Annotated in this window: 46 protein-coding genes and 2 pseudogenes (2 of these 48 only partly in view); 21 read left to right on the top strand and 27 right to left on the bottom strand. The window is 38.2% G+C overall.

Annotated elements, in window-relative coordinates; all coding sequences use genetic code 11:
• The 3 genes from CLV95_RS10125 to CLV95_RS10115 all read left to right on the top strand — a co-directional run.
• Positions 1-371: the 3' end of an enoyl-CoA hydratase-related protein gene (locus tag CLV95_RS10125; RefSeq protein ID WP_002732512.1), read on the top strand. It extends 412 nt beyond the left edge of the window; the window shows 371 of its 783 coding nt (coding positions 413-783); the start codon falls outside the window, past its left edge; its stop codon occupies positions 369-371.
• Positions 372-893 (top strand): dCTP deaminase, encoded by a 522-nt coding sequence (gene dcd / locus CLV95_RS10120; protein ID WP_002727850.1) that lies wholly within the window; start codon positions 372-374, stop codon positions 891-893.
• Between the two features lie 73 nt (positions 894-966).
• The gene (locus CLV95_RS10115) at positions 967-1,437 is read left to right on the top strand and encodes a DUF2147 domain-containing protein (RefSeq protein WP_026053958.1); all 471 of its coding nucleotides are present in this window, start codon (positions 967-969) and stop codon (positions 1,435-1,437) included.
• Between the two features lie 92 nt (positions 1,438-1,529).
• Here CLV95_RS10115 and CLV95_RS10110 read toward each other — a convergent pair whose 3' ends face one another.
• Entirely contained in the window at positions 1,530-4,700 is a 3,171-nt protein-coding gene (locus CLV95_RS10110) for a SpoIIE family protein phosphatase (protein ID WP_107694936.1), read from the bottom strand.
• Positions 4,701-4,840: 140 nt separating this feature from the next.
• On the opposite strand from CLV95_RS10110, the gene CLV95_RS10105 reads away from it, so the two are divergent.
• A complete protein-coding gene (locus CLV95_RS10105; RefSeq protein WP_002727869.1) occupies positions 4,841-6,127 on the top strand; it encodes a dicarboxylate/amino acid:cation symporter in 1,287 nt (428 codons plus the stop codon).
• Positions 6,128-7,453, top strand: a complete 1,326-nt coding sequence (locus CLV95_RS10100) for an MATE family efflux transporter (RefSeq protein WP_002732708.1) — start codon at positions 6,128-6,130, stop codon at positions 7,451-7,453.
• Positions 7,454-7,527: 74 nt separating this feature from the next.
• Here the strand turns inward: CLV95_RS10100 and CLV95_RS10095 are convergent, their stop codons facing one another.
• The gene (locus CLV95_RS10095) at positions 7,528-8,943 is read right to left on the bottom strand and encodes a Vgb family protein (RefSeq protein ID WP_002727895.1); all 1,416 of its coding nucleotides are present in this window, start codon (positions 8,941-8,943) and stop codon (positions 7,528-7,530) included.
• Complete coding sequence (locus CLV95_RS10090; RefSeq protein WP_016749344.1) at positions 8,907-9,839, bottom strand: site-2 protease family protein; 933 nt, start codon at positions 9,837-9,839, stop codon at positions 8,907-8,909. The genes CLV95_RS10095 and CLV95_RS10090 overlap by 37 nt, the downstream gene beginning before the upstream one ends.
• A 278-nt stretch (positions 9,840-10,117) precedes the next feature.
• Between CLV95_RS10090 and cysE the strand changes: the two genes are divergently transcribed.
• Complete coding sequence (cysE, locus tag CLV95_RS10085; RefSeq protein ID WP_002727844.1) at positions 10,118-10,834, top strand: serine O-acetyltransferase; 717 nt, start codon at positions 10,118-10,120, stop codon at positions 10,832-10,834.
• A gap of 712 nt (positions 10,835-11,546) precedes the next feature.
• Here the strand turns inward: cysE and mpl36 are convergent.
• Positions 11,547-12,458 carry an RlpA family plasminogen-binding lipoprotein MPL36 gene (gene mpl36, locus CLV95_RS10075; protein ID WP_080595510.1) on the bottom strand — a complete coding sequence of 304 codons (912 nt, stop codon included), beginning with the start codon at positions 12,456-12,458 and terminating at the stop codon, positions 11,547-11,549.
• 105 nt (positions 12,459-12,563) lie between these two features.
• On the opposite strand from mpl36, the gene CLV95_RS10070 reads away from it, so the two are divergent.
• The 3 genes and pseudogenes from CLV95_RS10070 to CLV95_RS10060 form a co-directional block, all read left to right on the top strand.
• Positions 12,564-13,472, top strand: coding sequence for a tetratricopeptide repeat protein (locus tag CLV95_RS10070; protein WP_002727881.1), 909 nt, complete (start codon positions 12,564-12,566; stop codon positions 13,470-13,472).
• Positions 13,447-14,637 (top strand): tetratricopeptide repeat protein, encoded by a 1,191-nt coding sequence (locus CLV95_RS10065; RefSeq protein WP_016749342.1) that lies wholly within the window; start codon positions 13,447-13,449, stop codon positions 14,635-14,637. Before CLV95_RS10070 ends, CLV95_RS10065 begins: the two co-directional genes overlap by 26 nt.
• A 403-nt stretch (positions 14,638-15,040) precedes the next feature.
• A pseudogene (locus CLV95_RS10060) lies at positions 15,041-15,457 on the top strand (IS110 family transposase); the annotation flags it as partial.
• Positions 15,458-15,551: 94 nt separating this feature from the next.
• Here CLV95_RS10060 and CLV95_RS10055 read toward each other — a convergent pair.
• Positions 15,552-15,858, bottom strand: a pseudogene (locus CLV95_RS10055) (sigma factor-like helix-turn-helix DNA-binding protein); the annotation flags it as partial.
• A gap of 255 nt (positions 15,859-16,113) precedes the next feature.
• Positions 16,114-16,956, bottom strand: a complete 843-nt coding sequence (folP, locus tag CLV95_RS10050; RefSeq protein ID WP_002722618.1) for a dihydropteroate synthase — start codon at positions 16,954-16,956, stop codon at positions 16,114-16,116.
• A gap of 94 nt (positions 16,957-17,050) precedes the next feature.
• Between folP and CLV95_RS10045 the strand changes: the two genes are divergently transcribed.
• The 4 genes from CLV95_RS10045 to CLV95_RS10030 are packed head-to-tail and all read left to right on the top strand — an operon-like array spanning position 17,051 to position 22,122.
• A complete protein-coding gene (locus CLV95_RS10045) occupies positions 17,051-19,105 on the top strand; it encodes an OmpA family protein (RefSeq protein WP_002737901.1) in 2,055 nt (684 codons plus the stop codon).
• A gap of 9 nt (positions 19,106-19,114) precedes the next feature.
• Complete coding sequence (locus tag CLV95_RS10040) at positions 19,115-20,263, top strand: DUF1577 domain-containing protein (protein ID WP_002732663.1); 1,149 nt, start codon at positions 19,115-19,117, stop codon at positions 20,261-20,263.
• 6 nt (positions 20,264-20,269) lie between these two features.
• Complete coding sequence (gene hisS / locus CLV95_RS10035; RefSeq protein WP_002722622.1) at positions 20,270-21,589, top strand: histidine--tRNA ligase; 1,320 nt, start codon at positions 20,270-20,272, stop codon at positions 21,587-21,589.
• Positions 21,586-22,122: a phosphatase PAP2 family protein gene (locus tag CLV95_RS10030; RefSeq protein ID WP_002722616.1), complete on the top strand. Its 537-nt coding sequence runs from the start codon at positions 21,586-21,588 to the stop codon at positions 22,120-22,122. Before hisS ends, CLV95_RS10030 begins: the two co-directional genes overlap by 4 nt.
• On the opposite strand, the gene CLV95_RS10025 is transcribed toward CLV95_RS10030, so the two are convergent.
• The 4 genes from CLV95_RS10025 to CLV95_RS10010 form a co-directional block, all read right to left on the bottom strand.
• Positions 22,081-23,250, bottom strand: a complete 1,170-nt coding sequence (locus tag CLV95_RS10025) for a Re/Si-specific NAD(P)(+) transhydrogenase subunit alpha (RefSeq protein WP_002732305.1) — start codon at positions 23,248-23,250, stop codon at positions 22,081-22,083. The two genes, CLV95_RS10030 and CLV95_RS10025, sit on opposite strands and share 42 nt — an antisense overlap.
• Before the next feature lie 77 nt (positions 23,251-23,327).
• Positions 23,328-24,266, bottom strand: coding sequence for a UDP-glucuronic acid decarboxylase family protein (locus CLV95_RS10020; RefSeq protein WP_002722638.1), 939 nt, complete (start codon positions 24,264-24,266; stop codon positions 23,328-23,330).
• The gene (locus CLV95_RS10015; protein WP_002722644.1) at positions 24,263-25,135 is read right to left on the bottom strand and encodes a M50 family metallopeptidase; all 873 of its coding nucleotides are present in this window, start codon (positions 25,133-25,135) and stop codon (positions 24,263-24,265) included. Before CLV95_RS10015 ends, CLV95_RS10020 begins: the two co-directional genes overlap by 4 nt.
• 130 nt (positions 25,136-25,265) lie before the next feature.
• Positions 25,266-26,963: a methyl-accepting chemotaxis protein gene (locus tag CLV95_RS10010; RefSeq protein ID WP_002722630.1), complete on the bottom strand. Its 1,698-nt coding sequence runs from the start codon at positions 26,961-26,963 to the stop codon at positions 25,266-25,268.
• Between the two features lie 1,074 nt (positions 26,964-28,037).
• Between CLV95_RS10010 and CLV95_RS10005 the strand changes: the two genes are divergently transcribed.
• Genes CLV95_RS10005 through CLV95_RS09990 form a run of 4 tightly spaced genes read left to right on the top strand, consistent with a single transcriptional unit; the run spans position 28,038 to position 30,703 of the window.
• Entirely contained in the window at positions 28,038-28,517 is a 480-nt protein-coding gene (locus tag CLV95_RS10005) for an LIC_10042 family TonB-like protein (protein ID WP_002732705.1), read from the top strand.
• The gene (locus CLV95_RS10000) at positions 28,501-29,040 is read left to right on the top strand and encodes a UpxY family transcription antiterminator (protein ID WP_002722652.1); all 540 of its coding nucleotides are present in this window, start codon (positions 28,501-28,503) and stop codon (positions 29,038-29,040) included. Before CLV95_RS10005 ends, CLV95_RS10000 begins: the two co-directional genes overlap by 17 nt.
• On the top strand, positions 29,024-29,992 hold the full coding sequence (locus CLV95_RS09995; RefSeq protein WP_002732576.1) for a KpsF/GutQ family sugar-phosphate isomerase: 969 nt from the start codon (positions 29,024-29,026) through the stop codon (positions 29,990-29,992). Before CLV95_RS10000 ends, CLV95_RS09995 begins: the two co-directional genes overlap by 17 nt.
• Positions 29,993-29,995: 3 nt before the next feature.
• Positions 29,996-30,703: a type I 3-dehydroquinate dehydratase gene (locus CLV95_RS09990; RefSeq protein ID WP_002722628.1), complete on the top strand. Its 708-nt coding sequence runs from the start codon at positions 29,996-29,998 to the stop codon at positions 30,701-30,703.
• Positions 30,704-31,098: 395 nt separating this feature from the next.
• Here CLV95_RS09990 and CLV95_RS09985 read toward each other — a convergent pair whose 3' ends face one another.
• The 6 genes from CLV95_RS09985 to CLV95_RS09960 form a co-directional block, all read right to left on the bottom strand.
• Positions 31,099-32,601 carry a tetratricopeptide repeat protein gene (locus CLV95_RS09985; RefSeq protein ID WP_026053960.1) on the bottom strand — a complete coding sequence of 501 codons (1,503 nt, stop codon included), beginning with the start codon at positions 32,599-32,601 and terminating at the stop codon, positions 31,099-31,101.
• 547 nt (positions 32,602-33,148) lie between these two features.
• On the bottom strand, positions 33,149-33,346 hold the full coding sequence (locus tag CLV95_RS09980; protein WP_002732377.1) for a hypothetical protein: 198 nt from the start codon (positions 33,344-33,346) through the stop codon (positions 33,149-33,151).
• Between the two features lie 32 nt (positions 33,347-33,378).
• Positions 33,379-35,646, bottom strand: a complete 2,268-nt coding sequence (locus CLV95_RS09975) for a ribonuclease R family protein (protein WP_016561370.1) — start codon at positions 35,644-35,646, stop codon at positions 33,379-33,381.
• 5 nt (positions 35,647-35,651) lie between these two features.
• Positions 35,652-36,332: a tRNA (adenosine(37)-N6)-threonylcarbamoyltransferase complex dimerization subunit type 1 TsaB gene (tsaB, locus tag CLV95_RS09970; protein ID WP_026053961.1), complete on the bottom strand. Its 681-nt coding sequence runs from the start codon at positions 36,330-36,332 to the stop codon at positions 35,652-35,654.
• A complete protein-coding gene (tsaE, locus tag CLV95_RS09965) occupies positions 36,329-36,898 on the bottom strand; it encodes a tRNA (adenosine(37)-N6)-threonylcarbamoyltransferase complex ATPase subunit type 1 TsaE (protein WP_002728091.1) in 570 nt (189 codons plus the stop codon). The genes tsaB and tsaE overlap by 4 nt, the downstream gene beginning before the upstream one ends.
• 7 nt (positions 36,899-36,905) lie before the next feature.
• Complete coding sequence (locus tag CLV95_RS09960; protein WP_002732445.1) at positions 36,906-37,763, bottom strand: Hsp33 family molecular chaperone HslO; 858 nt, start codon at positions 37,761-37,763, stop codon at positions 36,906-36,908.
• Positions 37,764-37,953: 190 nt separating this feature from the next.
• Between CLV95_RS09960 and CLV95_RS09955 the strand changes: the two genes are divergently transcribed.
• From CLV95_RS09955 to CLV95_RS09940, 3 genes are all read left to right on the top strand, one after another.
• Positions 37,954-39,930, top strand: a complete 1,977-nt coding sequence (locus CLV95_RS09955) for a beta-galactosidase (RefSeq protein WP_002732721.1) — start codon at positions 37,954-37,956, stop codon at positions 39,928-39,930.
• 549 nt (positions 39,931-40,479) lie between these two features.
• Positions 40,480-41,391: an LIC_10030 family protein gene (locus CLV95_RS09945; protein ID WP_002732666.1), complete on the top strand. Its 912-nt coding sequence runs from the start codon at positions 40,480-40,482 to the stop codon at positions 41,389-41,391.
• A 19-nt stretch (positions 41,392-41,410) separates the two neighbouring features.
• Positions 41,411-42,259: an inositol monophosphatase family protein gene (locus CLV95_RS09940; RefSeq protein WP_002732288.1), complete on the top strand. Its 849-nt coding sequence runs from the start codon at positions 41,411-41,413 to the stop codon at positions 42,257-42,259.
• Between the two features lie 665 nt (positions 42,260-42,924).
• On the opposite strand, the gene CLV95_RS09935 is transcribed toward CLV95_RS09940, so the two are convergent.
• From CLV95_RS09935 to fliG, 6 genes are all read right to left on the bottom strand, one after another.
• Positions 42,925-43,287 carry a c-type cytochrome gene (locus tag CLV95_RS09935; protein WP_002730529.1) on the bottom strand — a complete coding sequence of 121 codons (363 nt, stop codon included), beginning with the start codon at positions 43,285-43,287 and terminating at the stop codon, positions 42,925-42,927.
• A gap of 3 nt (positions 43,288-43,290) precedes the next feature.
• Positions 43,291-43,995, bottom strand: coding sequence for a urate hydroxylase PuuD (locus CLV95_RS09930; protein ID WP_002732529.1), 705 nt, complete (start codon positions 43,993-43,995; stop codon positions 43,291-43,293).
• Between the two features lie 171 nt (positions 43,996-44,166).
• Positions 44,167-45,381 (bottom strand): LIC10025 family lipoprotein, encoded by a 1,215-nt coding sequence (locus CLV95_RS09925; protein WP_002732579.1) that lies wholly within the window; start codon positions 45,379-45,381, stop codon positions 44,167-44,169.
• Positions 45,353-45,916: a hypothetical protein gene (locus CLV95_RS09920; RefSeq protein WP_002732588.1), complete on the bottom strand. Its 564-nt coding sequence runs from the start codon at positions 45,914-45,916 to the stop codon at positions 45,353-45,355. Before CLV95_RS09920 ends, CLV95_RS09925 begins: the two co-directional genes overlap by 29 nt.
• 310 nt (positions 45,917-46,226) lie before the next feature.
• On the bottom strand, positions 46,227-48,368 hold the full coding sequence (locus CLV95_RS09915) for an adenylate/guanylate cyclase domain-containing protein (RefSeq protein ID WP_002732412.1): 2,142 nt from the start codon (positions 48,366-48,368) through the stop codon (positions 46,227-46,229).
• Between the two features lie 149 nt (positions 48,369-48,517).
• A complete protein-coding gene (gene fliG, locus CLV95_RS09910; RefSeq protein WP_107694934.1) occupies positions 48,518-49,531 on the bottom strand; it encodes a flagellar motor switch protein FliG in 1,014 nt (337 codons plus the stop codon).
• A 363-nt stretch (positions 49,532-49,894) separates the two neighbouring features.
• Between fliG and CLV95_RS09905 the strand changes: the two genes are divergently transcribed.
• Entirely contained in the window at positions 49,895-50,251 is a 357-nt protein-coding gene (locus tag CLV95_RS09905) for an arsenate reductase family protein (RefSeq protein WP_002727987.1), read from the top strand.
• A gap of 1 nt (position 50,252) precedes the next feature.
• On the opposite strand, the gene CLV95_RS09900 is transcribed toward CLV95_RS09905, so the two are convergent.
• The 5 genes from CLV95_RS09900 to CLV95_RS09880 form a co-directional block, all read right to left on the bottom strand.
• Positions 50,253-51,935, bottom strand: coding sequence for an FG-GAP-like repeat-containing protein (locus CLV95_RS09900; protein ID WP_002732301.1), 1,683 nt, complete (start codon positions 51,933-51,935; stop codon positions 50,253-50,255).
• A 134-nt stretch (positions 51,936-52,069) separates the two neighbouring features.
• Positions 52,070-52,678 carry an L-threonylcarbamoyladenylate synthase gene (locus tag CLV95_RS09895; protein ID WP_002727978.1) on the bottom strand — a complete coding sequence of 203 codons (609 nt, stop codon included), beginning with the start codon at positions 52,676-52,678 and terminating at the stop codon, positions 52,070-52,072.
• A gap of 18 nt (positions 52,679-52,696) precedes the next feature.
• The gene (locus CLV95_RS09890) at positions 52,697-53,440 is read right to left on the bottom strand and encodes an SDR family NAD(P)-dependent oxidoreductase (protein WP_002728062.1); all 744 of its coding nucleotides are present in this window, start codon (positions 53,438-53,440) and stop codon (positions 52,697-52,699) included.
• Positions 53,441-53,444: 4 nt separating this feature from the next.
• Positions 53,445-53,948, bottom strand: coding sequence for a hypothetical protein (locus tag CLV95_RS09885; RefSeq protein ID WP_026054813.1), 504 nt, complete (start codon positions 53,946-53,948; stop codon positions 53,445-53,447).
• A 222-nt stretch (positions 53,949-54,170) separates the two neighbouring features.
• Positions 54,171-55,000: the 3' portion of a hypothetical protein gene (locus tag CLV95_RS09880; protein WP_002727969.1), read on the bottom strand. It continues 19 nt past the right edge of the window; the window shows 830 of its 849 coding nt (coding positions 20-849); its start codon lies beyond the right edge, outside the window; it ends in the stop codon at positions 54,171-54,173.

Below are 55,000 nucleotides of genomic sequence, written 5' to 3'. Positions count from 1 at the left end.
GAATTATACCCGGAGGTGGAGGAACTCAAAGACTTCCGCGCAGAATCGGAATCGCGAAAGCGAAAGAAATGATTTTTATAGGTAATACAATCGATGCAAAAACCGCTTTCAGTTATGGTCTAGCAAATTCAATCTGGCACGATTCTTCGCTACCTGCTGCAAAAATGTTAGCGGAGGAAATGACGTCTCACTGTGCACCTCTCGCACTTCAGCTTGCAAAGAAAGCGATTTCGGAAGGTTATGGTCAGGATATTCAAAAGGCTCTCGAAACGGAGAACACGTATTACAACGAAACCTTAAAAACGGAAGATCGGTTGGAGGCACTGAAAGCATTTCAAGAAAAACGAAAACCGATTTTTAAAGGAAAATAAATGATTCTTACAGGAAAAGAAATTCAAAAACGAATCGGTAAAGACATTATAATTACTCCCTACTCAGAAAAACAGCTTAACCCAAACTCTTATAATCTAAGGCTTCATGAGGAACTTCTAATTTATACGGAACTTCCTCTGGATATGAAAAAGCCAAATCTCACCAAAAAACAAATTATTCCCGAATCGGGCCTTTTGTTAAAACCTGGCATACTGTATTTGGGAAGAACCTTAGAGTTCACCGAAACTCATAATTTAGTACCGATGCTCGAAGGTAGGTCATCCATCGGAAGATTGGGAATGCTTGTTCACGTAACTGCCGGATTCGGAGACGTAGGTTTTAAAGGATTTTGGACCTTGGAAATTTCTGTCATCCAGCCTCTCATCGTATATCCCGGAGTGGAAGTCTGTCAGATTTTTTATCATACTCTTGAGGGACAGATAACGGAATATACATCCGGAAAATACCAAGCTAATCAGGGAATTCAGCCTTCTATGTTATACCAAGACTTCGAGAAGTAGAAATTTTCTTTTTTGTTGACTTTACTTGCATCCTTCCGAGAATTTTGACCTCAAACACTTTTTGGAGTATGGAATGATAAAGTTTAGAATAATCGCAATGTTTCTAGTGCTTATATGTCTTTCGGTGCCTGTATTTGCAGGTGAAGAAGATGCAATTCTCGGAAAATGGTGGAATAAAGAAAAAGACGCTCAAGTTGACGTACACAAATGTGGAGCGAAAATTTGCGGAAAGATTGTCTGGTTAAAGGAACCAGTTTATCCTGCGGGAAGTACCGAAGGAACTCCCGGTAGCCCAAAAGTAGACGTGCATAATAAAGACGAAAGCCTTCGCACTCGCCCCATTATGGGATTGCTTTTCCTCACTGGCTTTTCCTATGAAGGCGAACAAGTTTGGGCCGGAGGAAGAGTTTACGATCCGAAAGGAGGTAAAACTTACGACGGTAGACTTACTTTAAGAACCGCAGATACTCTTGATTTGAAAGGCGGTTATAAAGTAGGTTTTATGATGATCGGAAAAGAATCCACCTGGACCAGAGTAAAATAAAGCCTCTAAACTTTTCCATCAAAGGAATTAATAAAAGATCTTCTTTTGCAAAATTAAAAACTCTCCGAATAAATTCAACGGAGAGTTTTTACTCAAATTTTATTTTCTATTTCCTTAAGAATTTTTTTTGCGTTTTCGTTTTGGGGATCCAAATCTAGAATCTTAATCGCAATCTCTTTAGCCCGCACATACTCACGTTGAAGTCGGTACAAATCAGAAAGATTGACAAGATTGTTTATATTATTCGGTTGTTTTATAGCGACCTTTTCCGAGGCAGAAATCGCTTCAGAAAACCTTCCTAACTTTTTGTTAGCGATGGAAAAATAATACCAATACTCACTTAATTCGGAATTCAGTTCAAGATACTTTCCTAAAGTCTCCACAGCTGTGACGTAGTCTTTATCCTTAAAACTCAAAAGCCCGAGTAACTTAATTACCTTTGAGTCCTCCGGCGTTTTAGAATAAAGATCCATAAGTTTATCGATTGCTTCTTTTACATTTCCATTTCTATATAATTGACGCGCATGAGAATAAGATATATTCCAATCGGAAATTCCCTCACTCTCGGTTCCTAAACAATTTTTCTCTGGATTTAACTGAGGAACTCCGTACTCGATTCTTAAAAGAGAAAGATCGTCGATAATTTCCCCTTTCTTACAAATCAGTTGTTCGATTTGTTCGATATCTCCTTTTCCAGCCTCCACAATTTTTAAAAAGAGAGTCTCATCTTCGTTGATTGATCTTACATCTTTATTGGGAGTAAGATTCAGATCATCCTTACCGTCTGAACCAACGATAAGAACATCCCCTTCTCTTAAAGTCGTCGTAAAAACTTGAAAGGCATATTCCGATTCTAAACCGATCTTACGAAGTGTTAAAGAAGACTCCAAAAAGATAGCTCTTTCTCCTCTATATAAAACTGTAAAAGGATGTTCCGCATTAAAATAATACGTTTTACCGGAATTTTCTTCGATTAGGAAAAAAGAAGCTGAAACTACCATACTTCCATCAAAAGATTTGAATACAGAGTTTAATTCCTCATACATTTCCGTAAGCCATTGTTCCGGAGAAATATCCAGAATCCGATCATCTGCGGCGGAACGGGTCAGAATCGAATTGACTATAACCCCTATAACTAGAGCACCCCCTGCACCCTGCATAGATTTACCCATCGCATCACCGTTCATTGCAAAGACATATCGTTTATAATCAGAAGAAGTTCCTAAACACAGATTTCCGGTAATACAAATGTCTCCTCCCAAATCAGCTTGTTTCCCCTTAAATTCGAACTGCTTTTTTTGTCTGAGTAAAAATTGAGTGGAAATCCGAGTAGATTTGTTCGCGTTGTAATTCAAAGGTTTTGCAAGAAGAGAAGTTAAAAAATAGTCCCCGTCCTGCTGAATTTTCAGTCTTTGGACTTCTTCCATTTTTTCCTGAACTTCCTGAGTCCTTTCTTTTACCTTTTCTTCCAAGTTCTCCGCATAATCCTGAAGTTCCCTTCTTGCTTGTTTGATGGAAGAAACCATTGAGTTAAACGAATCAGCTAAAAATCCAATCTCATCTCTTACCTTTACGGGAACGCGGACGTCAAGATCGCCTTTGTTTACCTTTTCCACTCCGGATAATAAATTGTTCAACGGATTGACAAGACTGCTCTTAAAAAACAAGGGGAATAATACAAGAACCACGAAAATCACTACAAAAAGAATGATCGTTTGTTTTACAGAAGTAGGATGTACAAATTCCCTATATTTTTTATAAGAGAATCCAAGTTCCACCACCTGCTTTTTAGAAGGAACGTATTTCATAAACGCAACGTGATGTCCAAAGCCGTCTACACTTCTTCTATAGTGTCTTGTTTCCGCAGGTTTAAAATAACTGAAGTATTTCAAAAACTCCGCTTTTAATTCCTTACCTGAAATTTTTTTTCCCTTCCGGATACATTCTTCCAAATTTTTCAAAATCCCATTTTTATACGATTCCAAGTCCTTATTTTTTTCCAAATAAGACTTTCCTTGTTCGCAAAAAGAATCCGAATTGATTCCCTGTAGTTTGTTGGTATTTACGAAAGCATCTCTATTCAAGTCTTCTGCATATTTTAAAAGAGCTTTTTTAAGATCTCCGGAACTTAGTGAAGAATTCTCTTTTACGAACTTGTAAATCGTGTCCCTATGACCCGCAAAGTATTCCGGAGAGCCATCCAAAATGACTTTAAGATTTTCACGGAAATTATTTTCTTTCAGAGCGGCAATCTCTTCATAAATCAAAGTGTTTTGTAAATCCACTTTTACAAGAGAAAGATCTAATCCATACTTGGAGTCATAATTATCGGTGATTAGTTCGCCGGTTTTTCCGTCATACCGAAGCGCATACTGCACATCACCATTACTTCGACCACTTTCCAAAACTCTTTCACTATTTACGATATGCAAACTATCGTATTCCGACTCCTTGTCCTGATTAGAAATAAAAACGAGAGCCTGCATGATCAAACAGATCGTAAATAAGGTGACCCCTACAATTTTAACCATGAAGGTGGTTTTTTCGGTGCTGCTATTGATAAAAACGATCACCACAACCGAGAACGCCGCAATAAAAAAAATGACGTTCGAAGTCATATATGTGGATCTCTCCATATAACCATCTCGGCTCAAAACGTTGGCGATATTCGGATAGAAAGCCGCTATCATAAATCCGAGAGAAAATAAAAAGATTGCGAACCTTTTCCTTTCTTTATCGGTAATGATTCTCCAAGATGGAACAATGATAAAAGCGATAACGGAATAAAGAGCGATAAGTAATGCAAGGTATTTACTTGCGATCAGAGCGTTGAAATCCCAATGATGCGCAGTAAAGTGATAGATCTTTTCCGAAATAAAAGTAAGATAAATAAAAAAGCAAGCAACGACGAATCCGAGAAGGTGTTGAAAGGCCATCATCCAAAACCCAAATTTCTTATTGTAGTTATTTGGATAACGAATAAAAAACTGAGTAAAGTGAGTGATCGTAGGTAAAATCAAACAACCGGTCAACCACCTGTGATAAGCGGCAATTGGATGATAGTAAAACGCCGCCATAAAATATCCGATCTCAAAAAGACCAAACACGAGAAAAGCAATTCCGAGATGATATGTAGCAACAGTCTTCCTTTTTAAACTGAGAAAAAAAACGGCGAGAAAAAAGGTCGTAATCGTTACTAGAAGACTTCCAAAAGAATAATAATTGAATAAAACTAAATCCGATCTCAGAAAATCTAATCCCATAATCCCCAATTCCGTTTTTTTAATTCTTTATTTGTTCGCAAAAGTAAGACTTCATTAAAAAATCTCGAAAACGGCTTCAATAATTCACACTAAAACTAAAAATCAATAGAAAAAATAAGGACTCAAAGGAGTTTTCCAATATGCTAGTTTTCAAGAAACTAAATTCTCTCAACGTTAAGATTATAACACATTTAAAAGAAAAACTTTGGTTAAAAATTTTCGTTGGAATGTTAACCGGAATTCTTACTGGGATCCTACTCGGTTCCGATTTATCTTTGGTCAATAGAAATGTCGCGCAACTTACCACTTCTTGGCTTGTTATGCCGGGACTTATATTCATCAACCTTTTACAGATGATTATGATACCTTTGATCTGCTCTTCTATTATTCTCGGAATTTGTTCCGCTGAAAATATAGAGAATGTTAAAAAACTGGGAATCGGAACCTTAATTTATTTTGTTTTTACAACTTTCATCGCCGTTACAATCGGAATTGCGCTATCACTCTGGCTGGAGCCCGGAAAATCAACGATTCAAATTAAGAATACTACTGTGAATTCGAACATTCCATCTCCAACTGAGATTCCGACTCTAGACAGATATCCCGAGTTGTTTATGTCTTTCTTTCCCAAGAACCCGTTCCTTTCGATCACCCAGGGAGAAATGCTAAACGTAATCGTGTTTTCTATTTTGCTCGGAATTGCGATTCTTTCAATTTCAAAAGATCTATCAAAACCGATTCTTGAAATTTTGAATTCGGTTTTTCAAATCAGCATGAAAATCGTAAATTGGGCGATGGCTTTAACTCCGTTTGCCGTTTTCGGTCTAATGTCAAAGGCAATCTCTTCTATCGGCGTGGAACTGCTCATCACTCTCGGCGTTTATATGAGCGTCGTCCTACTCGGACTCGTTTCAATACTCGGAGTATATTCGATCATTCTTATATTTTTAGCGAAAAGAAATCCGATCGGCTTCTTCTCAAAGATCGCAGGTTTACAACTCCTAGCATTTTCAACTTCGAGTTCCGCTGCGGTAATGCCGGTTTCAATTCAGACAGCGACTGAAAACCTAGGAGTGAAAAAAAATATCGCGGAGTTTATCATTCCTGTCGGAGCTACGATCAATATGGACGGAACCGCTCTTTACCAAGCAGTCGCAACAGTCTTCTTAGCACAATATTTCGGAATCGAATTAAGTCCAACTCAGCTGGTCTTTGTTCTTTTTGCAACTGTCGGAGCTTCGATCGGAACTCCGAGTACACCCGGAATCGGAATTGTGATTTTAGCTACGATTCTTTCCGGGTTAGGAATTCCCACGGAGGGAATCGGAATTATTTTAGGAGTGGATCGTTTTTTGGACATGTGTAGAACAACTGTCAACGTTACCGGAGACATTACCGCTTCCTGCGTAATGGATAGGATAACTTGATTGAGATATAAATTTTACCGACTTACGTTTTATAACATTCTCGCCAATATTACAGTACCCTTAACTAGCTTAATCGATATAAGTATATTAGGAAATATTGATACTTATATTTTTATGGCGGGAACCGCATTATCCGGAATTCTTTTCGATTTCATTTTCTGGATGTTTGGTTTTCTAAGAATGGGAACCACGGGATTGACCGCCCAAGCTACCGGAGAAAAAAACGAAAAGGAATCTCTTTTTATTCTGACTCGATCCATTGCTCTATCCTGTTTTTTCGGAATGATGATCGTTCTTTTTTCTCCTTGGATTTGTGAAATCGGATTTCAAATTCTACACGGAAACGCTGACGTCAAAGCAGCAGGTATTACTTATTTTAAAGCGAGAATTCCCGGTTCTACTGCGGTTCTTTGTAATTACGTGTTTACAGGCTGGTTTTTAGGAAGAGAAAAAAGTTCGACCGTCTTGATCGCAACCGTTATCGGAAACGGAATCAACGTGATTCTCGACGTTTGGTTTATCCTTAATTTAGGTTGGGAAACATACGGAGCCGGCTTAGCGACCAGTATCAGTCAGTTTGGAATGTTGATCGTTTTTATTTTTGCGTTTCTCAGAGAATTGAAAATTCAGCCTAGCTTAAAATTATCTTTTCTGAAAGACAAAAACCTATTTTCCATTCAAGGCTTCTCCTTTCTTTTTCATCTGAACAAAAATATCTTTTTGAGGACTTTGTTTTTAATTCTTACATTTAGCTTATTTCGAAATTTCAGTTCGGAGGTGAGTACGGAAATTTTAGCGGCGAACTCGATTCTACTTCAACTGATCCTTGTAAGTGCCTATTTAGTCGACGGGGCCGCGTTTGCTACGGAAAGTCTAACCGGAAATATCCGCGGTGAAAAGAATTGGAAACTTCTGAAAGAACTTCTTTACCTGGCTCTTTACAATAGTGTTTTTTTTACTTCGATCTTTCTGGGATTCGTTTTTCTATTTCCGAATTTCACATTCGGAATGATCACAAACAGCGGCGTAGTTTTATCTTTGTTGAAAGAATATCGATTTTGGTTGTTTCCTGTTTTAGAAATCGGAGCCGTCGCATTTATCTTGGATGGTTTTTTTATAGGGCTCACACAAGGAAAAATTCTCCGTAATTCGATGTTGGTCAGTACCGTTTTTTTCTTTTTACCCACTGCATATCTCGGAAAAATCAAACAAGACAATCATCTCCTTTGGCTTTCTCTTGTTTTACTCATGGTTGGTAGGACTTTAACTTTATCTTTTCAAGCAAAAAAGTTTTTTGGAAATTCTAAACTACAAAATGTAAACTAACGTGAATTCGTGGAGAAATCCATAATTCATTTTTCTTTTGTATTCTTTACGACTTTTTCTAAAGGATTACGGAATCACTCTAAAATTACCTGAATCTCAGCCGGAATATTTTTCCATTCCTCCGAATCTCTGCTTTTGTAAAAAATTGGAGATTGAATGTCGTTCCGGTTTTCGGCTCGAAAGAGATCGATACTTTCTTCTCCTTTTTTAAATACTCGGGAAGATTCATCCGAAGAAGGTTTTACATTTTGGATAGGAGCCCACCCGAAACCGGGAATGTAAACGTCTATCGTATCCTTAAAGGAAACAGAATCGGACCCAGAAATGGAAACCGTATATTGAGAGCGCACTGGAACACCCGAATCTAAAAGGTTTTTTTTCAAAGCGGATATTGTACTCCGAAACAATCTCGCATCAAAAATCTTATCCACATAGTAAGAATTCCTTTGGGTTTCCAGAGGTTCTCCTTTTAGAAAGGGTTTTAGATCATCTCCAATACTTTCCTTCTTTTCCAAAAACTCGTCGGTCACATAATAACGAATATTCTGAGTCCTCACTTCAAAAGAATATTCTAAAATTTGTTTTCCTTTGGAATCGTCCACTCCGAGGATTTTTACGAAGGCCTTTTCATTTCCGATAAAATCCTGTTTAAATCCGGGTTGGTTTATTTTTAAATTTCGAATTCTTTGATGCTCAGTCGTTGGAGGTTGAAAGATTCCAAGCGACCCTCCTGCAATCGAGAGCTGGTTTAACGAAAAAGTAACCCGGATCTTTATAAGATGAATTTTCTCTCCGGAAGCAATAAAACGATCCGTTTCGACAAAAGAAATCTTTCGAACTTCTTTTCCGGCTCGATCGACTATAAAAATTTTACTTCCTAAAAAAACCATTCCTCTGATTTCTTTAGAAGGTGTTTTGATAGAGCCGGTAATCGCTCCGTTATCCGGATCGTATCGATAGATATTCCCGTCGGAAGAATCGGAAACCCAGATCGAATCTCTTGCAAAAACCAAATCTCTCGGTTGAGCCCGGTCCGTTAAAAAACCCCCAATCAGTTTTCCGGTCGCTTTATCTAAGATAGAAATTTTTCCGTTTTCTTGATCGAGAATGTAAAGTAAGGAATTTTGACTAGCAATTCCTCCTATTTTTTCGATCGGAACCGGAATTCTTTCCGTAACGCCGCCTGTATTGGGTTCCACTTTTAAAACGAGCTTTCTTGCACCGACAAAAATTCTTCCTTCCCGCGGATCAAAACTGATTCCGGTGAGAAAAGGAATGTTCAATGAAAACGATTCTTGCCGTCCATTCGGATCGACTCGATACAAAGATCTATGTGTGGAATCGAGATACCAAAAATTTGTACCGTCGTATGTAAGACCATATGCGTTTTCCGTAAGTTTGATTTCCTGATCTTGGTCGAAAACAGGAGTCGAAACTACAAAAAGAAGGATGATCAGAGACTTGAATAAACCGACTTGAGCGAAATCCATACTTCCTCGGCAAGGCCCGGTCGATTCATATTCGTTCCAAGTTGGATCGGAGAAGGTACAAAAATAAAAATCAGCGTAAATAAAACCAACAAACCGCCAATTTTTCGAATTCGATCCAAAGGAGCCGCCGGGTCAGGGACAAAAGGGTGTTCTACTTTTATGATGAAATAAATGAGAAAACCCCACAATAACCAGGAAAAATTCCATAGGCATAAGAGCAAAAAAGCTGTAAAAAGATAATAAATCCAGTTTCTATATCTTTCACCAAAAACGGAATAAATTACATGCCCTCCATCGAGTTGACCAAACGGAAGTAAATTGATGGCGGTTACGAGAAGTCCAACCCAACCGGCCTGCGCCAAAGGATGAATCCAAACGTCTTGAGCAGCCGGATCGAAAGGCCCTAAAATCCACTGATTCATAGCAATCGTAAAAATGGATTCTCCAAAAGAAATGATTCCCGGATTTTCTCTCACAGAATCAATCGGAACCAAAGAAGACAAATAGATTCCTACAATGTAACAAGGCACGGAAAGAATCAAACTCATCAGAGGACCCCAAATTCCTATATCGAAAAGTTGCTTTTTATTCCGAATTGGTTCCAAGATTCGAATGACCGCCCCCATAGTTCCGATCGGAGCTAAAGGAATCGGTATAAAATAGGGCCAAGTCGCTTTAATGCCGTAATAACGAGCCGCTAAAAAATGGCCCATCTCATGAGCCGAAAGAATTATAATCAAAGAAAGAGAATAAGGTAGTCTAAGAAAAAACAGCTCTTTTAGGGATTGAATAGATAGGAAAGGTAATTCAAAAAATTCACTTTGAAACGTGAGTGTTAGGAAGGTCAGGATAAACAAAATTATGTGTGTTGAAAATCTAGATTGTTTCAATTGCATATTCTATTTTTGAAAAGAATCCTCTTTACATCTTACCATGAATTTTAAATGTTTTCCTTAAAGCATTCTACTGAAAACAAAACTTTCTTTCACCGAAAGGCCAAAGCTGTGGAACTCAAGTGTAATATGGATTACAGTAGACATATACATCTGCCGGTTTTTGTCGCATCGAATCCATTACGACAGAATCCATTGAGAGCAAACATTGAGTTCGAAAACGCATGTGAACCACTTTAAGAAAGACTTTTACAGTTACTGCAAAGACCGGAGATTGACACTTGTTTGAAAACGTTAAATTTATAAGGAAGTATGATCCAGCCGCTAAATCTTATTTGGAAATCGTACTTTGTTATCCGGGCCTACATGCGCTCTGGTTCCATAAACTGGCTCACTTTCTTTATCGGATAAAGCTCCCTTTAATTCCAAGGATGATCAATACTTTCTCCAGATTTATCACCGGAATAGATATCCATCCGGGAGCTCAAATTGCAAACGGAATTATGATCGATCATGGACACGGGGTCGTAATCGGCGAAACAGCGACGATCGCTAAAGGATGTTTGATTTATCAAGGTGTGACTCTTGGCGGAACCGGAAAAGAATCCGGGAAACGTCATCCGTCTTTGCTTGAGAACGTGGTAGTCGGTGCAGGTGCCAAAATCCTTGGAAATATCACGATTGGAAAAAACGTACGAGTAGGAGCAGGATCCGTCGTTATGCGAGACATTCCACATGATACAACCGTGGTCGGAATTCCTGCAAAGATAGTTCGTTCCCAAATGCCGATTGGAGAAAAAGGTGAGCACATGCTGGATCATAATGAAATTCCTGATCCGGTTGCGAAGGTATTCTCAATCTTAATCGAAAAAATCGAAACTCTTCAAAAAGAAATACATTCTATGGACAAGAGTAGAATTGATCACAATCAGTTAAAAAAGGAAAGGGATAATTTGGAAGAAATTTTGGACGAGTTCATCCACGGTAGCGGAATCTAAATTTTAGGGTTTGTACCAAAACTTCCGTAGAAATATCATTCCAAATTTTTCACAAAACGAATGGAAAAATCCCCACATTCAGAGGACTAATAGAGTTGTTGAAAAATTCCATGATTCGGATTAACAAAACCGCTTCAAACATCCATTTCAACGTAGCAGAAACGGACAGAGAATTAATTTTTCAACAACTCTAATGACGATACCGCGGCTCCATAGAAGACAGTTTTAAGATAAACTTTAAATTTAGGATTCATTAGGTCCTAACGAAATTTTAAAAAGTCAAGGTTCGAATTTTTTTAAAAATATTTTTTATTGATTCGAATCCGAAAAACTCGAGCTTCGGTTGAAACCTTTTTTAAGAGAAGGGACCTCAATAAAATAAATTTTAGAATTCTTGAATGTCGTAAAACCGTGATTTCTTATAAGGTTCCGTCCAGCTTGATCTTTCTGACAAATCAGAAACTAAAGCCGCATTCCTCCCTAAGGGTTGCTCCGCGGGTTTTTGGACGCGCTGTAAGAATTTTTTATGACGTTTTATTGTTTTTTGATTTTATAGAGGTTTTCCAGAAATAATTTTTCACGATCAATTATGTTCAATCTCACAAAATTTATGGAATACAAATCAATACTTTAATAAAATGTATCTTTAAAAATAAAACCCCCGTAATTCTACGAGGGTCCTTTAATGAAGAAAAATTTTTTAACGAATTGATTACTTTTTTGGAATAAAACAATCGATTCCGTCAGTTTTTAATTTCGACTTCAGCGATTCGGCATCAGCTCTACTTGCGAAATCGCCCAATTGAATCACGAATAAACCATCTCTAGTAAATAGAAAGGTCTTTTCACCGTATTCTTGTCCAAGGTTGGACTTATAAGCTTCCGCTTTGGTTTGGTCGCGGAATACTCCTACTTGAACCGTATAACCCTTTGGAGAACCTTTCGCATATTTTCCATCGGAGAGAGATTTGTTTGAATAATCCGATTTTTGAGGATTTAACTTTTCAGGTTTTTCGTCTTCCAAAAGAGCATTTTCCTCATCATCGGCGTTTTCGAGATCTTCCGATTCTTCACCGGCAGTTCCGCCGAGTTTTACCACTTTGATACCCACTTTCGCAATGCCGATATCCTTAAAATCCAAAGTATCCGCTGCTTTTTCAGAAAGGTCGATGATCCTATCTTTTACGAAAGGCCCTCTATCGTTAACGCGGACTAAAACCTCTTTTTGATTTTCAAGATTTTGAACTCGGATGATGGAACCTAAAGGAAGAGTAGGATGGGCTGCGGTTAATTTTGTTTTATCGAACTTCTCTCCACTTGCAGTCGGTTTTCCGTGAAATTTAGCTCCGTACCAAGAAGACATTCCGATTTCGTCAAAATCTCCGGAATTCGTTTTTTCGGGAGGTTGTGCTTTTGCGTATTTTTCAACCCTCAATTCCTCTTCAAAAGATCTACGTCCGGGTTTTTGAGAAACGGAATTCGAACCAGCTTTATCCATCGGTGCAATTTCTTTTTCAAAAAATATCTCTGACGGATCTCCGGAAGCACTGATATTTCGTTTAGATTCAACCGAAGCGCAAGACGTAAAAATGATCAAGGTGGTTAAAATTGCTACTTGTTTCATGATTTCCTCGGTTTTAACAATTCCTTTTTTAAATCGGTGGAATCGGAAAAAACCATTACAACTTTTTAAGTCGTCCAAGTTCAAAATAATTCCGATAGTTGTTCCATGACCGGGATAGACATCAGCAAAACATTCAATCGAGCTTTAGCTTTGGAAAAAGAAGGCAAATACCCGGAAGCTGCTCAACTCTATGAAAGTCTGATCCAATCCGAGCCGAAACACCAGAAATCCTACTTAAATTTGGGAGCGCTTTATTCCAAACAAGGCAATTCTAGAAAAGCGATCGAAATTTACCAGAAAGCCCTCGAAATCGGTAAAACTCCCGAACTTTACTACAATATCGGAGTAGAACTCTACAGAATCGGAGAGATTGAAACGGCGATTCGATCCTTGAAAAAATCCCTCGAAATTGAAAAGAAATTTCTAAAATCGCACATTCTACTCGCGTATTGCTATCGACAACTCGAGAAAGACGATAAAACGGAACTTTACTTCACGAATGCAATTCGACTTGATCCTAAAAACCAAATGGCCCTTACCGCTCTTGCGACTTTATATTTTGAGAAAGAGCGTTGGAAAGAATGTCTTGAAACGGCAGACAACGTAAATAAGTTGTATCCCGGCGATTCCAGGATGCAGGTACTTCTTTCCGAAGTGCATACACGTCTTGGAAATTTTAAACAGTCTTTTGAAATTCTTAAGCAAGCGACAGCTCAATCAAAAGGGTTTACGAGGCTTTCGGATGCGGTTGAAGAATCCAAGAAAAACCCGGAAGAAGCCGCATTCTTTGATTCATTGGAAAAACTTACGAAGAATAAATTGGATGAATTCCGATCTAAATTTGAAATGAACAAAGAAAATCCGGAAGACTTTGCTCCTCCAAATCCTCAGGATGCACTTGATCTTTCACTCATGTATTTGTTCCATGGAGATAGAGAGCAAGCTTTAAAGTACATGCTCTACGCCCAAAAACAATTGGAAGAATCAAATGCACAGGAATCAAACGATCTGTGACTTTCTCCATAGGAAACGTTACGCGGAATTCAGAAAGCGAGATTACCGAACAATAACAGAACCATTGCGTCGGTTATTTACAAAGCAAAAAAGAACGGTTCGTAATACGATCTATAAAAAACATCGCTCAAAATCTAAAATTCATCAGAATGATTCCAAAAGAAAAAATTTCGAATTGAACTGGAAAACATTTTTACTTATTTTAGGGTTTATTTCTCTTTTAAATTTTTGTATTTATCCGATCCGGGAAGCCGAAATATTAGAAAACGATACTTCATTCTTATATTTAAATTCCACAGAATATCCCCAAGCAGAATTGGAAAAAATTACATCGATTTGGAAAGTAAGGCAGTTTAAAGGGAAAGGTATAAGTGCAGAGGATAAAAACAATTTAGGGATAATATTTGCAAAAAACTCTTTTCTGGACGACGCGGAACTCGCGTGGAAAGAATGTTTGAAAATTTCAGAGTATCATCCGGTTTGTTTTTCAAATCTGATTCGAATGCACTATCTAATTGATGAGTATGAAATTGCCAAAAAAGAAATCACCACTTATCTAAAGAACGCAAAAAAGGATCAAATACAGCAGGTTCGAAAAATTTTTACGACTCAAAATCGAAGAGAAGAAACGGTTCTGCTATTGGATGTCCAATCTAAAATTCCAGGCATGGAAGTCGTTTCTTGGGATGAATTAAGCGCATATTTTCTCGAAAGGCAAGATTACGAAAAAGCGTATTTTTATTTGGAAAAAATCCTACAGATCGACCCGTATCATAAAAACGCGCGCGCTTCCATGGTATTGTTAGCTCATGATTTGGAAAAATGGGACGACCTTTTGATGTTCGCAATGAATCTTCACTCTACGGATGATAAGATTCCCGATTTAAACTATTATATTGCAAAAGCATATTATGAAAAACGAAATTACTCTGAAGCCTTGGAATGGATCCGAAAATCACCGGAATCGGAAAGAGAAACTTTTCCATTCGTAGAACTTTGGAAAAGAATTTTACTTTCCCTAAACCCAACCTCGGACCTACATCCGATCCTCCCTTATATCAAAAAAATGCAATCCAAAGGTTTGCAAATTCGGGAAGAAGATATTTTACCGACTCTTAACTCTTCTGGAAAAAAAACGATGGAAGACATTAAGGTCGGTCGTTGATTTATATTTTATTTTTCAAATTAGACTAAGAGTCGGACCAAAAACTACCTTCCGTGAGAGCGGCATTGCCACGACACTGTCATCAGTTTTCTGAATGTAAAAACTACTGCGTTTTATTACAGACTTACTGAATGTTTGTAACTAATTTCTTTTAAGGTTTTGGGATAAGTTTTTAGCGCAAATTCTTAGACAAAATGACGTCCCTTCTGGGCTTGAAAAGCGTGGGTTAGATGCAAGTAACCACAAAACAAGAAAACCAACAGAAGGAACTCAGAGCTTGCCGTTCAGAGGACTGAGGACAGACGAACTTCACTTTGCTCGTTCTAGACGGAGGACAGAAAGAAACGAGGGAGATAATACATCAAGAATTTAGAATGCAGCTTGCAGAGACAAAAAAGAAAAGATCAGAATCGCGTATTTAACGAGCAATTCAAAGGAAATAGTAAAGGAACAACAGATAAAACATAATGAGATTCAAATCAAGAAATTCATCAAAAAACTAAAAACAGAATGGAACGAGATATATTGTTGTTACGAGGCAGGAGTAACCGGTTATCCACTTTACAGATATCTAAAGTCTTTGGGAGTGAGCTGTATTCTGGTCGTCCCTGGAAAGATCCCAAGGCAAAGTTCAGATAAGATCAAAACGGACAAGAGAGACTCGATCAAGTTAGCTAGATTAATGCGAAGCGTGGATTTAGAATCGATTCATGTACCGAGTGAAGAGGACGAAACAGTAAGAGACTATCTAAGATCCCGTGATAGCCTTCGTTTGGATTTAGGAAGGAATCGTCAAAGGTTAATGAAATTCTTATTAAGAACTTGTCCCAAAACCTGAGAAAAGAAATCGGCTCCAAAAGTTCGTAAAAATCCAAATCGCACATCGCATCTGCATGTTCTTCGGAAAAGATTCACGCATTTTTATAGTGATGCGCCGCGAAGCGGATATTCTACGGATCGACGTAACCCGCCTTGAAAATCCTCGTGTTTTGCGGTGGCAGCGACAGGATTCGCTTTATTGACGAGAGCACATTTATTATGCATGAAAGAATATAGATCCTTCCTTGCTCGGGAAAGCTGCTCCCGATAATTCTCAGCGCTGACGCCGCAAATTTCACCAGCGACATCAGATTTAAGAGAAAAAAATTCTCCGAGAATGAAAACCATCCGTTGTTCGCGTGTGAGACACAACAACATCCCGAGCATGCAGCCAACATTTGCTCATCGACTTCACCTTTTGCTCTTCCTGCGGCCAATTGAATATACATAGTTTATTTTTCTCCTTAAATGACAGGAAGCCCGGAGACTCCTGCCGTTATAAAGTGATATCGATTGAAATGAGATCTGTGACAGTTGGAGTCAAAAAAATCCTGGAAATCAGCGAGTACGACTCAATGATGCTTTGGATGTCGGAACAAAATCCGTGGCTTGGTGGTTCCAGTGTGTACTGTAGCGTCCTTGACTCCGTAAACGATATCATGAACGAAGTAAATTCCAAATTTCTAAAGCCTGTTTCAAATTTTTCGGCTCGTGAGTTCGTATATATTCCACATTTTGAATGGAAAGATAAAGTTCCGCAACCACAGTGGCAATCTCCCGTTCATTTACTTTCAAACCCCCGAGCGCATTCCCCAAAAAGGATTTTTTCGTAACCGAAACCATCATTGGAGAAAATTCTTCCTTGAGAGTCTGAATCCTTCTCAAAACTTCAAAGCTCACTTGAAAATCGGGGCTTAAGAAAAAACCCATACCAGGATCGAAAATCAACTGTTCCTGAGTAATCCCTTCGTTTAATAAAACCTTTTTTCTTTCTCGAAAGAATTTTACGATCTCGAAAATCACATTTTGTGAAGTCAGATAAGATTGCGTGTCGGGACGATTCGCATGATTATGAGAATACATCACGATAAACTTTCGATTTGTTCCTGCGTATTTTGAAACTTCTCGAACGGATTCTTTATCCACAAATCCACGAATATGGTTGATAAATTCCACACCGGCATCCAAAGAATTTGCGATTACTTTAGGCTGAAATGAATCCACAGAAATGCGGACTCCCTTTGCGAGTAAGTCTGGTATAAGATCTTTCATTCTCATCCATTCGATTTCGGAGCCGACTAGATTTGCCTGAATGTTGGAAGACTGAGCGCCAATATCGACTACACTTGCACCTTGAATCAGAAGGGAGTCTGCTTTTTCGGAAGAAGCTTTCAGAGTGAGATATTTTCCTCCGTCTGAAAACGAATCCTCGGTAATGTTTAACACTCCGAAGATCGTAGGGAAATAAATCCCAGAATTCAAATCATACTTACTTTCCATCTTTAAAAACTCGGATACAAAACCGATACTCTAAAAGAGATTCTGGAATTAAACTAAAAACGGCAACTCTTCTACTTTCTTTTCGGAGCGATTCATGCGTCCTTTTTCTAAATCGATTTTTCTTTTTATTTTTTGCATTTTTACACCCGTTTTTTCTCAACCTTTGCCGGATCTTCCGGAAAAACAATTCGGGCAACCTCTTAATACACAAAACGACGAATACAATCCGATCATTAGCCCCGACGGAAGATTTATAGTATTCCAATCCAATCGCCCGGGCGGAGAAGGCGGAATGGATCTTTGGATTTCTGAGAATGTTCGCTTTTTAGATAAGGAGGTACCTGCGGAATGGACTAAACCCGTAAACATGAATCAAAATATTCGGGAAGAATTAAGACGTCCTCCCGTTCCGGGAGTTCGCAAACCGAATCTTTTCAATTCAAACGCATTCGAAGGAGGTGTTTCCATATTATTCGATTCAAACAATGCTCCTTCAGAAATTTATTTCACTTCGACGTTGAATCCCGCAATCGGACGTTCCGGTTTCGAGGGCCTGAATATTTATAGAACGATTAAGGATAAAAAAACCGGAAGATGGACCGACCCAGAACATCTCAGCGAAATTAATTCTAATTTCAACGAGAAGATGCCCGCTATTTCTCCCGATGGAAATTTTTTGATCTTTTCCTCGGATCGCCCGGGAGGTTATGGTGATTTCGACCTTTGGATTTCGGTTCGAAATCCGAAAAACGGAAGTTGGTCTCAGCCGAAAAATTTAGGTTCTCCCCTCAACTCTTCGGAAAGTGAAATTCTTCCTTTTATCCATCAAGATGGAGAACAACTTTATTTCAGCTCTAATCGAGAAGACGAAGGAAAAAAATTCAAGATTTTTAGAATATTCTTAAAATATAAATCCGCGTTAGACGACATGTTGGAAGATGAAGAGGAAACGGAAGAAATCCTTAAATCCAAACAAATCGAAACTCCGATTCCAAAAGTGGATCAATCCTCTTTGCTGCTGCTTCCCAAACCGTTTAACACGGATAAATGGGAAGTTTACGATAATGAGGGAATCAGTTTTGACAAGGACGGAATTTGGGCTTATATTTCCTCCAACCGAGCAGGCGGGGAAGGCCAATTCGATATCTACCGTTTTCAAGTTCCGGAATCTCTTCGCAACTCTTACATTTTGAACTTCAAAGGATTAGTTTTAGACGGTTCTGAAAAAACCATGATCGGCTTGGATTCTACTTTAAAAATTTATGATGGAACCAAACCGGCCAACGTAATTACTTCGAAAAGAATCGGAGGCGATCTGACCAAAGGAAAACTCTCAAATTTTGCTACAACTCTTCAAACCGGAAGAGTTTATAAAGTGGAAATCAGTTCTCCCGGCTTTCATCCACAGGAAGATATTCTAGACCTTCGAGGAAACATAGGCAAAAATCGACAGATCTACAGGACATACGTCCTTCTACCGATTCAAATCGGAGAAGGTAAAGCGGAAGAAACGAAAATTGAACCCGCAGACAATCAAAAACCTAGTTCGGCCGCCATGAAAGTAATCGTAGCAGACGCATCCACAAAACAAGTCATTCCGGATGCGAAGGTTACTCTCTTTACACCGACAAACCGAAAGGGAGAATCCCTCGTTACAGACAAAAAATCCTTTTTGATAAACCGATTACCCGAAAGTGATTTTGAATTATTTGCTACAGCTCCGAAATATATTTCCGAAAGTATCAACATTATTCAAAAAAATATTCCTAAAAACGGAATTGTGACTATTTATCTCAGAGCGGAAAACGACGTAAACCCAATCTATAACCTACGAGTTTACTTCGAATTTAATAAAACAAAAATCACGAACGAGAATAAAAAGTTATTAGATCCACTTGTAGACTATCTTTTGAAAAATGCGTCCGATAAAATTGAAATCGGGGGACATACCGATAACGTAGCCTCCAAAGAATACAATACTAGACTGAGTGCCAAAAGAGCCCGTAACGTTTACGAATATTTTCTTTCAAAAGGAATCTCGGAAAAACGGATGAAAATAAGGGCTTACTGGTATTCACAACCGGACGCAGACAATGAAACAGAAATCGGAAGAGCAAAAAATAGAAGAGTTAGTTTTCGAAAACTCTAAGGAGTTTTCATGAGCACACAATTCCAAACGCATCTACAAGCTCAAAGGTCTTGGGAAACGATCCAAGACCTGAGCAAGATCAAATACATTCTCAAGGAATATATTCACTTTCAAGGATTACTGGTCAAGGAGTCCCCTTTTCACCAAGAATTAAACCCGATAGAAATTCGAGAAGATGGCACCTTTGTTTTCCCCATCGATTCGACTTTAACCGACGTAAATGACGAACTCGTACTGTATAGAACCCTTTCCAAACATATTGAGATCAGTTTTGATGTGATCGAAAAAACCGATACTCAAATCATATGCAAACCGATCTTCGCAAAAATCGCAAAAATAAAAAGGGTGTCTCCTCGCATCGAAGGACTGATGGGAAAAGTCATAGCTCATAAATTTTTAATCCCCAGAAAAGAATTAGATATCACTAAAGTACTGGGGACCTCGGGACAGATCATACTCAACGATTTAAATCGTAAGATAAAACAGATTTATCCATCCTCCAGACTAGTTTTTAATTCCTCCAAAGAACTTACACCCGAAGAAGAGTTGGTAAAGAAATATAAAAGACCGATCTACATTCGAGATACATCTACTTTCGACTCAATGTCGGAAGGAGGATTTGCAAATTTAAATTTACTCCCGATCAAAGAAACCCTTCAAGAAGAATTGATTCTGGAAGATAGACTTCGTTTTTTCAAAAGCAGCAAAACTCGTTCCCTTCTTATATACCCGATCCTATTCAGGAGCGAGGGAGAAACTCAAATATTCGCGATGGGAGTGATCGAATCGAGCGAAGGTCCGATTTCGGATAAAGTCATTCCACTCTACGAGGAAATGGAGGAAATCTTCAATTCCAGAATGGGAGATTCCAATACTAAATCCTTGGACAAAAGGCAAAACATCCTGAACATATCAGAAGGAGGAATTCTTCTTGAAGTAACAGATCCGGAATTGATCGAATCTTTTTTACACAAACCTGTTTTTACGGCGGATATTACGTTTAAGATGCAAGCCCCTCTGCGATTCGCATTTCATATCCGACATATTTCCCAAGCCGGAGAAATCTATCACGTAGGAGCAGAAATAGTTGGCTCCAACGATGCTAAAGCAAATATGACTCTATTGAAGAAAAATATGAACTTCATTAAGACTCAGTAATTTGCTTTGGAAAATCAAAAAAACTTTTTAACCACAGCCCCTTACAAGGGCACTAGAGATTTTTATCCGGAGGAAATGCGTCTCCGAAACTGGATGTTTTCCATTATGCGGGAGACTGTACTTTCCTTCGGTTATCAGGAATATGACGGACCCATCCTAGAATCTTTTGATCTTTATAAGGCCAAAAGCGGAGAAGAAATCGTGGAACGGCAATTATACGACTTTATCGACAAAGGAGAACGAAGAGTCGCAATCCGTCCGGAAATGACTCCCACTCTTGCGAGAATGGTAGCCGGAAATCTTCGTAATCTTCCAAGACCTGTACGTTGGTTTTCTATTCCGAACTTATGGAGATACGAACAACCGGGTAAAGGAAGACTAAGAGAACATTGGCAATTGAATGTAGATCTTTTCGGAGTGGATACACACCGTGCTGAACTTGAAATTCTTTTGATCGCGGATTCGATCCTAAAAAAATTCGGAGCACCTACGGGAAGTTATCAGATTAAGGTTTCTCATAGAAAACTTTTAGACAGTTTTTTAAGGAATTCCCTTAAACTCAGCGACCACCAGGTCCACGGAGTTTCCAAACTTTTAGATAAAAAATCCAAAATTTCTCCGGAAACTTTCGAAGCCGAAATAAAACCGTTGTTGAACAATTTTAACGAACAATTTTCTCTTATCGAAACCTATCTTGCCTCCAATTTAGAAACCGTCTCTACAATCCCTGGAATCGACCCGGATTCCATTCATTTTATTCGAAATTTATTTCAAGAGTTAGGCGAGCTTGGAATCGATAAACAACTTGTATTTGACCCATCCATCATTCGGGGATTCGACTACTACACCGGATGTATTTTCGAAGTATTCGATACCAATCCGGAAAATAGAAGATCATTGTACGGAGGAGGAAGGTACGACAACCTTATCGGATTGTTTTCCAAGGAACAATTATCCGGAATCGGTTTCGGACTAGGCGACGTAACTTTAAAAAGTTTCTTAGAAAATCATAATCTCATTCCGGATCTAAGCAGAGAAAAAACCCTCTTCCTTCCGATCATGGACGAATCTATTTTCGTGGATACTTTCAAACTTTCGAAAGAACTTCGTGAAAATGGGATTCTCACCGAAACGATGTTAGACTCTGCAAAAATCGGAAAACAAATTCAGGTCGCGGAAAAAAAAGGTTATCGTTACGTGTTGTTTCTTGGAGAATCGGAAATTCGCACGGAAACGGTTCAAATCAAAGACTTAGTTTCCGGAGAACAAAAAAGTCTTCCAAGAAAAGGACTTTCGGACATTCTCAAAAAAGACTTTCGACTTTGATAGATATTGTAGACCAAATCGATTTTTCACTCTCTACTTGGATTCGGACAAAACTCCATAATCCTAAAATGAGTCATGTTCTTTCCAAAATCAATCGGGGAGAAATATTTCTATTTATCCTTCTTCCCTTTCTTTTTTTAAAAAACGATCTCCCGATCATTTGGTATTGGGTTTTGATTTATACGGGTTTGGTGACTTATGCAAATGATCGTTTTGTTCTTTTTTTGAAAAAACTCATCGCAAGAAAAAGACCATTGATCACCGTCGCCGGAAAGGTGGACTCAAACCCGGACATGAAACATTCGTTTCCTTCCGCTCACGCGGCGAATTCCATGACTGCGGTTTTAATTCTTGTACTTTTGTTTAAATTTCCTCCGGCTTTGATTTTGATCAGTTTTTTAGCCGGAGTCGGAAGGCTGCTTTCTCTCCATCATTTCGTAAGCGATATAATCGGCGGCTGGATGATTGGAACAGCTTTCGGTTTTTTCGGTTTATTTCTTGGTAACGTTCTTCTTAGATTTTGTTGCTCTTGACTTCGAACCTAAAGCATCTAACGTAAGTTTATGACGAATTTCTCCCTTATGAACGATCGTTGTGGAAGAAAGTATTTCGTCACTTAAATCGTGATTAATCTTTCTATCTTTAATCAATAGTTTAAGAAAATTTAAAACGTTTTTACTGAACATTTTGGAAGCATCTGCAGGAATTGAGCCCGCAAGATTTTTATGACCGATTACCGTTACCCCTTTCGAAGTGATTACATTTTGTCCATGTTTTGTATATTCGCAATTTCCTCCCATGGAAGACGCAAGATCCACAATTACGGAACCGGATTTCATATTATCCACAATCTTCTTCGTAATTAGTAAAGGGGCTTTTTTTCCCGGAATCAATGCAGTCGTTATGATTACGTCCGCCTTCTGAGCGTATCTATCGATGGCTTCTTGCTGACGCTTTTTGTATTCTTCAGTCTGTTCTACTGCGTAACCACCGGCCGCAGCGGAATGCGAGGCGCCTTCCACTTCCACGAACTTTGCACCAAGAGAATGAACTTGCTCTTTTACTTCCGGTCTTGTATCAAATACATCCACTACCGCACCCAGCCTTCTACTAGAAGCGATCGCCTGTAAACCTGCGACTCCGGCTCCAATAATCAACACAGAAGCAGGTGTGATCGTTCCAGCTGCAGTCGTAAGCATTGGGAAAAATCTAGCCAAATGAGAAGCCGCAAGTAACACTGCTTTGTAGCCAGCAACGGTCGCTTGGGAAGAAAGAACATCCATCGACTGAGCTCTTGTAATTCTTGCGATCGCATCCAAACTTAAAACTTCCACTTTTTTAGCCGCGAGTTTTTGGATGGTTGATGCATTTATGGCGGGCTGGAACATCCCGAGATAAATCGTTCCCGGTTTAATCTTTGCTAATGTTGCAGGATCCGCAAGATGAATACTCACTATAATATTGGATTTGCCAATAATATCTTGGCGAGATACAAGATTTGCTCCGGCTTTTTTATAATCTTCATCATGATAATAAGATTGTTCCCCAGCACCTTTTTCAACGAGGACAACCGCCCCAATTTTCTTCAATGTATCTACGATGTCGGGAGTTAAGGATACTCTCGTTTCTTCTTTAGCTTCTTTTAGAATTCCAATATTCATAATTCATTCCCGGTGATCAATAGCTCGTTGTTCCGGACTCGCTTAATAAAGTACGTCCAGAATTTCTCTGTATAAATTTAATCCAAGTTATTTTTGAAGTATTCGACGGTTTTCCGAATCCCTTCCACAAGAGGAACCTTCGGCTCGAACCCTAGCTTTTGTTTTGCAAGAGTTAGATCGGGTTTTCTACGCGCCGGATCGTCCTGAGGCAATGGCTTGTGAACAATTTTGGATGCAGAGCCCGTTTCCTTCAAAACCAACTCGGCTAATTCACGAACGGTAAACTCTCCATCGTTTCCAAGATTCACCGGACCATTAAAACCTTCGGTGTTCATCATACGAATGATCCCATCAACCAAATCATCCACATAACAGAAAGAACGGGTTTGCTCGCCTTCTCCATACAATGTTATGTCTTCTTTTCTGAGTGCTTGTACGATAAAATTGCTAACCACCCTTCCATCGTTCGGAAGCATTTTAGGTCCGTATGTATTGAAAATTCGAATCACACGAACATCCACTTTATGATTTCTCTGATAATCAAAACAAAGAGTTTCCGCAACTCGTTTCCCTTCGTCATAGCAGCTTCTAATTCCGATCGGATTTACGTTTCCCCAATATGTTTCTTTTTGCGGATGTTCCAATGGATTCCCATATACTTCGCTAGTAGACGCTTGAAGAATTCTGGCCTTCACTCTTTTTGCAAGACCGAGGGTATTCATCATCCCTAAGACGTTCGTTTTGATCGTCTTAATCGCATTGGATTGATAGTGAATCGGGCTTGCAGGACAAGCCATATTGTAAATCTGATCAACTTCAAGTTTGATCGGATCCGTTATATCGTGTCTGATAAATTCGAACTTGGGATCGCTGAAAAGCTTTTGAATGTTCTTCTTTCTTCCGGTATGCAAATTATCCAAACAGATGACTTCGTTACCCTCTTTCAAAAGTCTTTCGCATAGATGAGATCCGATAAATCCAGCACCGCCGGTGATTAATATTCTTCGTTGATTCATAATTCTTCTTTTTCTAAAAACTCCGTCGGTAAGGGTTTTCCGTTTAAATCAAGTCCCTTACTGAAAAACCATTCCATAACTTCGGGAGTTACTTCTCCTGGAAACGGTACTTCCGCATCTCCGTTCTCTTGGAAAGAATTTTCTGTTTGTGGAACTTCTTGTTCTTGAGTACTCGATTGGAAAACTTTTTTAATAGATACAAATATGATGGATAAGCTAAAAAAAGACCAAAGGAGAGCAATCAAATATCCCAAGACAATCACGGATTTCGGAACCTCTTGTGTAGGATTTGCCCCTGTAATCCACGCCGCCATAATCCCCGCATCCGTGTACGCGATGTTTCCGGTAAAATCCAAAAGATCGTACAAACTATAAAGAGAAATGCTCGTTCCTATAAAAACAAGAACGAATTGATTGATTTTAAGATTGAAAAATCCGAGTATTACAAATCCTAAACCCCAAAGAATTCCGGTATATTGAGCGAGATTTCCGGGTTTGGAATAAGAAATCGTCATGAGCAAAAGAATCGTTCCGAAGGAAATCAAGGTCGGACGTATCATCTTTCCGGAAAAACCCCGATTTAATAAAAAACCTCCCATCAAACAAGATCCCAAATATCCGGCAGATACTACGAAAATAAAAGAACCGGTTCCGGAACTTGGTATTGCTATGGTTTCTCCTGATTCATTGCCGTGAAGTTCGATCGTATGAACTGAACCTCCGGTCAACAAAGCGGCAACCGCGTGACCGATTTCGTGGATAAAAACGATAAAGTCTTTTAAATAACCGACAAGACGATGATCCCAAAAAGAAAAAAGTGTGAGCACTATGGAAATAAAAATCGTCAGCTTGAGAAACCGATTCCCCATCGGTCTATTTATCGGTAGATTTTTTTATTTCCGAGAAAATTAAAACCCATCTCAAAGTGTAGGAACTACTACATTTTTCCAGAAACTTGCTGAAAGTTTAGAGATATTATTTGAGGTTTTGAGATAAACTCTAAGACGTTTTAAAATGTTTTAGAATTTCATACAATTTCGTGGCTTTGAGAATCGATTCGTCCACAAGTTGTTTTATCTCTTCTGAAGTTCTAGCAATGGATTCGGAATTTTCCGCAATATTCTGCATCGATAAAGAAATTTCCTCGGAAGCGGTTTTTTGAAACCCGGAAGTTTCACTCACAGTTTCACCGAGTCGATTGACTTGATCCGTACTTTTTCTGATTTCAGCTAATTTCTCCACTTGAGCAAACAGAGACGCTGTTACGATCGTTGCAGAAGAATTCACTTCGCCAATATAATCCGTAAGTTGCCTGATGATAGTTAGAGATTTTTGAAACTTTTCCGCCCCAAGGTCGACTGCTTTCGTAGTATTGTCGATTAGATTGATAATATCCTTAATCGATTTTCGAGTCTGATCCGCTAATTTTGATATCTCTTCCGCCACCACGCTAAAACCTTTTCCCGCTTCACCCGCTCTTGCAGATTCTATGGATGCGTTCAATGACAACAAATTCGTTTTTTCTGAAATCGAAGTGATAATTTCGACGATCTTTGAAATTCCATTAGAATATTCTTTAATTTCATTCATTGCGAGAATCGCCCCTTCGAATGTTTCCTCGCTTTGAAAAGCCTTTTGTTTTACGGAAGTGGTCTGAGAAGCAAGGCTATCCATCGACTTAGACACGTTTTGAATTGATTCGTTTACTTTTCCAATCCCATCGTTGATTGCCGTCAAACTAGACAATTGTAAATGAATCGATTTTACAATCCCATCCAAAGTTGAGGACAATTCCTGCGACGCAGATGCAGTCTCTTCCACGGAAGCCGCCTGGTTATGGGTTTTTAATTGAAATTGTTCGGTCGATTGGGAAAGATATCGATAAAGTTCTTGGTTCTTTTCGAAATTCTCTTTAATCTGAACCAACAATCCCCAAATGCTGATTATAAGTATATGAAGGCCGGAATAAATTTCAAATATTTCGGAACTTCCTTTTTTTTCGGGAACTTCTATGAGAAAGTTTCCGGATACGATCTCTTTTTGAATTGAAATGACTTCTCGGATTTCTTTTCGATAATTCAAAATCGTTTTTACCAAAAGAAATACTCCGATCGTCCCACAAACAATACCAAAGACGGGTAAAAAAAACAAACCGTTTCGGATCCACTCGAAATTTGCTGACAACAAAGGGACAAAAACGAATGAAACATATAAAAAAATCCTTCCGGAAATTCCTAATTTTTTGAGTAACGTTCGAATGCCTGCTTTTAGTTTCCAGAAAAACGACTTCGTATTCCGCAAATCGTTGAAAAGAATTTCCGCCCTTTTGATTTGTTTCTGAGTCGCTTTTTTCCGGACAGACATATAACCGGATACGACACCTTCACTCATCACCGGAGTAATGGTAGCATCCACCCAATAATAATCTCCCGACTTCGCTCGGTTTTTTATAACTCCACTCCAAGGATTTCCTCCTTTGATTGTTTCCCACATTTTTCGAAAGACCTCAGGAGGAACGGCCGGATGGCGGATAAGATTGTGAGATTCACCCACCATTTCTCTCTCGGAAAAACCGCTAATATGCGCAAAGTCCTGACTTACATACGAAATTCTTCCTTTAGTATCAGTACGTGAAATTAGAACCGCATTGGCAGATATTTCTATCTCTTGATTTGTAATCGGAAGATTTTTTCTCATTCAAAATCCTTATTCGTTACATAAAAAATAAATACCAAGTAGTTAAAAGGAAAATTTCAAATAACTACGGAAAAGAAATGAACATAGAAAGTTAACCGGAACAAATAAAAGTCATATGAGATAATTAATAAAATTGAATATACTAAAAATTCGTTTTCATTTCTTATATTTAAGTAGTTAAAATATGTAATCTGTCAAAATCATATACACATCCCTGGCCCTCAAGGAGTGTGTTTTTACGACATGCGCTGTTCTCTTGATTTGAATCATCATTGTTTTAATTTTAACGTAATGTGTTCTTAAAGTTCTTTTCACAGATTTGATACGTTAAATATAAAAACCTGAAGGACTTTTTTACTTTGATTAGTTTCTACGAAGTTTTTAATGTTGATTCATAAAAAGTTGACGCTTTGAAATGATTCCACCGATTTTTGCAAGTTACTTACCGCCCATATTTACAAAGATAAGTATCAAAATTTTGATCCTGTCTCAAAGCCTCAGAATGTGGGAATACATAGGTTTTATTACGAGTTTATCGAATGATTATAACTGATTTATTTTAAGGTTTTGGGACAGACTTTACAGTAAAAATAGAGTCATAACAAAAGCGGTTATTTCAATAAAAGTACGATCCTATGTTATAGAAAAACGATTACGCAAGAGAAATAATTGACTGATTTTCCTTAAAAAGAGTTCAATCTACGTTAAAAATATAATTATAATAAACAATTCAGCATTCAATATTGTTGCAAACAAACCGAGCTCTGGTAACTCGTTTTTAGTGGTGAATAAAATGTTTTGAGTTCTTCAAAGATATGATCAACCAAGCAATTATTTATTTCACTTACTAAGACAAAACGACACATTCTTCCGATCGGATAAGTTCTAAAACAAATTCATAACCCGCCTGTGATGTTCGATAAAATATCTAAGAGTCTGTCCCAAAACGTAGGAACAATTGCAGTGATCCACGAGGATTCCGATAAGATCGAATGGTTTTGGGACAGACTCTAAATTCAAATAAAACTTTTCATAGATATTTGCAATATTGATCTATATCAAAAGGATAGGTTTATGAGCGCTAAGCTTTCTTTTTTTATTTCCGGTTCATTTCATATTTTATTATTTCTTTTTTTTTCTACGACTTTCTTTAAATTTCCACAAATTGAGGATTTAAAAATCCATCTCAAAAAAGGAGTAAGTCAAAACGTAACTCTGAGCTTTTTAGAGGAAGGTGTGGGGAAAAATTCGAAATCTTTTATGCCTAAAAATTCGAACAACGCGGGGACCTTACAAAACGAAATTGAAAAATTTAAGAATGAAATTCACTTTCCGCAAGGAGCTCTCGACCAAAGACTGGAATCAGATTGTTCTTGGGAAGTAAGAATAAAATCTGACGGAAAGGGCAAAATTTTTAAAACTCTTCACCCTTGTAAATATTCGATCTTCGAAGTCGAATTCAACAGGGCCCTGAGAACTTGGAAATTCGATCTTAAAGAGGGAACAAGCCTGATCATTCCAGTTTCCTTTAAAGTATATGATAGAGAATTCTAAAGTCAACGAATGGTATGCTCTTTATACCAATCCTAGAGCCGAAAAAAAATTAAAACGATTACTCCAAGAAAGAAAAATCGAATGTTTTCTTCCTTTAATTTCCAAAAAGAAAAAATGGTCCGATCGTTGGAAAGTCGTCGAAGAGCCGATGTATCCTTCTTATATTTTTGTAAAAATTTCATTCTTTCAAGACAGAGTCAAAATTTTACAATTACCCGGAGCGCATCATTTTGTATTCTATAGTGGAAAACCCTATGTGATTCCAGACGAAGATCTTAATTTAATTCGGATTTTTTTGGAAACGTATCCAGATAGAATTCAAGTTGAAATCCAGGAAAGGCTTCTCCCGGGCAAAAAGATCCTCATTCAAGAAGGGCCTTTTGCAGGATTTAAAGCCGAAATTATCCAAAGAAAAAATGAGAAACAAATCATCGTCAAATTTCCTGGAATGAATTTGATGACTTCGGTAACTTTGGATATAAAAACGTTGAAGTTGGAGGAGACCCTTGGATCCAATTTTTGAAAAGATAGAAAAAGCAATTGATACGGAAATAGAATCCATCCTCCACTTTAGAAAAAATTTAGACCCTTCAATCAAACAAGCGATCGAACTAATCCTCCAATCCAAAGGAAAACTGATCGTGACCGGTGTTGGCAAATCCGGGGACGTAGGTAAAAAAATCTCTTCTACGTTATCCTCTACAGGAACACCTTCTATTTTCTTACATCCTGCCGACGCGGCTCACGGAGATGCGGGTATCATTTCTATCGAAGACGTAATCATCGCAATCGGCAAGTCGGGTGAGAGCGAAGAGTTGTTAAATCTAATCCCTACGATCAAAAACATCGGAGCAAAACTAATTTCGATGACAGCTAATGTCGAATCTAAACTTGCAAAAGAATCCGACATTGTTTTAATCACTCCCATTTTAAAAGAGGCTTGTCCTCTCGAATTAGCGCCCACTTCCAGCACTACGATCGCTTTGATTTTGGGAGATGCAATCGCCATGTGTTTGATGGAGTTGAAAAATTTCAAAAAAGAAAATTTTGCACTTTATCATCCCGCGGGACGTCTCGGTAAACGTCTGAGTTTAAAAATAGACGACGTTATGCGAAATGGAAAAGACCTAGCAAAAGTATTACCGGATGCTAAATTAGAAGATATACTCACTGAAATTACCGTAAAGAGGCAAGGCGCTACGGGAGTTACGGACTTATCGGGAAAACTCCTGGGAATCATTACAGACTTTGACATTCGTAAAAAATTGAAAGAGGGTAAACTGGATTCTTCCATTTCGGCGGAGCAACTGATGAATCCGAATCCGACTATGTTTCAATCTGGATCGAACGCTTATGAAGTTTTAAGACAAATGGAATCCAGACCAAATCCGATTTCGGTCGCACCGATCGTAGATGATTCCAAAAAATTGATCGGAATCGTTTCCGTTCACGATCTTTTGCAAAAAGGTCTTTAACCTATGAATATTCGAGAATTTAAAATCGTTCTTACGATAAATGAAGACGAGTTTTTTTCTCTTGAAAAACATCCTGCTTGCGATTGGATCGAAATTCGCCTCGACCTATTTTCTCCGAAAAATATTGGACAAAAGCTCGCGGATAAAATCGACAAATTGAATGCAAAATGTATTTTCACTTACAGACAAGCAGGTGATACGGATCAAGTTACGTCATCTAAAAGAGAAGAATTCGACTTTTATCAAATAGTTTCTAAAATCGATCCGAAAAATCACTATCTTGATTTGGAATTAAATCGTTCCAACGATCTTTTTAAAATACACGTAGACGGTGGTTTCGGCTTGGTGCGCTCCATTCATAAATTTGACGGAATATTATCGGAACAAGAAATCAGAGATTGGGTACGTAAGGATCCTTACTTGGAGAGAAAAAAGTACGGGTCAATCCTTCCTTTAGTTTATAAATTTGCGGTATTTCCGAGTTCCATTCACGAACTGACGGAGTTCCTTTTCTCTTTTAGGAAGATTGCAAACGAGTTTAAAAAATCAAATATACTTTTTACAGGAATCTGTATGGGACCTTTAGGAATAATTTCAAGAGTGTTCCCTGATTCCTTTGACTCTATTTTCACTTATTGTTGTTTGAACGAACCGAAAGCGCCCGGTCAGGTGGATTTGAACTCTTTAATCCGACTGAGAAATCTACTTTAACACATTTCCTTATCCGCTGATTGCAGCTGATTTCTTTTAAAGTTTTGGGACAAATGCTTATATCCAACCCATCTCTTTTAAGCCCTCAAGGGTCCATTTTACCTAAGATATTTTCCGATAAAAGAATCTAACTATAAGATTATTTCCCGTATAGAATTTACAAATGTAAATTCGTTTGTTTTCTATTTATAACGAAAGTCATCCCGAAAGAGACCTTACGCGAGTCCGCAAAACCTGCGGAAGGGCTTGACACAAGTACATAGGAGAGAGCGGCACTTTAGTTTTCTGTTTTGTCAGAAAGATCAAGCTGGTAACTAAAGCGTCTCGCTTCTATTGGCGCTCGACGGGTTCTATATAATTTTAAGGATGATTTTTAAGAGGGCCCTAAAATAAATTTAAGTCTTATCCAAAGCTCGAGAACTCTGATTCGTTTCTTGATCAGATCCCTTAGTTTCTAAAAAAGATTTAAAGGAAGATTTTTCCTTAAATCGGTCAAATTCTTTTTCTTCCGCCGCGGCCGACCAAATTTCCGGTTTCATATTTGCGGCTTTACGTATATATTCCATGGTTTTTTCAAGGTCATCCTTATGCGCATAACATTTTGCTAATAAATAATATGCACCTGAAGAACCGTTTACTTTTGCTAAAAGTAAAATTGCTTGATCTACCTTTCCGGTATAATAATAAGCCTTACCCAGATAAAAACGATATTCTCTTTCCTCCTCCTCGGAAACTTGAACGGAATGAAAATAACGAAGGGCCTTTGTGTATTCTCCATGATTCGTATAGTAACGGGCTAATTTTAAAATTCCATCGTTGTAAACATCTGGCAAATTTTTGAACTCAGGATTTTCTTTTTCCAGTTTGGAGGCGATTTCCTTTAATATGACATATCCTTCATTTTCTTCCTTATTTTGAATTTTGCAAAGAGCCAAATACATTCGAATCTCATGTGTCCTTTCACCGAACTCAAGCGCCTTCTCGGCGGTTTTAATTGAATTTTCACAATCTTTAATTTCGTATTTAAGTTTTGTTAGTCCGATTAAAGGTTGGATTGTACCATTTACAGCATAAGATTTTTTATAATACTTTATCGCCTCTTCATAATGCTTCATTTTATGATATGCAACTGCTTGGTTTAAATTGGTATAATATAACATCTTAGGATTATTCATTCCGATCTTATCTTCGAGTTTATCTAAAACCTCAAGAGCTTCCGAGTATTTTTCAAGACGAATGAGAGTAACACCGTATTTGTAAAGATAATCATCCTTTTCGGGAAAGTCCTTCACAAGTCCTTCCAAAAGATTTTCCGCTTGTTGAAACTTTTTATGATTTGAATAAACGAGAGAAAGATTCCAACGAGCGGAAACGTCATTTGGCTCTTTCTTAAGAATTTTAAGATAATCTTCTTCCGTATTCGGTCCATCAATCTCCGATTCCTCCGCATGTTTTTTAGAACGATGATGCACCACGTGACCGGAAGAAAGTCTTTCTTCCGCAGTAGCTTTTATTTTCTGAATATGAGTTAAATCCGGATCAATTCTCAAAAGCCGATTCGAGTAAGAAATCACCTCATGATAATCCCTCTGATAGTTGAAATAGAGAATGATCTTTTGATAACAATTGACTAAATCCTTTTTAGATAAACTAAGACTGACTGCTTTTTTAAAACTTTGAATGGACTTAGGATAATCCCTTCTATATTCGTAGATATAACCCATGTACATCCAAGCTTCACCGGAAGCCGGATTTGCATCGTTAAACTTTTGGAACTCATTCATGGCCTTGGAAAAGTCCTTTTTCGCATAAGCCTTTTTACCTTCTTTCAAATCCGCATACAGCGAAGTTAAGAAAGAACACAAAACAATCGAAAAAAACAAAATTCGAAAAGCCATAAAACCAAATATCGAAAAGGAAACCTTTTTTAAAAGTGAATTTGTGGTCTCTTTTTGGTTTATAATAAATTTCCTAAAATATATTCCCCAAAAAAACCTTACTTTATTCCTAAACATGTTCACAGATTATAAACTATTTTGTCATAAGTTCAATTTTTCCGATCTTTTTAACGCGAGGCTAAAAACGTGAAGTACCAAATCCATCGTAGTTATTTGTGGATACGAAAGCACCTATTATGTAAATGTCCCTATAGTCGTACAATTCCATGTTTGGATTTTAAGGCTCTTTTTTTGGTGGAATCTGCTGTTCGAATCAATCCATGTGAACACACGGAACTTATGAGCAAATTTTTTGGATTGATTTCTTTTCCAAGAATCAACCGAATTTGGTACTATGGCCCACTATAAACGGAGTTTCCCGTCACGGGAAGAAGCTCGTTTGGCTTAGGCCGCGTTGTATCTCCTTGAAGTATATTTTTACCGTCATTCGGCGCTTATGTTGGAATATTTTTTGACCATTGAAATTGTTTCGATCCGTAAAAAGGAATCAAAAAGTGGCGAGAAAGCATCTCAAAAATACTTTATCTTTACTTAAAACGTCGATTCCGATCATCCTCAGATATTTTTGAGATAAATTATAATGTGATTTTCTGAGCAACAAAAGAACACTTTTGACGTCAATTGAAGCCGCAAATAACGTGAATTCGATATAAGAAAGTTCGGGAGAATTGCCCACCAACTTCATAGCGGAAACGATCCTTAGAGAGCGACAGGTTCTTATACTTTTTTTTGGAATTTTTTCATTTTCACAAAGATTTTAATCTCCTCATAATCGACTCGATCAAGTTCAACTTCGATCTTGTCTCCAAGTGTATAAATTTTAGAATATTTTTTCGAATAAAACGAAAAATCCGTCTCCAATCGAATTTCACCTTCGTCCGTAAATTCAGAAGAAATTAAACAAGCGTCTACGGAAGGATTTTCCAGATCCACAAAAATCAAATGCGGTTTACAACCGGTAATCGTTGCAGAAAACTCTTTGATGCCCGTTTTTTCCAAATAACGACACGCTTTGAGTTTGTAATAATCTCGTTCAGCGTCACTCGCCTTTCGTTCCTGATGGGAACAATGCAAACCCAAAGTCACCACTTCTTCCGGACCATAAAGAGGTTTTTTACCCAAAAGAATTTGTTGTAAAACCCGATGACAAACTAAATCAGGATATCTTCGGATCGGAGAAGTAAAGTGACAATAATCCTCAAAACCCAAACCCCAATGCCCGAGATATTCTCCGGAATAATAAGCCTGCATAAACGTTCGGAGCAAAAACATATTGAACAACCTTTCCGCAGGCTTTCCTTCCAATTCTTTCAAAACCGCCCGAATCGCTTCGTAACTTGAATCTTTCAATAAAATCTTAATTCCGTTCAGCTGCAAAAATGCGTTGAGAGACTCGAGCTTTTCCTCGTTCATTGGCTCGTGAATGCGATACAAGGTGGGATGCTTTTTCTTGCGAATCGATTCAGCAACCTTAATATTTGCCGAAAGCATAAATTCTTCAATGAGAATATGCGCTTGCAATCTGTTTTGTACGGAGATTTCGACTACGTTGTGTTCGGAATCAGTGACTACTTTATTTTCCTTTAAATTTAAATCCACTCTTCCATCTTCAATCCTTCTGGCTCGAAGCGCTTTGGCGAATTCGTTCATTCTGAAAATCCAATTACCAGGGTCACCTGATAGGATTTCGGACTCCGCCCGGTTATACGTATATCTTTCCGCAACATTAATTACGCTTTTATAATATTTAACATGAGTGATTTTTCCTTTCCAATCAGCTTCCATTTCCACCGTAAAGGCTAAACGATTTTTCCCCGCAACTAAAGAACAAAGGTTTTCGGACAAATCCGGAGGTAACATAGGAACAACTCTACTTCCTAAATATACGGAAGTCGCTCGATTGTACGCCTCTTCGTCCAAATCGGTTCCCAGTCTTACGTAGTAAGAAACGTCTGCAACATGAACGTAAAATCGAATCCTACTTTTTTCTTCTACAAAACTGATCGCATCGTCGAAGTCTTTGGAATATTCTCCGTCAATCGTGATACATTTCAAATTTCTAAGATCCACGCGAGATCCCCAATCATCTACGGTGCTTTCGTCCACTTCTTCCGGAAGATTCAGTACTATATTTTCAGGATAAAGAATGCTATAATTGTATTTCATTAACATTCTCATAAGATCTAAATCTTCTTTGGTGTCAGATTCAAAACGTAGAAACTGAACTTCGTAGAGATTTCTTTCGTGTTCCGTTTCTTCTCTGAGTTTTACGATCAGAACATCCCCGAGTTGAATCTCATCTTGAAGATCCATAAGAATAGTTTTACGAAGAAGATACCCCTCCTTTTCTTCTCCATCTATGTCTAAGAGTTTTCCAAAAATAAATTTAGGATCCTTTTCGATGACGATCATTCTGTAAAGATCACGCCCCCTTCTGAGAATTTTTGTGACCTCTCCTTCCAATCTTCCTTTTTTTCCGATTGCGTTCGGCTGAACTTCTACAAGATCTCCTTGAATCGCCGACTGTACGTATTGGCCTGGAACAAATATCTCCATTCCGGAAGGAAGTTTCACGAAACCGTCCCCTTTTTTACTGGTCGAAATCGTCCCTAACAGCTTTTGATTCGAATTGACGAGAATATTCCTTTTTTCTAATTCAATCAACCCTTCTGCCTCAAGAATTTGAAGTATTTCGGTTATTTCCCTTTCTCTTTCTTCAAATTGCCATTTCTCTCTTTTTTTACCGTAAGAATTTTGATTTTCTTCCTTAAGAATCTTTGCGGTCAGATCCTTAAATTGGATCACGGAACCGGCTCTGGATCGAAGATACCTGAGGATTTTCCTGCCGATTTCACTTTCCGGGAATCCTTCGGATCTTCCCGCAAATCTGTTTTTTTTATTCTTATTCGATCGGCCGAAGATTTTCTTTTTCGTATCCGGTTTTGCGGTTTTGTTTTGTTTTGTTTGTTTTTTCTTTATATTCATAATTACTAAACCGTCGGTTTGTCGTCGACGTAGGTTCCACGTATATAATTCGGCGTCAGTTTCCAATATGGAAATCGATCCGTAAATTCTAAAGCTTCATGAATTAAATCGACGTTTTGATTCAAGATCGCCGACGCGGAAGGAAGATTTTCTAATATGGAATTCCCCGAAAAAAACTCAGGATTATCCGAATATTTTTGAGAAGTCAAGAATGTCTGTAAACGATCTTCCGGAATTTTATCAAGAATATCGTTCGGTTTTATATCGATAGATCCGAAAAATCCTCTTGTATCTTCCATTCCGAAATAAATTTTTTTTTGTTTGGCTTCTATTCCAACAACGATCGGATCACCGGTTTCTTGGTGATAAAACGAAGTATAAATATTCAAACTGTCAAATCCGATCGATGGAATCTTCCAAAGTTGTGATAAATTTCTTGCGGTCGAGACCGCGATTCTAAGCCCCGTGAAAGACCCCGGACCAAGCGCACTTACGATCAAATCGGGGGCTTTCCAATCCGATTTTTTTAAAATGTTTTGCAATTCTTGAATTAGAAATTTGGAAGATTCTCTGGGATGAATTCCAAAATAAGAGGCAATTGCCTTCAATTTCCCATCGTTGTCCAAATGAAAGGTTTCTACAATGATCCATTGGTTTGTCGCGTCAAAAAATAGAACCTTTCTCATGTCGGTTTTTTTTTCAACTCTTTCCATAATTTTTCCAGCGCGGGAAAGGTTTCTACATCAAAACTTCTGAATATGATATCTCTTTCATTTTCGGAAACGGTTTTAAATTGTACTTCGATTTTTAGCGGAAGTGTTTCCAAATCCTCTTTTGCGATCTGCCACCATTCGATAATGGAAATTCCTACCCTTCCCCAAATTTCCTCGAAACCTAAATCTTCCAATTCCTCCGGAGATTTCAATCGATGAAGATCGAAATGATAAAAGTTAAGTTCTTCCAAACTGGATTTGTTATCGAGGGAAAAATTTTGTGGCGAGAATCCTCGACTTTTATCCAATGAAATTGAATACTTGTTTATGAGAGTGTAAGTAGGGGAATTGACGTTCGTATTCGGTGAAAACTTTTTTACCACTCTAGAAGCAAAGGTCGTTTTACCCACTCCCATCGAGCCTGTAAGTAAAATGATAGGATGAAAGTTTTGCCCTAAAGAGGAAAGAATCAAAGACGCAAGAAATTCGGCAGGTTTGTCCAATTCTTCCAGTTTTAGATTCCGAAACTCGAGTTCCAATTCTTCCTCAAAATAATTCGCTCACCTTTTTTCTTTCAAAACGATAAACCGAAGTACAAAATTCGCAAGTAACTTCGATCATTCCAACTTCGTCCAAAATTTGCATCGCTTCCTCTTTTCCTAAGGTCTGAATCAATTCTCTGATTTTGTTTTCGGAACAATCACAACGAAATTCCGGTTGACCTTCCTCCAAAATTTGAACGGCAGAACGAGTCGTTTCTCCGATTTTATTCAAACAATTATAAACGTCTTTTCCCAAGAATTCGCTTATGTTCGCGTCGATTTGTCGGGAAAGACTTGCTATTTTTTGAATGTGTTCTTCTTTTGCTTCCGGTAAGGACTGCAAAAGAATTCCACGCACATCCCAATGAAATCCGTTCTTTCGAATATAAAGAGTTACGAAACAGATGATTTGTTCGGAACTGTTTAAATAATTTTGAAAATTCTCCTCGAAACTTTTATTAAGATATGGAACTACAGATTGATAAATACAAACCCCGTCTTTCCAACGGAATACTTTCAAGATTCCGGAATAATCTTCCATCATTTTACTGGGTTCAATATTTTCTTCGGGTCTTTCCCTAAGGACAGCCTTCATTCTCCCTTGTCGATCGCTGTAAGCAAGTACCGAATGTACGGGAGAATCTTCGTTAAACTGAATCTGCAAACTCACCTTCGTATCCTCTTTGATTTGATCCGCTAAAAAGAAAGCGCCAATCATTGCCCTTGCAAGAAGTTCCGTATTTGAATCATCCAAATTATGCAGGTTTGAAGCTGCGGTAAGAGAGTATGAAATTTCAGCAACGGAATACCGGAAGTGAATATCCGGTAAAACTCCGTATATCAATGAATCTTGGTTCTGCATGGAATCCTTTTGCGGCAAGAAATGAGAGTCTCTAAATTGATTAGATGTTGCAATTTACGTCATTCGTATCCTTTCAAACTTCCCCGGAAAAGACAGTATTTTTTCGCTTAGACAACCTGGAATGACGGTTTTCTTTCTTTTCAGATCCATCCTTTGATGAGATTTCTTTCGAAACGAAAGGAAGGATAAAATGATATTCGGAGCCGATTATTATCCCGAACAATGGACCCCAAAAGATTGGAAAGAAGATATTTCCATCATGAAAGAAATGGGCCTGAGCTCCGTTCGTCTCGCGGAGTTCGCTTGGGCAATTATGGAACCCAAGGAAGGAAAATACGATTTTTCTTTTTTCGATCACATTCTGAATTTAATCCAAAAGAACGAAATGACAGCGATCCTCGGAACTCCGACAGCGACCTTTCCTCCTTGGCTTGTTAAAAAATTTCCCGACATAATTCAAGAACGGGACGGAATTCAAAGAACGATCGGCACGAGAAGACAAGCTTGTTTTTCTTCTCCCAATTATAAAAAAGCAGTGGTAAAAATCGTAACCGCTATGGCTAAACACTTCGGAAATCATCCAGCGGTCATCGGCTGGCAAATCGATAACGAGATAGGGCACGAAGGTTCCGACATAGACTATTCTCAAACGTCTTTAAAAGCGTTTCGCGTTTGGTTAAAAAACAAATACAAAACGATCCAAGCTTTAAACGAATCTTGGGGAAATGTCTTTTGGGGGATGCTTTATAACTCTTTTGATGAGGTTCCGGTTCCAGGACCACACATTGCGAGTAATTTTCACCCTTCTATGATTCAAGATTTCTATCGATTCCATTCCGACACGATCATAGACTTCGTAAAACTTCAGGCCCGAATTCTCAGGAAATTTTCCGTCGGAAGACCGCTCACTACAAATTTATACCCTTCCCCATTTCTACCGATCATCGACATGGCGGAATTATGCACTTACCTCGATTATATCTCTTGGGATAACTATCCGACTTGGGGAGAACAAGAAGCTCCTTTCCCTCATCCCTTCCTATCAGCAATGCAACAATACAACCGCGGTCTGAAAAATCTTCCCTTTACCGTGATGGAACAAATTTCCGGTTTTCAAGGACATGACCTGCTCGGCTATCTTCCGGCACCGGGGCAAACCAAACTTTGGATGAAACATTCCCTTATCCACGGTTCGAATGCGATCTATTTTTTCAGATATAGAACCGCACGTTTCGGGCAGGAACAACTTTGTTATGGAATCTTAGATCATGACAAAGAAAAAACGGAACGTTACTACGAATTACAAAAAGGAATTCAAGAAATCAAAGAACACGCGGAAGATTTCACGGAAGAATTATTTCCAGCCCAGGTTGCAATCGTACATGACATCGAAAACGCGCGAAATTGGAAACACCAACCGATTTCAACGGGTTTAAAATTCTCTCCCGTGCCGTGGGCACAGTTAGGATATGACGTCGAAATGGCAACTTGGTTTTCAGGAATGAACGTATTGAATGTCAACACACATTTCCGTCCCGCCTCTACAACTGATTTTAAGGATTACAAAATCATAATACTTCCGATGTACACGATGGCCAACGACGTCATTTTTAAGCGTTTGGAACAATTTGTAAGGGAAGGCGGAATTTTAGTTTTGGGTTTTAGAACCGGCGCTAAAAATTTGGATGGTTGGATGTACGACTCTCCGATTCCGGGTCCGTTTACGAAAATGGCCGGAATCAAGGTCCGCAAATTCGAAGCGGTCGGAAATCAAAAGATAAAGTTTCAGTTCCGTTATTTTCCAGGAATCTGTTCAAAGATCTGTGAAATTTTAGAACCGACCACAGCGGAAGTTTGGGCCCGTTACACCGATAGAAAAAAATTCTACAAAGGCTCCCCGGTAATCACAGCAAACTACTATCACAAAGGAAAAGTAATTTACGTGGGGTCTTCTTTAGAAGCTTTGAGTTTTGTGCTTCTCTATCGCCGTATTTTAAAGGAAGCCAAAATTCCATTCATATTCTACGGACAAAATGTAGAAAAGATTTTTCGAATCGGTAGAAAACAAAATTACGAAATCTTTATTAACCACTCCGGAAAGAAAAGTCTTGCAGGTTTAAAAATTCTAGATCCTTATGAAGTCAGGATTCTTCCTAAAAAAAAATAAAGGAATCGGTAATTTCTCAAAAAAGAATAGTCTATTGAAAAATTTGTTCCTACATAAGCCCGCTCAAAACCTTAGAAATATAGAAACTATTACAATTTTAAATGACAGGAAAAAATCGCCAATACGATGTAATTTATGAAAACTCTCCCATATTTCAGAGAACTGGCGACAGTGTCCGTGGCAATGCCACACTCCCACAGAAGACAGTTTTGAAATGGGTTCTAAATCGAAAATTTCATGAAATTTATCGAGTTCTTTAGAATTGCTCAAAATGCTAGAATGATTACTACAAGAATTGAACAGCGAAAAAACCTCAAAATCCCATGAACCACTCAAAGAAACACAATTGTGAGACTCACATTTTGTTATGGGACTTACCGAATGATTTATTTCAAGGGAAGCTCTATAAAGTAGATTTTAGGATTCTTGAATGTCGTAAAAGAGCGATTCCGCATAGGAATTCTTTATAACGTTCTGTTGATTTTATAGAGGTAGGCGCCCTTAAGATTTTGGAACAAACTCCAACAAAATGAAACAGGTACAAATTTTTTGGAAATAAATCAAATTGAAGAATTGAATCGAATTCTTATATCCGTTTCCGGACAAAACCGTCCTTACGAGATTTTCGTAGATAATTTGCATACTACATTCTTCCAATTCGAAGATAGTTTTATCCTCCCGTCTACTTCGGTTTACGAAGTGGATTTTTCAGCCGCTAAAGAATTTCTTTTACAAGCACAACAATTGATCCCGGAGTTGATCGGAGGATGTCATGTACTTCCAATCGCAAAGCCGAAAAAAAAATCGAATCAACTTTTTTTGGTCAAAGAGATTCCCTCTTCGCAAAAAAATGAAAATAAAAAATTCGTTTTTGTAGTAAGTTTTATACTTACTTATTTAGGGGGCGCACCGACCCCAATGATCGTAAAACAACCTGTACAAGGAAAAACGGCAACGGTTCGAACTCAGAGAATTTATTTCTCAGCCAGAATTCTTCCCCTAGAGTCCTTCGAATTTAAAAACGGTGTTTTGGTCGATTTCGTAACCCGGAAATATAAAGAGACAGAATTTATGGTCGATGTCGATTCGATTTCTTCGTTTAATAAAGCCCAACATTCGTATTCAGAACTTTTCGACGACGTGGATTATTCCAAGCAGATTTCGATGATTCATTCGATTTTAAACATCAATAAAGAAATTTGGAAGCCCGGTAAGATTTTCGAACCAATCGACGTGGAACTTTATACGATCAGTTCTAGATTTTTAGACGGCTCCCAAGAGAGAATTTTTAACCAATTTGAAAGCTTTCGGCATTTGATTGATCTTTTATTGTCCCCGGAAAGCATGACTATAGATTCAGTGAAACAAAAACCTTTGCACGACTGGCTTCGTTCTTTCGAAACGGAAAGGGGTATAACGCCCTCCGGTAATATGCTTTGGAAAATCTTAAAACGAAAGTAATTTTCTTAAAGAGAAACCCATGGACCATCCACTCGCCCCTCCCATTGATTTTCCCTTAGAGGAAGTCAAACGCAGGATTAAATCCGTTCAGTCTGTCTCCGGTATTTTCATAGAGTCGGCGCTAAAGCTTCAAAAAGATTTGAAAACTTTCTCCTTTTCAACGGAAACCGAAGAGAAAGATCAAATCCATAAGGCCGACGAGATGATGGGAAAATTCATTGTAGAATATCTCAGACAAAACTTTCCTTCCGATTCAATCCTTTCCGAAGACAATTATAAACACGAAGGCAATAATTCTTTTCGCTGGGTATTGGATCCGATCGACGGATCTATGAACTTTGTAAGAGGGATTCCCCTTTACTGTGTTGCGATCGGGCTTGAGCATAGAGAATCTCCGGTTGCAGGTGTTGTTTTTGTTCCGGGTCTTAATACAAAGTATTCGGCTATTCTTTCCCAAGGCGCCTTCAAAAACGGACTCAGAATCGATGTTTCTAATACGGAATCCCTCGCACGTGCAATGCTCGTTCCGAGTTTTCCAACGAACAGAAAAGAAATATTAAACGAAGTCATCTCCGATATCACAGCATTCATCAGTTGTGGTAGATCTATGAGAAGAACAGGCTCTTTTGTTTTGGATACTTGTTGGGTCGCGGAAGGTTTACTTGACGGCATCTGGGAAAAAGGAGTTAAACTCTGGGACACCGCGGCAAGCTCGGTAATTCTCGCCGAAGCCGGAGGCAAATTAACGGATTTCAGCGGAAAACATTTTCTTTCTGGAAACTCGGAAGTGGTCGTATCGAACGGAAAAGTTCATTCTCAGATCATAGACATTATGAGAAACGTTCGAGATTCGATCGGAAAAAATTAAGAACTTGTCCCAAAACCTCGGATGTAGGAACTCCTACGAGAGTGTTCCAACGATAAAATCAGTTAGAAAATCCATAAATCACCAATCTGCGAGAACCCGCGCTCTATTACGAACTTATGAAATGATTGCACTGAATTTCGTAAGGTTTTGGGACAAGTTCTAAGGATGAAAATCAGTTCGGAGAAAAAAATAATCGAATGATTCAAAAGTAAAAGTTTTTATTTTAGAAATTCCTTTACCACTCAGGGAATACAATTTTTTATTTAGAAAAGATTTTTCAATTTTTTTTAGATCAAATTTATCTTAAGAATAATTTTAAAAAATTCACCGCGCTTCGAGTCCGTCTTTCTGTATTCGTTGGAATATTTTTTCGAATTTCATTGCCGCTCTCTTAAGAATTTATGCCAAAACCTTAGACAAAATGACGCCCCTTCTTGGGCTTGAAAAACGTAGGTAGATGTAAGCGTTTACCACAAGACAAGAAAACCAATAGTCAAAATTTAAAGTAGCTACTAATCGATATTAGATCCGAATTTTAATAGAGTTGTTGAAAAATTCCATAATTCAGATTAACAAAACTGCTTTAATCGACCGTTTTCATGAAACGGAAACAGATGAAGAATTAATTTTTCAACAACTCTAATAGTAAAAATAAGAAATTATTTTTATCGAAGAGTATTTAAAAATGCTTCTATGTTTCGAATTTGAACATCAGTTAAAGGAAGCTTTGTCATGATTCGACTCTTACGTTTTGGAGTATAACCCGGAGGATACGTTCCTTCTACAATTCTCGCCTTTAATAATTCGAAATTCGAACCTTGAATTGCAGGCCCGATAGTACCATCCACCGCAGGATTCTGATTGTGACAAGCGGAGCAATTTGCCAAATATAAACCTTTTCCTTGAGAAATCGATTTTTGCTCCGGAGAAAGATTCTCTTCTTCTTTACAGGTTGCAAAAACGAGAATAAAAAAAATAAAAATGAATGAGAGGCGGGAAAACCCGCCTCGATTTTTACGGATCCCCATTGATTAAAGGAGAACCTCAAGAAGAATATAAATAATCAAAGAAAGAACAAAACCTGAAGTAATTACACCCTTTACGGTTTTAATCGGTTTGAAAGTGGCGCTTTCTGGTGTTGCGGTTAACGCGTTTATTTCTACAATCGCGAGAATCACTAAAATCACACCTAAAAACGTATGTGCTTGTGCACTTGTTATTTCGAAAGAAATCGGAAGATTTCTTGCAGCGCCCATCAAAAACAACATAGGAATGGAAAGAAGAGTATTCGTCCTAGAAGCCAAAAGACCTCTAGCCGCACGAGAAGCAGGGTTTTCCGTAGTTTCACCTTTTGCGGCCGCAATCACAACTTTCTGGGCAGGCCAAATGACGAACCAAACATTAAACCACATTAAAGTTCCAAGCAATCCTCCTCCGAGAATTACCGCAAGCAATTGACCGGTGGAAAGAGTAGTGCCGTTAACGATCAAATAGATAATCATCGCCCAGCCGCTAAAAAAAGTAAACATTGCACCCCAACGAAACCACCAAAGAACTCTTGGAACCAATTGTTGAGTCGCTTTTTTCTTTGTATCTGCATCCGTCTCGGCAAAAAAAGATCCTTGTACAAAATTAATGTACCAAAGTAGTCCGATCCAAGCGACACCTGCGAGGAAATGTATCCACTTAAAAATGAAATACAAACCTTGGCTTGTAAAAAGAGCAATTCCTTCCATAATACCTCCAATTCATCGATTGAATTATAATTTTGTGTACTCTAAAAAAAGGAGCACCAGAATTAAAAATAAATCCTGAAGTTTAGGCTCTCAGTCAAGTACTTTAGAAAGATTCTAATTTTTGAGAAAAAATAAAATACAAATTTCGGTAAAATGAACTTTAAGTACGATTCAAGATAAATCCTCGATTAAATTTTTCTGTAGCATATCCCAAAAAGAAGGTTCGTCGTCCTTTTCATTCGAGGAATGGAATGGAGTAAAACGATCTTGAAAAATTTCAGCTTGAGATTTAAAAATCACTTTCATTTTGTCTCCGTTTTGAAAGAATTCCGATTCGAACCTGTTTCCCTCATTACCTTTGCTTCCGTACACAAGAAGAAGAAAATATCCATCAAAGTATTCGTCCATGTTTCCGGGAATGAACCAATTTACCATGCCGGGCGGAAAAATATTAAGAAAGCGCCCGCTGATTTTCTTTTCCGGAAATTTCGAAAATCCTCCTGTAATTTTTGCATAATTTTTGGAAGAATAAAAATGAAGCTTATATCCCAAATTTTTAATATCGATTTCAAGTCCATAAACCCGGATGAATAACGAAACATGAATCTGAAGCATCTCCGGCTTACTCCAATAACCTTCGGGAGTATCGGGAATTTTTAAGAAGGTTTTAGTTCCTTCATTATATAATTCGATCCCGTTTAGAAATTCTCCCGATTTAAAGATCGTAATTCGATATGACACTTGATTAAGAAGTTTATTGAATCGTTTATAAAATTGCGGATAGGCTATTTTTGTGGATTCGTTCAGTTCATAAAGAAGCCAGGAGGCATTCCTTACTCTCCCCGAATCACAATGACAAACAGAACAAAGATAACGATGTGTATCCGAAATCGAAGCGAGTCTGGAAGAATGATTCGAATCGGAGCGAAGGAAATTTTGCAGCCGATCTATGTGATGAAAAAAATCAAGATAACCGTATGTCGGAAGAATAGAAACGGTCTCCCGCTTCACTCGAAACGTTTTTTGATCTTTGAAAAAAGTCGGAAAATATTCCACGTGGATCCGATAAGGAACGTTCTCAGGAATTTTTTCCGTTGTAATTACATTTCTAAACCCTTGATTCGTTTTTTGAAGGTAGAAGTCGATCGAAAGTATATCGTCTTTTTCTTGCAAGAAGTGTATGTCCGCCGAAGTTAGATTTCCGAATAAGGCATTTCTAATTCCTCCGGTCGGATATTCTTTGAAAATATTTTTTTGATGGGAAAGGTATTCTTTCCAAAAAGAGGCTTGTTGTGGTTTCTTTTGTACACAATTAAAAAGAAAAAAACAAATCAAAACGTAGATGAAAAATCGAACTTTATTTTCTTTGTTTTCGTACGATTTCATAAAGCGAATCCACAGTTTGATCATTTACTTCTTTGTAATACGATTCAAAAATTTGTTTTTTACTTCGGGAAAAAATTCTTAACCATGAAAAATTAGGTCGAATTCCGGAAGACAAAATACCTTCCGGATCTAATAAAATCGATTCGTAGTTTTTGGATTTGTTCTCGTTGATATAAGTTTGAACCGCACCCGGCGCGTTTCTTAAATCGACAAACGCTACAAATTCGACGAAATCTTCGGATTCGTCGATCAAATTCTGCATTCTCCAATAAATCTTCCTACCGTGTTTTCTGCAAAGAACGATATCAACATACGAACAACCTAAAAGAAATACGGTTTTACCTTTTAAAGTTCTAGAATTCAAAATTTTACCTTTTTGATCTTTGAGCTGAAAATGGGGAAGATCAGAAGAAAAAACGGAAACCGCTAACAAAAAAAAAGTGAGGAAAAAAATCATCTTAAAAAAAGTCAAACTAAGGCAAATCAAAAAACTAATCCGTAATTTCCCTTTCAGAATACCTAAAATTTGTTTCAAAGTTTTACCCTATTTCTTTTTTTATCCCATTTAATTGATAACTTTCATTACGGTACAAAAACCCGTCGAGCGCCAATAGAAGCGAGACGTTGAGTTTCCTCGAGCACCAATAAAAGCGAAACGCTTTAGTTACCAGCTCGATCTTGCTGATAAAGCACAAAACTAAAGTGCCGCCTCTAAAGATCGCTTCTACAGATTTTGGGACGCGCTGTAAATTGTTTTTAGAACTTGTTTGAAAATAACCATAATGAGTCCGCAAACGATCTTTTAAGATAGTAGGAAACTTTTGAGATAGACTTCTAAATTAATTTTATTTCGTTTGAAATCGAAAAATACCATCCCAATTTTTTTCCGGAGGTTTAGAAGAATATAATTTGCAACGTTTTAGATAAATTTTGGAAAGATTATCCCTGGGTTCTTCATGATAAAGTTGTTTGAAAATTTTAGTAGCTTCCCTAAATTTTCCGGATCTATATTCAAAAATTCCCTGAGATAATAGATCCAATGTTCTCAGTTTAAATTCCTTTATCTCTTCCGGATCGGATTCAAACACCTCGTAGATATCCACGGGTCGACTTTTTCCTTTTAGAAACGCCGAATCGATCATCCGAATTCCAATCTCACTCATTCTATGAAGTCGAAGATAAGTATGATGAGAAATTAATATTCTACCTTGATACAAATAGGTAAGAGATTGAAGTTTGGATGTAAGGTGGATCGCATCACCGACCACGTTGGTATCGATCCTTCTTTCGTTTCCCACCGTTCCTAAAATCAAAGAACCTGTATTGATTCCGATTCCGATTTCCAAATTCCAAGGAATCGAAAAACTTTTTTGTATTCTTTTCGATCGAACCACACTCATCATTTTTAGCGCAGCTTCAACGGCATTGTCGGCGGAATTGAAATTCTCCTTTTCCACCCTTTCGCTATAATCCGCAAAAAGCGCAAGTATTGCATCCCCCGAATATTGATCCACAAAACCGGCGGCTTCATAAACAATCTTCTCCATCTCAGATAGATAAGAATTTAAGAATGCGATCGTCTGATTCGAGGAAATCGTTTCCAAAATATTTGTAAAATTCCGAATATCGGAAGACAAAATAGTCATCGACTTTTCTTTGTTGTTCCCGATCGAAATTGATATGGGAGATTCCTTATCTATAATTCTGATAAAATCCACGGGAACAAACCGATAAAAAGCGTTTTTTTGATTGGAAAGTTCTTCGTTAATAAGCTCCATATCCTTGTATAGTCGAACGTACTTCAAAATCAAAATGTTTATGATTGTTAAGACAAAGAATAAATAAACGATCGGAAAAAAAGAATAATGAAATCCAAAAATTTCAAAAATCGAATTCAATAAATCCCATATTCCAAAAATGATACATACGAAAACTCCCGTTAATATCTTACCTGAGTCTTGTTTCTTTTTTCTTACTGCTTGAACCAAAAAGAACAGAATATAAACCAAAAAGAAAACCATCGAAATTTGAGAGATTTTAAGAACAACTTGCACCCAGGAAAACGGGGAAATAAGAATCGCGAAAAACAATCCGATCAAAAGAACTACGAAAAAGTTTGGAATTACGTTCGATCTTTCTTTCCAGTAAAAGTAGTGCTTCAAAAAATAATAGAAAAAAGGAAGAATTAAAGTCAAAGAAGAATATTCGGCTCTAAAAAACGGAGAGCTATCCATTTGAGAATTTAGATTAATAAATTTTTTAAAGATTAAATCCGAGGATGAAAAAAAATAGACGGAAGAAATAAATAAAAATAGTCCGAAATAGAGATAATACAAATCATGCTTCCGTATCGTATAAAAAAGTATATAATAAACCCCAAATATAAGATAAATTGCACATAAAAAAACATTAAAATGTTCGGAATTAGATTGATAAATTTTCTGAAGTAATGAAATTTTATATCCGTCTGCGTGATAAAATCCGAAATGATCGTTTTGAATATAAGGAGTCTGATTCGATCCGCCGACTATACATAAAAGAATGGTATTCTTGCCTTGCTTTAAAACACCGAAAGGAATAGGTAACGTTATGGATCTTAGGGATCTTCGAATCGCAGGAGTCGCATCTTTCCCATCAGTCTGTTTTAGAAATTTTTCTTTTCGAATTAAAAAACCATTGAGATAAAGCTCCCAATTTTCCCCTATGCTTGGAAAATAAATCGCGGTCGGCAATTTCAAGAGCACAGAATCCGGATTTATAGAAAATTCCGTTTTTACAGTCACTTCGTGGAACCCGGACCGCTCCGGTATTTCAAAAAGAGAATTAAAGCTCACCGGAAAATTGGAAATCAATTTCCAATTTTCCGAACTCTTGGGCTCCTTTCCTTTTTTATTCTGAGAAAAAGAACTAGAAATATTCGATTTTTCTAATATAGTCTTGAGATGGTTTCCTAAACTCGCCTTCCATTCAACGTGTGTGAGATCCAAAACCTCCGAATCCGAATCATATTCGCACGAAAATAGAACGGATAAAATCGATAAAACTGCAAAAAATTTCAGGGTCCGAATCATTCAACCAAATTCCATTCAAAAAGAATTAGAAGCGAAGGAAATTTTTCCAAAAACGAAAGATTAGATCACATAACGAGTTCGTCTTCACCGGCACGGGCGACGACAATTTCACCAGCGTCTTCAAGTTTACGTATGATGTTTACAATTTTTTGCTGTGCGTCTTCTACGTCTTTAATCCGAATCGGACCCATAAAATCCATATCTTCTCGGAGGAGGTTTGCCGCACGTTTGGACATATTTTTGAAGATTTTTTCCTGAACTTCTGTATCCACCGACTTTAAGGCTTTTGCAAGATCCGAGTTGTCCACTTCTCTCATAACCTTTTGGATCGCACGATCGCCCAAAAGAACGATGTCCTCGAAGACAAACATTCTCTTTTTGATTTCTTCCGCAAGTTCTGGATCTTCTTCTTCCAAAGCTTCGATGATCGTCTTTTCCGTTCCCCGGTCCACTAGGTTCAAAATCTCAACCACAGAATCTATACCACCTGCAGACGTATAATCTTCGGAAGCCAAAGTAGAGAGTTTTCTTTCAAGAACTCGTTCCACTTCTCGAAGAACGTCCGGACTGACCCGGTCCATAGTTGCAATTCGTTTTGCGACTTCCGCCTGAATGGTATGAGGCAGATTGGAAAGAATATTCGAAGCTTTTTGGGGATCCAAATAAGAAAGAATCAATGCAATTGTCTGTGGGTGTTCGTTCTGAATAAAGTTTAATAAATGCTGAGGATCGGTCCTCCGAATGAAGTCAAACGGTCTGACTTGTGAGGAAGAAGTGAGTCGATTGATAATATCGATTGCTTTCTGGTTTCCGAGCGCCTTTTCCAAAAGACCTCGAGCAAAATCAATTCCTCCATTGGAGATGAATTCTTGAGCCATCATTAGCTCGTTGAATTCCACTAAAACTTTTTCTTTGTCTTCGGGAGTAATTTTATCGAGTCGCGCAATTTCGAACGTGATTTGTTCGATCTCGTCTTCTCGGAGATGTTTGAAAATCTCGGAAGATACTTCGCTTCCAACTGCAATGAGAAAGACCGCAGCTTTTTGCCTTCCGGTTAGGTTTGTTTTTTTATTCAACACGCCAGGAGCTTCCCGTAAGAATCCTATCGGTTAAAATAACGCATTTCAACGAAAAGATTTTTCAGCCTATGGCGGAAAATTCTCCCTTGAGTCGGATATTTTTCCACTTCTTTATCAGAACCTGTCCCAAAAGAAACTAAAGTGGCACTACTCTCTACGGATCGCTTCCGCATTTGTTATGCCGAACTCATGTTAAAAAATACTAGAACTATCTTGAAAATTCTCTACCTTGCTTTCCAAACACCGTTTCAGGATATTATGGCCTATTTTTGAAATGGACTTTATTCTTCTTTGGAAATCATAAACCTGAGGAAAACTTGACCCAAAAGAAGAACCGTAAATCATCAAAACAGGAGAATAATTTTGAAACTGAAAGTTTATGAATATAAAAACTGTTCCACTTGTAGGAATGCGCTCAAATTTCTTTCCAGCAAAAAAGTGGAATTGGAAATATTACCGATTCGGGAAATTCCTCCTAAAAAAACGGAACTTAAAACAATGTTGAAATATGTGGGCAACGAATCGAAAAAACTTTTCAATACTTCCGGCGGAGATTATAAAGAATTAGGTCTCAAAGACAAACTCAGATCCCTGTCCCTTGAGGAACAACTGGACCTTCTTTCTAAAAACGGAAACTTGGTTAAACGCCCTTTTGTTCTTGGGGATGGCTTCGGTTTTGTAGGGTTTAAAGAAGAAGAATGGAAAAAGTGGATTTCATAGATCATAAATCTACGGAAGTTCCGAATGTTCCGTTTATATCAGGTTCGGAAAATATTTGTGAAGATATTGTGTATCCACCCGCTCCATCAGATAAATAAAGATAAACGTTTCCAAAATTGGTTCCACCGACCGAGCTAGGAGCTCCAACTAGAACATCACTGAAACCGTCCCCATTGATATCCCCCGATGCGATCGAATTTCCCATATTTCCTACGTTAACCGCCATTGTTAAAAAATTCAGTGAACTCGTAATTAAGCCGAGTATATTACCCGTAGTCAAGTACGTAACCGCATGCCCCTGACTCGGATAGGTAGAGGTATAAGAATAGCCTCCCGTAAGAAGATCCAAAAACCCATCCCCATTGACATCTCCGGTTGTAACCGAAGTTCCCGTTTGAGATCCGGGCACTCCCGAAACAGGGCCGTTGATTGTATTAACAAAAGCGCCAGAATTAGATAAGTATAAATGTACTCTACCGGCCCCAGCAGACTCCTGATAAGCGCCCACAAATAAATCCACAAAACCGTCTCGGTTTACATCCGTTACAACGGCTGAATTTGCATACCATTCGTTTACGGCCGAACCCGTAATTGTTTGAGAATAAGTGGTAAAAGTTCCGGCTCCTTGAGCAAGATAAACAAAAGACGCACCGATTTGTGCAGAGCCCACAGCTCCGACAATTGCATCCGATCTGCCGTCGCCATTCACATCACCCAATGCGATCGCATACCCATAAAACGAACCACTTCCCGCATTTCCCGGATTGCTCAATTGTTGGCCGAACGTAATTCCTTGTCCCACAACCGAATTTGACAAATAAGAATAAACCCGCCCGATGTTCCCCAAATCGTACGGCGCGCCGATTAAAACATCTGAAAAACCGTTCCCATCAATGTCACCTACATCCACATTGAGTAAGCCACCGGTGCCGATAGGAATGGAACTGACCGGTGTAGTCGAAAGCCCGCTTGTTGATCTCAGCGAAAGATAAACCTCGAATGTATTCGACGCGCTTCCAACAACGGCATCCGCATATCCGTCTCCATCGATATCCCCTAACTTAACGGAATAACCGAAACCACCCGCACCATTCAACAAAGTTACCGGAGCAGAATCTAAACCTTTTAATTTTCCAAGAGAAAGATAAGCCCTTACACGATTTGCAACTTGAGAACCAATCAAAGCGTCCGGATAACCGTCCCCGTTTATGTCCTTGTTCAATCCCTTTTGAACGTCAATCGTGACCGGAAAAGAAGTCAATCCTCCGGAAATGGATCGAACCGAAATCGTATGCAAACTCCAATCCTTCCAAACACCTGTCGTAGGAATTGTAGCCGGAATGCCCGCAGCGGGAAGTTGAAATCGCCACTGAGTTCCTGATATTTGCGCATCCACGAACGGACCCGAATCCAAAGCGACTTGAACTCCCAATGCCGAGGAATCTAATTCTCCGATTAAAAATCCGGTATTTAAAAGGCCTTTCGATTTTACATTAAGGATTGTCGGTTGAGATAATTTAGCGTTAATTCCACAAACCGAACCTCGTCCCGAAGTTACAAGAAAGTTCAGTAATAAAGATCTGTAAAAAAGAGAACCGCTCATGTCGCAGGCGTTTTCTACGGGTTTAACGGCACAATTGTAAAAAAGAAAAAAGACACAAAAAAAATATGGAAATCGTTTCATAACAAACGCACCCAAATAACCTTTTATAAAAATAGAAGCGTCTTAGGTAAAAAGACGGAAACTTATTTAGTTTTATACCTTTTTGAATCGGAGTCTTCAGGAATCTACCAAAGAAACTTTTAATTCGACATCAACTACAAAAATTCAAATCCTTTTCCTTCTCTTATGATCGTCATTTCGTCGTTTGTCATATTTAAAATCGTAGAAAGCTCCACTTTTACGATTCCTCCATCGACAATTCCTTCCACACGGGCTCCGTATATTTGTTCCAATAAATCAACTTCGATAATGAATTCATCGTTTGCAAAGACGGAAGTGGAAGTCAAAGGATTAGGATGAATCTTCAATAAACTTTGCAAATAAATCGCGTCCGGAATTCGAATTCCGATCTGTTTCTCTTTTTGGTTGGAAAAAGAAACTCTCGGTAAATGTTTGTTGGCGCGTGTGATAAACGTGAACGGCCCGGGGGTGATTTTTTTCATCAAACGAAATGCTTCGTTTGAAAGATACTCGATATAATTGGAAGCAACTGAAATGCTAGGGCAAATCAAAGAAAGCGGTTGGTTTTTCGGAATATTTTTCAATTCATATAATTTTTCAACACCGAGTTTAGATTGAGAATCCGCAACCAAAGCATAAACCGTATCCGTCGGAAAAATATAAACGCCCCCTTCCAACAATTTGGTTGAAATCTGTTGGAGTTTTCTATTTTCGGGATTGATAGGATGAAGAAAAAGAATCATTAAAGATTAGACTTACTTTTAAAGTCCTGCGGTAATCCCTCCGTCGACTACAATTGTTTGTCCGGTAACATAAGCGGACGCATCGCTCGCAAAAAAAATCGCGGCGCCTACCAGATCATCCGGCTTTCCGAGTCTTCCCATTGGAATTGAATTCATCATTTGTTCCAAAACGTCCGGCTTTTCTTTGATCATTTCCGTCATATCCGTATCGATAAAACCGGGACAAATCGAGTTCACACGATAACCGGAACTTATCCACTCAATAGCGAGAGCGCGAGTCATATTAATAACCGCTCCCTTAGTCCCGGAATAGACGGAGGCAAACTTCGTTCCCCTCATTCCAAGAATAGAAGCAACATTAATGATATTCCCGCCTTTCTTTTTGTGAATCCTATAATAAGCCGCACACGCTCTGAATACGCCCGTAAAATTCGTTTGAACGATAGATTGGATCTCGTCTTCCTTTAAAAAAGCGGCGGGTTTATTCGAAGCAATTCCGGCGTTATTTACAAGTACATCAAGTTTTCCGTGTTTTTCAACGATGGACTCCATGATTGGCGCCATTACATCCTGTTGACGAATATCCGCGGTATATCCCTTAATGCCGGAACCGTCAAATTTTTTGACCGATTCTTCTGAAGAACCCGTTCCATAAACGATCGCTCCCGCGTTTTTAAAACCTTCTGCAAGATGTCTTCCGATCCCACGAGTGGATCCGGTCACTAAAACCGTTTTGCCTTTTACGTTAAATAAATCGTTCAACAAGTTACTCCTGATTGTACTGCGGTCTTACCGGATAACAAGGCCGAATCTCCTCGATGGATTTCTCATCGCTTGCCATTGACGTTTTTTTTCCACGTTCCGTATCGAAAATATGAACGAGTTTGCGAGAATCGATCCGAATGTTTTTTCCGAAATCAGAACTTGTATCTTTTACTTTTTCTTTTTTAGCTTTTTTTTCGGAATACGGATCGAAAAATTCCATCTCTTTTTCCTCTTTTTCCACAGTGAGGTCATCTACTAGAATTTCTCGATCGATATAATGAGTTCCATCGCTTTTATACATATTGTGCAAGGGATCACAGTCGAACATATCAATCTTAACGACGATACGATCGCAAAAAAGAAGATACCTTTTGCAAAGATATTGAAGACTGGATTCCTTGACTCGATCAAAACTTCCTCTCCTGCAGGAAGGAAACACAAGAAAAATCAAAAAACAAATCCAAAGTTTTTTACGGAACGTTCTGAAATTTATCAAACGATTCAAAAAAAGCGAAAGTCTTACGTTTTCTCGGATCTTACCGAAAATGTCAAGCTGCACGATCTTCTCCTTATAGAGCGACCATACAAATGGGATAACTACAGTAAAAAAATAACTTCTTACGATGCGAGCACTGGACAAACATTTTCCATAAAAAAGAATCATATATTCAGTATTTCAAATATTCTAGTTTTATTCGTACCAATAAGACTTTGAGGAAGGAAAATCCTAATTTTTAGCTTCATTCCTTTTCTGTGATTTTTCGGAAAAAATCCCCGTTTTTAATTCGTACCACCTTAAAGTTTTCGCTCTATCCTTTTTTCTTTCTTCCTCCGCCTCCGTATTCAAATGACCTTGCGCATCATCCCAATAAATCACTTCTTCCGGTTTTAGGTAATCGGAATCGAGAATTTTATTCTTGGAAATTTTATCCGAAAAAGAAAGTCCAGAGTCCCCGGTCCTACCCAAAAGTATCTTAGCTTGGTAAAGCGAAAGAAGAGACTGTTTTTGATAATAAAGAGCCGAAGTCCTTTCTCCCTTTTCTAATTCTTTGGAAGAAGTCCTCGACGTTTCTCCGAAACGAGTATAATACTTTTCTAACACTGGAAGGATCGATCTATTTTTGCTTTTTTCATCTAACCGAATTGACACAATTATAGGAATCAATTCCTGTCCCAATTGAATTGTCTTACTTTCGTAGTCTTTACGAATTGTATCTTCCAAAGAAACAATCGTTTTAAAAATATCCTCAAACGCGGTCACGGCTTTCCCGTATTCCGCTTTTATATAAAAAGTTTCAGCTTGCCCGTAATCAGCGGCAAGCTTATCCAAATCTTGTTTTTTTCCAAAGTTTAAAAGAGAAACTCTAATTCCTTTCAATCCAAGATAAGTTTTCTTTCGAATAGATTCCAACTTTCCCGTTTCGATTAACTCCCGATCGGATGGAAATTTTTCCTTTGAATCTTTAGGTTCACCCGGGACTGTTTGCGAAAAGGTAGAAACGTTACAAACGAGAAAAAGTACACAAATTGCGGAGCCGACTTTATTCGACGGAGTTC

It is taken from the genome of Leptospira borgpetersenii serovar Javanica (assembly GCF_003046425.1).
Taxonomy (GTDB): Bacteria; Spirochaetota; Leptospiria; order Leptospirales; family Leptospiraceae; genus Leptospira; species Leptospira borgpetersenii.
Note: the sequence above shows the minus strand (reverse complement) of the source record. Positions and strands in the feature narration are given on the sequence as shown.

Excerpts from the sequence above, each read along its gene's own strand:
- CLV95_RS10115 (WP_026053958.1), top strand. The coding sequence starts at position 967 with ATGATAAAGTTTAGAATAATCGCAATGTTTCTAGTGCTTATATGTCTT.
- CLV95_RS09940 (WP_002732288.1), top strand. The coding sequence starts at position 41,411 with ATGGACCATCCACTCGCCCCTCCCATTGATTTTCCCTTAGAGGAAGTC.
- dcd (WP_002727850.1), top strand. The coding sequence starts at position 372 with ATGATTCTTACAGGAAAAGAAATTCAAAAACGAATCGGTAAAGACATT.
- CLV95_RS09935 (WP_002730529.1), bottom strand. The coding sequence starts at position 43,287 with ATGGGGATCCGTAAAAATCGAGGCGGGTTTTCCCGCCTCTCATTCATT.
- CLV95_RS09960 (WP_002732445.1), bottom strand. The coding sequence starts at position 37,763 with ATGCAGAACCAAGATTCATTGATATACGGAGTTTTACCGGATATTCAC.
- CLV95_RS10105 (WP_002727869.1), top strand. The coding sequence starts at position 4,841 with ATGCTAGTTTTCAAGAAACTAAATTCTCTCAACGTTAAGATTATAACA.
- CLV95_RS10015 (WP_002722644.1), bottom strand. The coding sequence starts at position 25,135 with ATGGGGAATCGGTTTCTCAAGCTGACGATTTTTATTTCCATAGTGCTC.
- CLV95_RS09980 (WP_002732377.1), bottom strand. The coding sequence starts at position 33,346 with ATGAAGTTGGTGGGCAATTCTCCCGAACTTTCTTATATCGAATTCACG.
- folP (WP_002722618.1), bottom strand. The coding sequence starts at position 16,956 with ATGGAAAGTAAGTATGATTTGAATTCTGGGATTTATTTCCCTACGATC.
- CLV95_RS09900 (WP_002732301.1), bottom strand. The coding sequence starts at position 51,935 with ATGAAACGATTTCCATATTTTTTTTGTGTCTTTTTTCTTTTTTACAAT.
- CLV95_RS09930 (WP_002732529.1), bottom strand. The coding sequence starts at position 43,995 with ATGGAAGGAATTGCTCTTTTTACAAGCCAAGGTTTGTATTTCATTTTT.
- CLV95_RS10070 (WP_002727881.1), top strand. The coding sequence starts at position 12,564 with ATGACCGGGATAGACATCAGCAAAACATTCAATCGAGCTTTAGCTTTG.
- CLV95_RS10020 (WP_002722638.1), bottom strand. The coding sequence starts at position 24,266 with ATGAATCAACGAAGAATATTAATCACCGGCGGTGCTGGATTTATCGGA.
- CLV95_RS10005 (WP_002732705.1), top strand. The coding sequence starts at position 28,038 with ATGAGCGCTAAGCTTTCTTTTTTTATTTCCGGTTCATTTCATATTTTA.
- CLV95_RS10000 (WP_002722652.1), top strand. The coding sequence starts at position 28,501 with ATGATAGAGAATTCTAAAGTCAACGAATGGTATGCTCTTTATACCAAT.
- CLV95_RS10040 (WP_002732663.1), top strand. The coding sequence starts at position 19,115 with ATGAGCACACAATTCCAAACGCATCTACAAGCTCAAAGGTCTTGGGAA.
- CLV95_RS10045 (WP_002737901.1), top strand. The coding sequence starts at position 17,051 with ATGCGTCCTTTTTCTAAATCGATTTTTCTTTTTATTTTTTGCATTTTT.
- CLV95_RS09895 (WP_002727978.1), bottom strand. The coding sequence starts at position 52,678 with ATGATTCTTTTTCTTCATCCTATCAATCCCGAAAATAGAAAACTCCAA.
- CLV95_RS09990 (WP_002722628.1), top strand. The coding sequence starts at position 29,996 with ATGAATATTCGAGAATTTAAAATCGTTCTTACGATAAATGAAGACGAG.
- CLV95_RS09925 (WP_002732579.1), bottom strand. The coding sequence starts at position 45,381 with ATGAAATCGTACGAAAACAAAGAAAATAAAGTTCGATTTTTCATCTAC.
- CLV95_RS10110 (WP_107694936.1), bottom strand. The coding sequence starts at position 4,700 with ATGGGATTAGATTTTCTGAGATCGGATTTAGTTTTATTCAATTATTAT.
- CLV95_RS10010 (WP_002722630.1), bottom strand. The coding sequence starts at position 26,963 with ATGAGAAAAAATCTTCCGATTACAAATCAAGAGATAGAAATATCTGCC.
- CLV95_RS10065 (WP_016749342.1), top strand. The coding sequence starts at position 13,447 with ATGCACAGGAATCAAACGATCTGTGACTTTCTCCATAGGAAACGTTAC.
- CLV95_RS10095 (WP_002727895.1), bottom strand. The coding sequence starts at position 8,943 with ATGGATTTCGCTCAAGTCGGTTTATTCAAGTCTCTGATCATCCTTCTT.
- CLV95_RS09975 (WP_016561370.1), bottom strand. The coding sequence starts at position 35,646 with ATGAATATAAAGAAAAAACAAACAAAACAAAACAAAACCGCAAAACCG.
- mpl36 (WP_080595510.1), bottom strand. The coding sequence starts at position 12,458 with ATGAAACAAGTAGCAATTTTAACCACCTTGATCATTTTTACGTCTTGC.
- CLV95_RS09985 (WP_026053960.1), bottom strand. The coding sequence starts at position 32,601 with ATGGCTTTTCGAATTTTGTTTTTTTCGATTGTTTTGTGTTCTTTCTTA.
- CLV95_RS09955 (WP_002732721.1), top strand. The coding sequence starts at position 37,954 with ATGATATTCGGAGCCGATTATTATCCCGAACAATGGACCCCAAAAGAT.
- CLV95_RS10025 (WP_002732305.1), bottom strand. The coding sequence starts at position 23,250 with ATGAATATTGGAATTCTAAAAGAAGCTAAAGAAGAAACGAGAGTATCC.
- tsaB (WP_026053961.1), bottom strand. The coding sequence starts at position 36,332 with ATGAGAAAGGTTCTATTTTTTGACGCGACAAACCAATGGATCATTGTA.
- CLV95_RS10090 (WP_016749344.1), bottom strand. The coding sequence starts at position 9,839 with ATGCAATTGAAACAATCTAGATTTTCAACACACATAATTTTGTTTATC.